At 69.3% G+C, this 54630-nt stretch carries 56 protein-coding genes (2 of these 56 cut by a window edge); 34 read left to right on the forward strand and 22 right to left on the reverse strand.

Features of this window, described 5'->3' with window-relative positions:
- Both ACO06I_RS21040 and ACO06I_RS21045 read right to left on the reverse strand, forming a co-directional pair.
- Positions 1-184: the beginning of a class I SAM-dependent methyltransferase gene (locus ACO06I_RS21040; protein WP_421934573.1), read on the reverse strand. Its footprint begins 479 nt before the window's first position; 184 of the gene's 663 nt are visible here — the first part of the coding sequence; the start codon lies at positions 182-184; its stop codon lies beyond the left edge, outside the window.
- Positions 185-192: 8 nt separating this feature from the next.
- Positions 193-1128 carry a fatty acid desaturase family protein gene (locus ACO06I_RS21045; RefSeq protein ID WP_421934574.1) on the reverse strand — a complete coding sequence of 312 codons (936 nt, stop codon included), beginning with the start codon at positions 1126-1128 and terminating at the stop codon, positions 193-195.
- A 112-nt stretch (positions 1129-1240) separates the two neighbouring features.
- On the opposite strand from ACO06I_RS21045, the gene ACO06I_RS21050 reads away from it, so the two are divergent.
- Positions 1241-1585, forward strand: a complete 345-nt coding sequence (locus tag ACO06I_RS21050) for a lysozyme inhibitor LprI family protein (protein ID WP_421934575.1) — start codon at positions 1241-1243, stop codon at positions 1583-1585.
- 59 nt (positions 1586-1644) lie between these two features.
- On the opposite strand, the gene ubiA is transcribed toward ACO06I_RS21050, so the two are convergent.
- Entirely contained in the window at positions 1645-2583 is a 939-nt protein-coding gene (gene ubiA, locus ACO06I_RS21055) for a 4-hydroxybenzoate octaprenyltransferase (protein WP_421934576.1), read from the reverse strand.
- A gap of 359 nt (positions 2584-2942) precedes the next feature.
- Here ubiA and ACO06I_RS21060 point away from each other — a divergent pair, with 359 nt between their 5' ends.
- Both ACO06I_RS21060 and ACO06I_RS21065 read left to right on the forward strand, forming a co-directional pair.
- Positions 2943-4727 carry an ABC transporter ATP-binding protein gene (locus ACO06I_RS21060; protein ID WP_421934577.1) on the forward strand — a complete coding sequence of 595 codons (1785 nt, stop codon included), beginning with the start codon at positions 2943-2945 and terminating at the stop codon, positions 4725-4727.
- Positions 4724-6511, forward strand: coding sequence for an ABC transporter ATP-binding protein (locus tag ACO06I_RS21065; RefSeq protein ID WP_421934578.1), 1788 nt, complete (start codon positions 4724-4726; stop codon positions 6509-6511). The genes ACO06I_RS21060 and ACO06I_RS21065 overlap by 4 nt, the downstream gene beginning before the upstream one ends.
- Before the next feature lie 55 nt (positions 6512-6566).
- Here ACO06I_RS21065 and ACO06I_RS21070 read toward each other — a convergent pair whose 3' ends face one another.
- From ACO06I_RS21070 to ppk2, 3 genes are read right to left on the reverse strand one after another with little or no spacing between them, the layout of a single operon-like run.
- Positions 6567-7829 carry a winged helix-turn-helix domain-containing protein gene (locus ACO06I_RS21070; protein ID WP_421934579.1) on the reverse strand — a complete coding sequence of 421 codons (1263 nt, stop codon included), beginning with the start codon at positions 7827-7829 and terminating at the stop codon, positions 6567-6569.
- Positions 7826-8359: an AAA family ATPase gene (locus ACO06I_RS21075; protein WP_421934580.1), complete on the reverse strand. Its 534-nt coding sequence runs from the start codon at positions 8357-8359 to the stop codon at positions 7826-7828. The genes ACO06I_RS21070 and ACO06I_RS21075 overlap by 4 nt, the downstream gene beginning before the upstream one ends.
- Positions 8360-8365: 6 nt before the next feature.
- Positions 8366-9133, reverse strand: a complete 768-nt coding sequence (gene ppk2, locus ACO06I_RS21080; RefSeq protein WP_421934581.1) for a polyphosphate kinase 2 — start codon at positions 9131-9133, stop codon at positions 8366-8368.
- Between the two features lie 49 nt (positions 9134-9182).
- Between ppk2 and ACO06I_RS21085 the strand changes: the two genes are divergently transcribed.
- Together ACO06I_RS21085 and ACO06I_RS21090 are read left to right on the forward strand one after the other, a co-directional pair.
- Positions 9183-9905, forward strand: coding sequence for a 16S rRNA (uracil(1498)-N(3))-methyltransferase (locus tag ACO06I_RS21085; RefSeq protein WP_421934582.1), 723 nt, complete (start codon positions 9183-9185; stop codon positions 9903-9905).
- 102 nt (positions 9906-10007) lie between these two features.
- The gene (locus ACO06I_RS21090) at positions 10008-11366 is read left to right on the forward strand and encodes a glutamate--cysteine ligase (protein ID WP_421934583.1); all 1359 of its coding nucleotides are present in this window, start codon (positions 10008-10010) and stop codon (positions 11364-11366) included.
- Positions 11367-11427: 61 nt separating this feature from the next.
- Here the strand turns inward: ACO06I_RS21090 and ACO06I_RS21095 are convergent, their stop codons facing one another.
- The gene (locus ACO06I_RS21095; RefSeq protein ID WP_421934584.1) at positions 11428-11931 is read right to left on the reverse strand and encodes a DUF427 domain-containing protein; all 504 of its coding nucleotides are present in this window, start codon (positions 11929-11931) and stop codon (positions 11428-11430) included.
- A 188-nt stretch (positions 11932-12119) separates the two neighbouring features.
- Here ACO06I_RS21095 and ACO06I_RS21100 point away from each other — a divergent pair, with 188 nt between their 5' ends.
- Positions 12120-13991 (forward strand): peptide MFS transporter, encoded by a 1872-nt coding sequence (locus ACO06I_RS21100; protein ID WP_421935112.1) that lies wholly within the window; start codon positions 12120-12122, stop codon positions 13989-13991.
- 46 nt (positions 13992-14037) lie between these two features.
- Here ACO06I_RS21100 and ACO06I_RS21105 read toward each other — a convergent pair whose 3' ends face one another.
- The 3 genes from ACO06I_RS21105 to tldD form a co-directional block, all read right to left on the reverse strand.
- On the reverse strand, positions 14038-16062 hold the full coding sequence (locus ACO06I_RS21105) for a TonB-dependent receptor plug domain-containing protein (RefSeq protein ID WP_421934585.1): 2025 nt from the start codon (positions 16060-16062) through the stop codon (positions 14038-14040).
- Positions 16063-16171: 109 nt separating this feature from the next.
- Entirely contained in the window at positions 16172-18193 is a 2022-nt protein-coding gene (locus tag ACO06I_RS21110; protein WP_421934586.1) for a TonB-dependent receptor plug domain-containing protein, read from the reverse strand.
- A gap of 183 nt (positions 18194-18376) precedes the next feature.
- Positions 18377-19807 carry a metalloprotease TldD gene (gene tldD, locus ACO06I_RS21115; RefSeq protein WP_421934587.1) on the reverse strand — a complete coding sequence of 477 codons (1431 nt, stop codon included), beginning with the start codon at positions 19805-19807 and terminating at the stop codon, positions 18377-18379.
- Between the two features lie 391 nt (positions 19808-20198).
- Here tldD and coxB point away from each other — a divergent pair, with 391 nt between their 5' ends.
- The 12 genes from coxB to ACO06I_RS21175 all read left to right on the forward strand — a co-directional run bounded on the left by coxB (position 20199) and on the right by ACO06I_RS21175 (position 31718).
- A complete protein-coding gene (coxB, locus tag ACO06I_RS21120) occupies positions 20199-21182 on the forward strand; it encodes a cytochrome c oxidase subunit II (protein ID WP_421934588.1) in 984 nt (327 codons plus the stop codon).
- A gap of 17 nt (positions 21183-21199) precedes the next feature.
- The gene (gene ctaD, locus ACO06I_RS21125; protein WP_421934589.1) at positions 21200-22855 is read left to right on the forward strand and encodes a cytochrome c oxidase subunit I; all 1656 of its coding nucleotides are present in this window, start codon (positions 21200-21202) and stop codon (positions 22853-22855) included.
- Positions 22856-22937: 82 nt separating this feature from the next.
- Positions 22938-23906 carry a heme o synthase gene (cyoE, locus tag ACO06I_RS21130; RefSeq protein WP_421934590.1) on the forward strand — a complete coding sequence of 323 codons (969 nt, stop codon included), beginning with the start codon at positions 22938-22940 and terminating at the stop codon, positions 23904-23906.
- Entirely contained in the window at positions 23906-24052 is a 147-nt protein-coding gene (locus ACO06I_RS21135; RefSeq protein WP_421934591.1) for a hypothetical protein, read from the forward strand. The genes cyoE and ACO06I_RS21135 overlap by 1 nt, the downstream gene beginning before the upstream one ends.
- Positions 24045-24671 (forward strand): cytochrome c oxidase assembly protein, encoded by a 627-nt coding sequence (locus ACO06I_RS21140; RefSeq protein WP_421934592.1) that lies wholly within the window; start codon positions 24045-24047, stop codon positions 24669-24671. The genes ACO06I_RS21135 and ACO06I_RS21140 overlap by 8 nt, the downstream gene beginning before the upstream one ends.
- Before the next feature lie 73 nt (positions 24672-24744).
- Complete coding sequence (locus ACO06I_RS21145; RefSeq protein ID WP_421934593.1) at positions 24745-25623, forward strand: cytochrome c oxidase subunit 3; 879 nt, start codon at positions 24745-24747, stop codon at positions 25621-25623.
- Between the two features lie 3 nt (positions 25624-25626).
- Entirely contained in the window at positions 25627-25992 is a 366-nt protein-coding gene (locus ACO06I_RS21150; RefSeq protein ID WP_421934594.1) for a DUF983 domain-containing protein, read from the forward strand.
- Positions 25976-26716, forward strand: coding sequence for an SURF1 family protein (locus tag ACO06I_RS21155; protein WP_421934595.1), 741 nt, complete (start codon positions 25976-25978; stop codon positions 26714-26716). Before ACO06I_RS21150 ends, ACO06I_RS21155 begins: the two co-directional genes overlap by 17 nt.
- Complete coding sequence (gene thrC / locus ACO06I_RS21160; protein WP_421934596.1) at positions 26716-28107, forward strand: threonine synthase; 1392 nt, start codon at positions 26716-26718, stop codon at positions 28105-28107. The genes ACO06I_RS21155 and thrC overlap by 1 nt, the downstream gene beginning before the upstream one ends.
- Entirely contained in the window at positions 28107-29369 is a 1263-nt protein-coding gene (locus ACO06I_RS21165) for a M16 family metallopeptidase (protein WP_421935113.1), read from the forward strand. The genes thrC and ACO06I_RS21165 overlap by 1 nt, the downstream gene beginning before the upstream one ends.
- A gap of 49 nt (positions 29370-29418) precedes the next feature.
- On the forward strand, positions 29419-30030 hold the full coding sequence (locus tag ACO06I_RS21170) for a GNAT family N-acetyltransferase (protein WP_421934597.1): 612 nt from the start codon (positions 29419-29421) through the stop codon (positions 30028-30030).
- Between the two features lie 29 nt (positions 30031-30059).
- Entirely contained in the window at positions 30060-31718 is a 1659-nt protein-coding gene (locus tag ACO06I_RS21175; protein ID WP_421934598.1) for a putative bifunctional diguanylate cyclase/phosphodiesterase, read from the forward strand.
- A 48-nt stretch (positions 31719-31766) separates the two neighbouring features.
- Here ACO06I_RS21175 and ACO06I_RS21180 read toward each other — a convergent pair whose 3' ends face one another.
- Entirely contained in the window at positions 31767-32333 is a 567-nt protein-coding gene (locus ACO06I_RS21180; RefSeq protein WP_421934599.1) for a YqgE/AlgH family protein, read from the reverse strand.
- A 114-nt stretch (positions 32334-32447) separates the two neighbouring features.
- Here ACO06I_RS21180 and ACO06I_RS21185 point away from each other — a divergent pair, with 114 nt between their 5' ends.
- A complete protein-coding gene (locus tag ACO06I_RS21185) occupies positions 32448-32930 on the forward strand; it encodes a peroxiredoxin (RefSeq protein WP_421934600.1) in 483 nt (160 codons plus the stop codon).
- Here ACO06I_RS21185 and ACO06I_RS21190 read toward each other — a convergent pair.
- Positions 32927-33529: a DNA-3-methyladenine glycosylase gene (locus tag ACO06I_RS21190; RefSeq protein ID WP_421934601.1), complete on the reverse strand. Its 603-nt coding sequence runs from the start codon at positions 33527-33529 to the stop codon at positions 32927-32929. The two genes, ACO06I_RS21185 and ACO06I_RS21190, sit on opposite strands and share 4 nt — an antisense overlap.
- Positions 33530-33544: 15 nt before the next feature.
- On the opposite strand from ACO06I_RS21190, the gene ACO06I_RS21195 reads away from it, so the two are divergent.
- Positions 33545-34729, forward strand: a complete 1185-nt coding sequence (locus tag ACO06I_RS21195) for an amidohydrolase family protein (RefSeq protein ID WP_421934602.1) — start codon at positions 33545-33547, stop codon at positions 34727-34729.
- 40 nt (positions 34730-34769) lie between these two features.
- Here the strand turns inward: ACO06I_RS21195 and ACO06I_RS21200 are convergent, their stop codons facing one another.
- Entirely contained in the window at positions 34770-35057 is a 288-nt protein-coding gene (locus ACO06I_RS21200) for a hypothetical protein (RefSeq protein WP_421934603.1), read from the reverse strand.
- 125 nt (positions 35058-35182) lie between these two features.
- The gene (locus ACO06I_RS21205) at positions 35183-35869 is read right to left on the reverse strand and encodes a DUF1223 domain-containing protein (RefSeq protein ID WP_421934604.1); all 687 of its coding nucleotides are present in this window, start codon (positions 35867-35869) and stop codon (positions 35183-35185) included.
- A gap of 124 nt (positions 35870-35993) precedes the next feature.
- Here ACO06I_RS21205 and ACO06I_RS21210 point away from each other — a divergent pair, with 124 nt between their 5' ends.
- The gene (locus ACO06I_RS21210; protein WP_421934605.1) at positions 35994-36542 is read left to right on the forward strand and encodes a sigma-70 family RNA polymerase sigma factor; all 549 of its coding nucleotides are present in this window, start codon (positions 35994-35996) and stop codon (positions 36540-36542) included.
- Complete coding sequence (locus ACO06I_RS21215; RefSeq protein WP_421934606.1) at positions 36529-37170, forward strand: NrsF family protein; 642 nt, start codon at positions 36529-36531, stop codon at positions 37168-37170. The genes ACO06I_RS21210 and ACO06I_RS21215 overlap by 14 nt, the downstream gene beginning before the upstream one ends.
- 169 nt (positions 37171-37339) lie before the next feature.
- Here ACO06I_RS21215 and ACO06I_RS21220 read toward each other — a convergent pair whose 3' ends face one another.
- The 3 genes from ACO06I_RS21220 to ACO06I_RS21230 form a co-directional block, all read right to left on the reverse strand.
- Positions 37340-39082 (reverse strand): acyl-CoA dehydrogenase, encoded by a 1743-nt coding sequence (locus tag ACO06I_RS21220; RefSeq protein WP_421934607.1) that lies wholly within the window; start codon positions 39080-39082, stop codon positions 37340-37342.
- Positions 39083-39172: 90 nt separating this feature from the next.
- On the reverse strand, positions 39173-39535 hold the full coding sequence (locus ACO06I_RS21225; protein WP_421934608.1) for a hypothetical protein: 363 nt from the start codon (positions 39533-39535) through the stop codon (positions 39173-39175).
- Between the two features lie 110 nt (positions 39536-39645).
- Entirely contained in the window at positions 39646-40758 is a 1113-nt protein-coding gene (locus ACO06I_RS21230; protein WP_421934609.1) for a helix-turn-helix transcriptional regulator, read from the reverse strand.
- A gap of 106 nt (positions 40759-40864) precedes the next feature.
- Between ACO06I_RS21230 and ACO06I_RS21235 the strand changes: the two genes are divergently transcribed.
- The 6 genes from ACO06I_RS21235 to yaaA all read left to right on the forward strand — a co-directional run bounded on the left by ACO06I_RS21235 (position 40865) and on the right by yaaA (position 46528).
- Positions 40865-41449, forward strand: coding sequence for a TetR/AcrR family transcriptional regulator (locus ACO06I_RS21235; protein WP_421934610.1), 585 nt, complete (start codon positions 40865-40867; stop codon positions 41447-41449).
- 81 nt (positions 41450-41530) lie between these two features.
- A complete protein-coding gene (locus tag ACO06I_RS21240) occupies positions 41531-42136 on the forward strand; it encodes a YceI family protein (RefSeq protein WP_421934611.1) in 606 nt (201 codons plus the stop codon).
- A 3-nt stretch (positions 42137-42139) separates the two neighbouring features.
- Positions 42140-43399, forward strand: coding sequence for a YceI family protein (locus ACO06I_RS21245; protein ID WP_421934612.1), 1260 nt, complete (start codon positions 42140-42142; stop codon positions 43397-43399).
- Between the two features lie 17 nt (positions 43400-43416).
- Positions 43417-44304: an L-threonylcarbamoyladenylate synthase gene (locus ACO06I_RS21250; RefSeq protein WP_421935114.1), complete on the forward strand. Its 888-nt coding sequence runs from the start codon at positions 43417-43419 to the stop codon at positions 44302-44304.
- Between the two features lie 25 nt (positions 44305-44329).
- The gene (locus ACO06I_RS21255; RefSeq protein WP_421934613.1) at positions 44330-45739 is read left to right on the forward strand and encodes an FAD-binding oxidoreductase; all 1410 of its coding nucleotides are present in this window, start codon (positions 44330-44332) and stop codon (positions 45737-45739) included.
- Positions 45740-45745: 6 nt separating this feature from the next.
- The gene (yaaA, locus tag ACO06I_RS21260; RefSeq protein WP_421934614.1) at positions 45746-46528 is read left to right on the forward strand and encodes a peroxide stress protein YaaA; all 783 of its coding nucleotides are present in this window, start codon (positions 45746-45748) and stop codon (positions 46526-46528) included.
- Here the strand turns inward: yaaA and ACO06I_RS21265 are convergent.
- Positions 46525-47316 carry a glutathione S-transferase family protein gene (locus ACO06I_RS21265; RefSeq protein ID WP_421934615.1) on the reverse strand — a complete coding sequence of 264 codons (792 nt, stop codon included), beginning with the start codon at positions 47314-47316 and terminating at the stop codon, positions 46525-46527. The genes yaaA and ACO06I_RS21265 overlap by 4 nt on opposite strands.
- A gap of 144 nt (positions 47317-47460) precedes the next feature.
- Here ACO06I_RS21265 and ACO06I_RS21270 point away from each other — a divergent pair, with 144 nt between their 5' ends.
- Positions 47461-48246 (forward strand): SDR family NAD(P)-dependent oxidoreductase, encoded by a 786-nt coding sequence (locus tag ACO06I_RS21270; RefSeq protein ID WP_421934616.1) that lies wholly within the window; start codon positions 47461-47463, stop codon positions 48244-48246.
- An 80-nt stretch (positions 48247-48326) separates the two neighbouring features.
- Positions 48327-49301, forward strand: coding sequence for an NAD(P)H-dependent flavin oxidoreductase (locus tag ACO06I_RS21275; protein ID WP_421934617.1), 975 nt, complete (start codon positions 48327-48329; stop codon positions 49299-49301).
- Positions 49302-49436: 135 nt separating this feature from the next.
- Here ACO06I_RS21275 and wrbA read toward each other — a convergent pair whose 3' ends face one another.
- Positions 49437-50036: an NAD(P)H:quinone oxidoreductase gene (wrbA, locus tag ACO06I_RS21280; protein ID WP_421934618.1), complete on the reverse strand. Its 600-nt coding sequence runs from the start codon at positions 50034-50036 to the stop codon at positions 49437-49439.
- A gap of 65 nt (positions 50037-50101) precedes the next feature.
- Complete coding sequence (locus ACO06I_RS21285) at positions 50102-50800, reverse strand: pirin family protein (RefSeq protein ID WP_421934619.1); 699 nt, start codon at positions 50798-50800, stop codon at positions 50102-50104.
- A 122-nt stretch (positions 50801-50922) separates the two neighbouring features.
- Between ACO06I_RS21285 and ACO06I_RS21290 the strand changes: the two genes are divergently transcribed.
- A complete protein-coding gene (locus tag ACO06I_RS21290) occupies positions 50923-51855 on the forward strand; it encodes a LysR family transcriptional regulator (protein ID WP_421934620.1) in 933 nt (310 codons plus the stop codon).
- Positions 51856-51864: 9 nt separating this feature from the next.
- On the opposite strand, the gene ACO06I_RS21295 is transcribed toward ACO06I_RS21290, so the two are convergent.
- Positions 51865-52344 carry a hypothetical protein gene (locus ACO06I_RS21295; protein ID WP_421934621.1) on the reverse strand — a complete coding sequence of 160 codons (480 nt, stop codon included), beginning with the start codon at positions 52342-52344 and terminating at the stop codon, positions 51865-51867.
- A gap of 128 nt (positions 52345-52472) precedes the next feature.
- On the opposite strand from ACO06I_RS21295, the gene ACO06I_RS21300 reads away from it, so the two are divergent.
- From ACO06I_RS21300 to ACO06I_RS21310, 3 genes are read left to right on the forward strand one after another with little or no spacing between them, the layout of a single operon-like run.
- Positions 52473-52913 (forward strand): TIGR02301 family protein, encoded by a 441-nt coding sequence (locus ACO06I_RS21300; protein ID WP_421934622.1) that lies wholly within the window; start codon positions 52473-52475, stop codon positions 52911-52913.
- 30 nt (positions 52914-52943) lie between these two features.
- Positions 52944-53921 (forward strand): SPFH domain-containing protein, encoded by a 978-nt coding sequence (locus ACO06I_RS21305; RefSeq protein WP_421934623.1) that lies wholly within the window; start codon positions 52944-52946, stop codon positions 53919-53921.
- Between the two features lie 4 nt (positions 53922-53925).
- Positions 53926-54387: an NfeD family protein gene (locus ACO06I_RS21310; protein WP_421934624.1), complete on the forward strand. Its 462-nt coding sequence runs from the start codon at positions 53926-53928 to the stop codon at positions 54385-54387.
- Here ACO06I_RS21310 and ACO06I_RS21315 read toward each other — a convergent pair.
- Positions 54350-54630 carry the 3' portion of a MarR family winged helix-turn-helix transcriptional regulator gene (locus tag ACO06I_RS21315; RefSeq protein ID WP_421934625.1) on the reverse strand. Its footprint extends 217 nt past the window's final position, so 281 of the gene's 498 nt are visible here — the last part of the coding sequence; its start codon lies beyond the right edge, outside the window; the stop codon is at positions 54350-54352. The two genes, ACO06I_RS21310 and ACO06I_RS21315, sit on opposite strands and share 38 nt — an antisense overlap.

Here is a 54630-nt window from a genome sequence, read left to right on the forward strand (position 1 = left end):
CCCAGGCGAAGGCCCAGAAGGGCGGCGGCAGGCCGATCTCGGCCAGGGCCTCCTCGGTCATCCTCCAGATCGGGGTAATCTCGTCGGCGAGATACAGCTCCAGCTCCGGCGTGTGGGGCGGGGCCTGCAGCCGGGTGTTTTCGAGGATGAAGGCGCGACGGCCCTCGAAGCTGGGATCGATCATCCCCTCGCTTAGCGTTCGGGCTTCCCGGCCGCCAGCGACAAGACCTTCAGATAACCGCCGGGCTCGATCAGCATCCCCTCGGCGGCGCCCGAGGCCACCAGGGCCCGGTGCGCCCGGGGCAGCTGGTAGCAGGGCAGGTGCATGAACATGTGATGTTCGCAGTGGTAGTTCACATAGTAGGGGGCCAGCAGGGCGCGCTCGATCAGGTTGGCCTTGGTGGTCCGCGCATGGCGCAGGGGATCGGGCTCGTCCTTGGGGATGCAGGCGTGCTCGGCGATGTTCCTCAGCCGCGTGATCATTGGATACCAGGTGGCCTGGGGCAGGACCCACAGCACCGGCCAGGCCCACCAGGCGTCGAAGGGGGCGCCGATGGCGGTGATGACCACGCCGCCCAGCAGCCAGCGGCGCTTGCGGCGGACCTCCTCGGCCAGGATGGGCAGCAGGGGCTGGCCCGGCTTGCGGGCCTTCAGCCGCGCCACCAGGTCGCCGAACCGCTGCTTGAAGAAGGTCTGGCCGGTGAGGTCGCGCACCAGCTTGCGGCGCAGCGACAGCCGGGTGATCGGGAAGGGCGCTGACAGCCCCAGGTCCGGGTCCTCTGCCTGCTGGGCGAAGCGGTGGTGGGTCAGGTGATAGGGGCGGTAGCGCGCCAGGCCGCCGCCGGTCAGCCACTCGCCGGCGAGGTCGTTGACCTTCAGGTTCTTGTGCAGGGCGCCGTGGGCGGCGTCGTGCATCAGGATGGCCAGGCCCAGCTGACGGCCGCCGATGATCATGATGGCCAGCGGCAGGGTCAGGGGCCAGACCACCACCATGGCGCCGGCCGCCAGGATCACGATCCAGGCGTGGGCCACCAGGGCCAGGCCTCTCCAGTTGGAATGGGCGGCCAGGCGCGCGAAGTCGTCGGGCGCGAAATAGGTCTTGGGATCGACGCGTGCTGCGGCTGCCATCCCGTAATTATCCCACAAGATTGATCGCCGAAACAGCGTGACCCTGGGTCACGGACGGCCTTGGGCGCGGGGTTTTGAAGGGCTAGGGTCGCGGCGACCTTCGGAGAGACCCATGCGCCACCGCCTCGCGATCCTCGTCCTCGCCATGACCCTCGCCGCCGGCGGCGCCCAGGCGGCCAGCTTCAACTGCGCCCGCGCCCGCCAGGCCGATGAGCGCGCCATCTGCGCCAACCTGGCCCTCAACGACCAGGACGTCCGCCTGGCCCAGCTCTACGAGATCACCCAGCACCTGGTGGCCATGGGCCAGCGCGGCACGATCCAGGACGACCAGATCCAGTGGCTGCAGGCGCGCCACGCCTGCGGCGCCAATCGCGCCTGCCTGACCCGCGCCTATGCTCGCCGCATCGACCAGCTGAACCAGGTGCTTCAGCACGTCTACAGCCAGGGGCCGTTCTAGCGTGCTTGCTTGGAACGTGACGGGCGCCTGAACCGGTATCCACTTCAGGCTGTCACGTTCTAGATCGAAGACGCGGGCCCCGCCCACATCCCGGCGGCCAGCGCGATCACCAGCATCAGGCCCGCCAGGCTGTTGGATTTGAACAGCGCCAGGGCCGCGGCGCCGTCGCCGACGTCTAGCCGGGCCGCTTGGCGCGAGAGATGGGCGCCGAACAGGGCCGCCGGCGGCAGGAACAGGGGGCCGAGCCCACCGACCCAGGCGGCGGCGAGCGCCAGGACGAAGGCCGCCACATAGAAGCCCAGCACCGCCTTGGGCGCGGCCGACCCCAGCCGCAGGGCCGAGGACTTCACCCCGGCCAGCGCATCGTCCTCCAAGTCCTGGACGGCGTAGATGGTGTCATAGCCCAGGGTCCAGAAAATCCCCGAGGCGTAGAGCAGGACGGCCGGCCACTCGATCCGCCCGGTCGCCGCCGCATAGCCCAGCAGGGCGCCCCAGTTGAAGGTCAGGCCCAGCCAGGCCTGCGGCCACCAGGTGATCCGTTTCATGAAGGGATAGGCCGCCACCAGGCCGAGGGAGGCGACCCCCAGGGCGATGGCCAGCAGGTTCATGGTAAGCAGAATGGCGAGCGAGACCAGGGCGCAGGCTGCCAGGAAGGCCCAGGCCTGTTTGACGCTGATCTGCCCGGACGGGATCGGGCGGTTCGCGGTGCGGGCCACCTTGGCGTCGAAGTCGCGGTCGACGATGTCGTTATAGGCGCAGCCGGCCGCCCGCATCAGGGCCGCGCCGACGAAGACCTTGAGCATCAGAAGGGCGTCTGGCCACTGGCGGTCCATGGCGCCCGCCAGCGCGATCCCCTGCCAGCCGGGCAGCATCAGCAGCCAGATGCCCGTGGGCCGGTCGAAGCGGCCGAGCTTCAGCCAGGGGCGAAGGGCGACGGGCGCGAACCGGTCCACCCAGTTGGCGGCGTCGGCGTCAGGAAGGTGTGAGACAGCGGTCATCCTGGCCCCCGCATACCATACCGTGGCTTTCGCGCCGCAGTCACAATTTGGCGTAACGCCGTCGCTTGACGCGGGAATCCCGCCCGCCTAGCTTCCCGGCTCCACAGACGACGTGACCGGAAAGGAGGGTCAGCAAAGATGAAAGTCATCCCAGCCACCGCCCTCGCCGCACGCGCCGCCGGGTCTTCCTGCTGACCTGAGATTTCCCCGCGCCGCGCACCCTTAGCGCCCGCTCCAAGGACGTCTCCCGTGTTCGCCGACCCGCGCTGGAAGCCCCAGTCGCTCCCCTTTTTCCATGACGTCGCCGATGCGCGGACTCTCGCTGCATCTCCCGCCGTCATCGCACTCCGACGGCTCCAATGACCGATATCCACGATGAGGACGAAAATCGTCCCCGCACCCTGACCAACACCCAGGTGATCGCCTTCATGGCGGGGCACTGGATGGGCGAGCCCCGGCGGTTCGCCCTGATCGCCCTGCTGATGCTGGGCTCGACGGCCTGTGACCTGTCGATCCCCTGGGCGACGCGGGGGCTGATCGACGCGGTGGCGACGCCCACCTCGCCCACCGACAAGGCCTGGATCGCCTGGGCCAGCCTGTCGGGCCTGTACCTGGCCTTCTACAGCCTGCGCAGCGGCATGTTCCGCCTGTCCAACGGCTACTATTCGCGGATCATGGCGCGGATGGTGACCCAGGCCTTCGCGCGGGTTCAGGCCTTCTCCGCCGACTGGCACGCCTCCAACTTCGCCGGCGCCACGGTGCGCCGGGTCAGCCGGGCCATGTGGGGCTATGACAGCGCCTCGGACGCCCTGCTGTGGATGCTGACCCCCACCCTGATCGTGCTGTCGGGCCTGGCCATCTCCATCGGCCTGAAGTGGCCGGTAGCCGGCGTGTTCGTGGCGTTGCTGGTGGTGGCCTTCGCCATCTTCAACATCGTGGTTTCGACCCACTATATCCGCCCGGTGAACCTGGCCTCGACGGCGCTGGACTCCCAGATCGGTGCCAACCTGGCCGACGCCATCGGCGGCAATCCGGTGGTGAAGGGCTTCGGGGCGGAGGCCCGCGAGGAGAAGCGGTTCAGCGATCACGTGGCTGTCTGGCGCGCGGCCCAGCACCGGACCTGGAACAGCTTCAACACCGTCAGCTGGGGGCAGAACCTGTTCCTGGTGGTCCTGCAGGCGGGCCTGACCGGGCAGCTGGTCCATGCCTGGAGCCGAGGTGACGCGACGCCGGGTGACGTGGCCTTCGGCATCACCTCCTTCATCGTGATGGCCGGCTATATGCGGAACTTCAGCGAGATCACCCGCATGCTGCAGAAGGGCCTGGACGATATGGTGGACGTCGCCACCTACATGCGCACCGAGCCGCAGTTGGCCGACCGGGCCGACGCCGCGCCGTTCCGGGGCGAGCTGGGGGAGGTGGTCTTCGACCACGTCACCTTCGGATATGAGAACGCCGCGCGGCCGCTCTACCAGGACTTCAGCCTGGTGGTGGCGCCGGGGGAACGCGTGGCCCTGGTGGGGCCGACGGGGGCGGGGAAGTCCACCTTCGTCAAGCTGCTGCAGCGGCTGTACGACGTGCAGTCCGGCCGCATCCTGATCGACGGCCAGGACATCGCCCGGGTGACCCAGGGCTCCCTGCGGCGCGCCATCGCCGTGGTGCCCCAGGATCCGGCCCTGTTCCACCGGACCATCGGCGAGAACATCAGCTACGCCCGCCCCGAGGCCACCCAGGAGGAGATCATCCTGGCCGCCAGGCGCGCCCGCGCTCACGAGTTCATCGCCGGACTGCCTCGCGGCTACGACACCCTGGTCGGCGAGCGCGGCGTGAAGCTGTCGGGCGGTGAGCGCCAGCGGGTGGCCATTGCGCGGGCTTTCCTGGCGGATGCTCCGATCCTGGTCCTGGACGAGGCCACCTCGTCCCTGGACGTGGAGACCGAGCGCCAGGTCCAGGCGGCCATGGAGGAGCTGATGGTCGGCCGCACCACGGTGGTCATCGCCCACCGCCTGTCCACCATCCGCGGCGCCGACCGCATCCTGGTGTTCGAGGGCGGCCAGCTGGTGGAGGAGGGCCGCCATGCCGACCTGGTGGCGAGGGGCGGCGCCTATGCCCGCCTGCATGCTGTGACGGAGGGCGGCGCGTGACCGAGCACTATGAAGAGGCCGACGAGTCCGCCAACCGGGTGCTGAGCAACCGCCAGGTCCTGGGCTTCATCGTCGGCTACTGGCTGCGCCGGCCCTGGCTGCTGGCCGGCACCCTGGTGACGACGCTCGCCGCCATCGGTTTCGACCTGGCCATGCCCTGGGCCTCGGGGCGGCTGGTGGACGCCGTGGCGGCGGGACCGTCGAGCGCGGACCTGGCCTGGGTGGCCTGGGGGATGTTCGTCGGCGTCTATCTGGCCGCCTCGGTGATCCGCAACCTCTCGACGCGGTTCTGGATCCCCCTGGCGGCGCAGAACATGCGGGAGATGACCGACGAGGGGTTCGAGAAGGTGCAGTCCTTCTCGGCCGACTGGCACGGGGACAACTTCTCCGGCGCCACGGTGCGCAAGCTCAGCCGCGCCATGTGGGGCTATGACGTGGTCTCCGACGCCGTGGTCATGTGGTTGGGTCCGGCGCTGGCGGTGCTGATCGGCCTGTCGGTGATGATGATCCTGCGCTGGCCGATGGTGGGGCTGTTCTCGCTCGGGACGGTGGTGCTCTACATCGCCTCGAACATCTTCCTGACCACCAAGTTCGCCCGGCCGCTGAACCTGAAGTCGGTGGGGCTCGACAGCCGCATCGGCGGGGCCCTGGCCGATTCCATCGCCTCCAACGCCACCGTCCGGGGCTTCGGCGCCGAGGACCGCGAGGCCGCGCGGATCGCCGGCGTCACCGAGTTGTGGCGTTTCAACATCATCCGCACCTGGAGCCGGTTCATGGACATCTGGCTGGTCCAGAACCTGGTGCTGGTGCTGCTGCAGGCGGGGCTCACCGGCCTGCTGCTGCGGCTCTGGGGCCGGGGCGAGGCGACCGCGGGCGACGTGGCCTTCGGGGTCACCTCCTTCATGTTGATGAGCGGCTATCTCCGCAACATCGGCGACAATATCCGCATGCTGCAGAAGGGCCTGGACGACGTCGAGGACGTGGCCCGCTACTCCAACCTGTCGGCCCAGGTGGCCGACGCTCCGGGCGCGCCGCCCTTCGCCGGCGAACTGGGGGAGGTGGTCTTCGACCGGGCCACCTTCGGCTACAAGTCGGCCGAGCAGCCGCTCTACCGCGACTTCTCCCTGACCATCGCGCCGGGGGAGCGGATCGCGCTCGTCGGGCCGACGGGGTCGGGCAAGTCGACCTTCGTCAAGCTGATCCAGCGGCTCTACGACCTCGATGAGGGCCGCATCCTGATCGACGGCCAGGACGTGTCGAAGGTGACGCAGGGTTCCCTGCGGCGCGCCATCGCCGTGGTGCCCCAGGACCCGGCCCTGTTCCACCGGACCATCGGCGAGAACATCAGCTACGCCCGGCCCGAGGCCACGCGCGACGAGATCGAGCTGGCGGCCCGCCGCGCCCGGGCCCACGACTTCATCACCCGCCTGCCCAAGGGCTACGACACCCTGGTGGGGGAGCGGGGCGTGAAGCTGTCCGGCGGCGAGCGCCAGCGGGTGGCGATCGCCCGGGCCTTCCTCGCCGACGCCCCCATCCTGGTGCTGGACGAGGCGACGTCGTCCCTGGACGTGGAGACCGAGCGGGAGGTGCAGGCGGCCATGGAGGAGCTGATGGTGGGCCGCACCACCATCGTCATCGCCCACCGCCTGTCGACGATCCGGGGCGCCGACCGCATCCTGGTCTTCGAGAACGGCCAGGTGATCGAGGAGGGCCGCCACGCCGAACTGGTCAGCAAGGGCGGGGCCTATGCCCGGCTGCACGCGGTGACCATGGGGGCGGGATGAGCTGCCCTAATTGCTTCCCCTCCGGGGGAGCTGGCGGCGAAGCCGACTGAGGGGGCTAGGCCCTAGCCCCCTCCACCACGCTGCGCGTGGTCCCCCTCCCCGGTGGCGGAGGATCTGAGGTCAGAGCCGCCGCGAGACCGGCCGCCAGATCGCCCTTGGGCTCGACGCGGACGCTGCTCAATCCAAGCCAGCCGGCCATGAGCTGAAGTTCCTCCGCCAGCAGCCCGGGCGTCTCCGCGTCGGCCCAGGGCTCGGCGTGGGCCGACTGCACCAGCAGGACGCCGGCCTTGCGGTCGGCCTTCAGATCGACCCGCGCCGTGATCGCCTCGCCCTGGAGGAATGGCAGGACGTAGTAGCCGTGCACCCGCTTGTGGGCGGGGGTGTAGATCTCCAGCCGGACGCGCACGCCGAACATCCGCTCGGTGCGCTCGCGGAACCAGATCAGGTTGTCGAAGGGCGAGAGCAGGGCGTTGGCGGTGATCTTGCGTGGTCGCCGCGCGTCGGGGGCCAGATAGGCCGGCTGGTCCCAGCCCTTCACGGTGACCGGCAGCAGGTCGCCCATCTCCACCAGTTCGGCCAGGCGCGCCTTGGTGTCGGCCACCGGCATGCGGAAATAGTCCCGCAGGTCCCGCTCGGTCGCCACGCCCTGGGCGCGGGCGGCGATGCGCAGCAGTTCCCGCTGGGCCTCGTCGCGGGGCGGGGTCGGGGCGTCGCGCACCGACTTCGGGTGGACGTCATCGGGCAGGCCATAGACCCGCTCGAAGGTGGTGCGTCGGGTGGCCGTGGTGATCTCGCCGGCCCAGAACAGGCACTCCATGGCCCGCTTGCCCTCACTCCAGCCCCACCAGCCGCCCGCGCCCCTCTTCTCGCCGATCTCCAGCTCACCGGCGGAGATGGCGCCGCGGGCGTGGATTTCGGCCAGGGCCTTGTCGATGAAGGGGCGGTTCTCCCGCAGGAAGCGGGCGACGCCCTTCCAGATCCCGACGCCTTCGCGCGCGTCCTCCATCCGCCAGCGCATCAGGGGCTGGAGGGCGTGGGGGGCCAGCGAGGCCTCGTGCATCCAGTATTCGAACAGGGCCGGCTTCCTGCCCCAGGCGATCTCCTCCAGCAGCGGCCGGGGATAGGCGCCGAGCCTCGAGAACAGCGGCAGATAGTGGGTGCGGCTGACCACATTGACCGAGTCGATCTGCAGGAGCCCCAGCCGGTCGATGGTCTTCAGCAGGTGGCGCTTGGCCGGCGCCTCGGGCCGGCGGTCGGCGAACCCCTGGGCGGCCAGGGCGATACGCCGGGCCGTGGCGGCGGTCAGGGGCTCGGTCATAGGACCGGCAGGCCTAGGGCCTTGATGATGATCTCCGCGGACTGGTCGGGCGCGTTGACGGCGGTGTCCACCACCAACTCCGAAGGGATGGGCGGATAGTCCCAGATCCCCCGGGCTCGCAGGTCCCGCAGCATATCCAGATCGCGCAACTTGCCGAATTCACTCCGCGACACCGCGGCGATACGGCTTTCCTGAACGTCGATGGGCGCGGTGAGCTCGACGAACCGCGCCCGGCCGCCGTGCCGCTCCACCGCCGCCCGCGTGTCGCCCGGGAAGGTCTCGGGGACCGTGTGCTCCGGCGCGAAGGTGAAGACCAGCGAGCGGCCGATCTTCGCGGCGTCCTCGAAGACCGACAGCCACATCTGCTCGCGCAGGCGGATGAAGGGCTCGGTTCCGAACTCGAACACGGCGTAGACCGCGTCCACCACGAGATGATTGTGGAACAGGGCGAACCCCGTGCGGGCGACGAGCGCGCGCGCCACCGTCAGCTTCCCGACCGCGGCCGGGCCGTGGAGGAAGACCAGCTCCATCGGCCCCTAACGCTCCAGGCGTCCGTCGGTGAGGGCCTCGATCTCGAAGGGGAAGATGATGTCGGGATCGGGGTTCTTGACCTGCTTGGCAATGTCCTTCGGCGCGATGGCGTTCACCAGGTGGCGCATCACGTTGAGGCGCCCGGCCTCCTTGTCGTCGTTGCGCACGCAGACCCAGGGGCTGCGCGGCGCGTGGGTGCGCTTGAGCATCTCGTCGCGGGCGCGGGTGTAGTCGTCCCACTTGCTCTGGGCGGCCTCGTCCAGGGGGCTCGACTTCAGCACCTTCAGGGGATCGCTGTGACGTTCGGCCAGGCGCTTGGCCTGCTCCTTCTTGGAGACGTCGAGCCACAGCTTGACGATCGAGACGCCGCTTTCCACCAGCATGGCCTCGAAGGTGGAGACGTCGCGCAGGAAGCCCTCGTGCTCCTCGGGGGTGCAGAAGCCCATCACCGGCTCGACCCCGCCGCGATTGTACCAGGAGCGATTGAAGATCACGAGTTCGCCGGCCGCCGGCAGGTAGGGCGCGTAGCGCTGGAAATACCACTGGCTGCGCTCGCGGTCCGAGGGCTTGGGCAGGGCGACCACGCGGGTGGCGCGCACCGAGAGGTGCTCGGTCAGGCGCTTGATCGTCCCGTCCTTCCCCGCCGCGTCGCGGCCCTCGAAGATGATCAGCACCTTGGCGCCGCTCTCCATCGCCTTCTGCTGGAAGCGCACGAGGGCCAGTTGCGCCTGCTCGAGGCTGTTGAGGTCGTTGTCGGACTTATCTTTTGACATGGACTGAACCTAGTCCGCCGAGCGGGCAGTAGGCTAGAAGCTTGCTCCCATGATCCGCCTCTATGTGCCCCACGATCTCGCCGCCACCGCCGCCCTGCCGCTGGACGACGGGCAGAGCCGGTACCTGGCCGCGGTGATGCGCCAGGTGGTCGGGGACGAGGTGCTGGTGTTCAACGGCCGGGATGGCGAGTGGCGCGCAACCCTGATCGAGACCGGCAAGCGTCGGGTGATTCTCCGTGCCGACCGCCTGGAGCGGCCCCAGCAGATCGGGCCGGACCTCGACCTGGTGATCGCGGTGGTCAAGCGCGGGCGGCTGGAGACCATCGTCGAAAAGGCCGCCGAGCTCGGGGCGCGGCGCGTGCGGCCGGTGCTGACCGAGCGCACCAACGCCGACCGGGTGCGGGTCGAACGCCTGCAGGCCATCGCGGTTGAGGCGGCCGAGCAGACCGGGCGCCTCGACGTGCCGGAAATCCTCGAACCGGTGAAGCTGGACCGGCTGCTCAAGGACTGGAGCGGCAGATCCCTGCTCTTCTGCGACGAGGCGGGGGACGCCAAGCCGGTGCTCGACGCCCTGGCCGGCGCCGATTCCGGCCCCTGGGGCATCCTGATCGGACCGGAGGGGGGCTTCTCGCCCGCCGAGCGCGAACGCCTGCGGAGCCTGGACTTCACGGTCCCGGCGACCCTCGGACCCCGCATCCTGCGGGCCGACACCGCGGCCATCAGCGCCATGACCCTCTGGCAGGCCGCCCTGGGCGACTGGCGGGCCCCTTGAGCTTTCGAGAATTGCGCCCACCTGTTTGAACGGCGTAAAGATCGCCGCCGTTTGGGAGCGAACGCGCCGTCGGCGTGTTGGTGATGGGTTGGGGAGAAACATATGGCCGACGTCCTGGGCGACGACCGACCCCTCACGTTCGAGGATCTGGTCCACTGGTTCGAGGAGGGCGAGAAGCCCGCCGACCAATGGCGCGTGGGCGCTGAGCACGAGAAGTTCGTCTTCCGCCTGGGGACGCACGCCCCGGTTCCCTATGAGGGCCCGGACGGCATCAAGGCCCTGCTGAACGGCCTGACCCGCTTCGGCTGGAAGGCCGTGGAGGAGGGCGGGCACGTGATCGCCCTGGAACGCGGCAAGGCCAATGTGAGCCTGGAGCCCGGCGGCCAGTTCGAGCTCTCCGGCGCGCCGCTGGAGACCATGCACGACATCTGCGAGGAGACCGGGGCCCACCTGCAGGAGGTCAAGGTCGTGGCCGACGAGCTGGGCCTGGGCTTCCTGGGCCTTGGCCACACGCCGATCTGGCGTCGCGACGAGATCCCGGTCATGCCCAAGGGCCGCTACAAGATCATGCGGGAATACATGCCCAAGGTCGGCAAGCTCGGCCTGGACATGATGTTCCGCACCTGCACGGTGCAGGCCAATCTGGACTTCGGCTCCGAGGCCGACATGATCGCCAAGTTCCGGGTGAGCCTGGCCCTGCAGCCCATCGTCACCGCCCTGTTCGCCAACTCGCCCTTCGTGGAGGGCAAGCCGTCCGGCTGGCTTTCCAGCCGCGCGCGCATCTGGACCGACACCGATCCCGACCGCACCGGCATGCTGGGCTTCGTCTTCGAGGACGGGTTCACCTACGAGACCTACGCCCGCTACGCCATGAACGTGCCGATGTACTTCGCCAAGCGCGACGGCAAGTACATCGACCTGGCGGGCAAATCCTTCGTCAAGTTCATGGCCGGCGAGCTGCCGGAGATGCCGGGCCAACGCCCCACCATCAAGGACTGGGCCGACCACACCACCACCCTGTTCCCGGAAGTGCGTCTGAAGCAGTATCTGGAGATGCGCGGCGCCGACGCCGGGCCCTGGAGCCGTCTCTGCGCCCTGCCGGCCCTGTGGACCGGCATCTTCTACGACCAGGCGGCCCTGGCTGCGGCCTGGGACCTCTGCAAGGACTGGTCGGTGGACGATCACGAGCGCCTGCGCGCCGACGTGGCCCGCATCGGCCTGAAGGCCCAGGTGAACGGCCGCAGCGTCCAGGACGTCGCCCGCGACATGGTGGCGATCGCCCGGTCGGGCCTGAAGAACCGCAACCGCCTGAGCGGCGGCATGATCGACGAGACCGGCTACCTCACCGAGCTGGAGGAGATCGCCGACAGCGGGATCACCCCGGCCGAACGCCTGCTGGAACTCTACAACGGCCCCTGGGCCGGCGACGCCAGCAAGGTCTTCGAGGCGTTCGCCTACTGACCTGCCAACAGTATCGTCATGGCCGGGACAAACCCGGCCATGACGGACAGATCGGTGGGCGTCAGACCCCCTCGGGCCTCTGAGCTTCATCCGTATTGGCCGGCCAGTGTTCCTTCTGGCTGGCGCCGGAGCCGGAGTCGGTGTGCAGCACGGCCTCGTCGATGGCCTTGCGATCGGTGTGGAGGTGGGCCGGGTCGACGGTGTCGTCGGCCACCTCGTAGATCTCGAACCGGTCGGGATAGAAGGCCAGGCGGCCGCGGATCTGCTCCATGGCCGGATAGGGCTCCTCGTAGGTCCAGACGCCGTTCTCGGCGAATTCGCCGTCCATCAGCACCGTGAAGTAGGACGCATCGCCCTTGTAGGGACAGTGGGTCGTACGATCCGTGCGCGAGAGGTACTCCATGGAGACGTCCTGCCGCGGGAAGTAGACCGCCGGCTTGTAGCTGGCCTCCTTCAGAACCAGGGCGTCGGCCGAATCGGCGATGACGTGGCCGGCGAACTTCACCCGCCAACGGCTGGCGCCGGGGGTGATGGTGATGGGATGGTCGGGACCGGGGATTTTCATGGGACGCGCCTCCTAGGCCTAGCTAACGCCTGAGATGGGGGTGTGGCTCCCGGGGGACCAGGGGAGGGGTGGCCGCTTGCTTGTGCTGGCGACTTGCCCGTGATCTTCTCCCGCCAAACAAGCCCGGCGGGGGTGAAACAACCCCGTGAAGCGCCGGCCTCCCAAGGGATCGGAAGACCGTCTTCATGATAAACCTCGTCGTCATGCTGGGGATTCTCGTCACGCTCGTGACCGGGATTCCCGTGCTCCTCCAGCTTTTGAAAAACCACCCGCGCGGGCTGATCATCCTGTTCTTCGCCGAGATGTGGGAGCGCTTCTCCTACTACGGCATGCGCGCCATCCTGATCTTCTACCTGACCCAGCACCTGCTGTTCGACCAGGCGACGGCCTCGGCCCAGTACGGCTCCTACACGGCGCTGGTCTATCTGCTGCCGCTGTTGGGGGGCCTGCTGGCCGACCGCTATCTCGGCACCCGCAAGGCGGTGGCCTTCGGCGCACTGCTGCTGGTGGCCGGTCACTCGATGATGGCGTACGAGGGCAAGCCCGCCACCCAGAATCTGGTCTATGCGGGCCAGAGCTATGAGGTGGCCTCCCAGGGCCGCGTCGACGCCCGCAAGGTCCAGCTGATCGTCGCCGGCAAGTCCTACGAGTTCGGACCCGCCGAGGGCGGCGGCCTGGAGATCAAGGGCCTGGGCGACGGCGGCCCGCTGCCGTCGGTCCTGCCCAAGGACAGCTTCAAGATGGAGACCACCCAGGACAAGACCGGGGTGAACGCCTTCTACCTGGCCGTCTCGCTGATCATCATGGGGGTGGGCTTCCTCAAGCCCAATATCTCCACCATCGTCGGACAGCTCTATCCGCAGGGCGATCCGCGGCGGGATTCCGGCTTCACCCTCTACTATTACGGCATCAATCTCGGCGCCTTCTGGGCCTCGATCCTCTGCGGCCTGCTGGGCCAGACGGTGGGCTGGTGGGCCGGCTTCGGCCTGGCCGGCGTCGGCATGGCCGCCGGCTTCGTGGTCTTCGTCCTGGGCAAGAAGCACCTGATGGGCCACGGCGAGCCGCCGAACCCGGAGCTGCTGGCCAAGCCCCTGATCGGCCCCATCAACCGCGAGTGGCTGATCTATATCGCCGCCGTCCTGGGGGTCGGCCTGGTCTGGCTGCTGGTGCCCCACAACGACATCGTCGGCACGGCCCTGATCGTCTCGACCCTCGCCTCGCTGGCGGTCATCCTGGCGGTCATCGTCTTCGCCTGCAAAACCTGGGTCGAGCGCCAGCGGATGATGCTGGCGGTGATCCTGATCTTCGGGGCGGTGGTGTTCTTCACCCTGTTCGAGCAGGCCGGCACATCGCTGAACCTGTTCGCCTCGACCAATGTCGACATGACCATCACCCAGCACGCGGTGACCTTCCTGGGGATCCCGGTGGGAACCCCCGATCAGATTCGCGCCATCGGTCTGGATCCCTCCAGCGTCTTCTTCGTCGACGCCACCATCGGGGCCGCCCAGACCCAGTCCTTCAACGCCGGCTTCATCCTCATCTTCGCGCCGATCTTCGCGGCGATGTGGGCCTATCTCGCCACCCACAATCTCGACCTCAACCCGACCATGAAGTTCGGCCTGGGCCTGGTCCAGGTGGGCCTGGGCTTCCTGGTGGTGGTCTGGGGCGCGGGGCTGGCGGACGCCACCTTCCGGGTGCCGCTGATGCTGCTGGGGGTGCTCTATCTGCTCCACACCACCGGCGAGCTCTTCCTGTCGCCCGTCGGCCTGTCGGAGATCACCAAGCTCTCCCTGCCCTCGGTGGTGAGCTTCATGATGGCGGTCTGGTTCCTGTCCTCCTCCATCGCCCAGTTCGTCGGCGGCAAGATCGCCGGCCTGATGGGGTCGGAGAGCATCGGCGGTCAGGTCCTGGATCCGCAGGCGGCGCTCGCCACCTCCATCGACGGCTTCAGCAAGCTCGGCTGGGCCGGGATCGGCTGCGGGGTGTTCTTCATCCTCATCAGCTTCCTGGTCCGCGGCTGGGCCCACGGCGTGGAAGCCCCGGCGCATCCGGAACTGTAGGCGACGAGCTTCCTCCCCCGCTTCGCGGGGGAGGAAGGCTCCGGCTCTAGCCGAAGCTCTTGCGCACCCGGACGTAGAACATCCGGCCGACCTGGATGTCGCGGTCGTCGACGAAGTCCAGGGGGCTGGTGTTGCGGGGGCCGGCATAGACCTGGCGGGTGTGGCGGAAGCCGCGCTCGGTCAGGTTCTGGATCTCCACCCGCACCAGCAGGTCCGCCCGGGGCTTCCACTCCCCGAACAGGGTGACATAGGTCTTCAACTTGTCGGTGGAGATCTCGTCGAAGCGGTAATAGGTCCGCCGCCAGGCGCCGTAGGCGTCGAGCCCCCAGGTGGCCCGCCAGCGCGGCAGGTCCTGGGTGAAGTGGCCCTCCCATTCCAGCGGCCGCAGGCCCGAGATCTCGCGCTTGGCGCCGGTGGTGGGGTCAGTGACCTCCGAGCGGCGCCAGGTGGCGTCGCCGCGCAATTCGCCCCCGGGGATCAGGCGGTCCAGGGGCAGGGTGAGGGTGGCCTGAAGTTCGTCCTTGGTCCCGTCGCCGATGTTGCTCGGCGCGTCGAAGGGGCCTGACGGGCCGTAGATCGGGGCGCGGTCCACCGCGTCACTGAGGGCGAAGTGGCGCAGGGTGAGCACCGCGGCGCCCTTCTTCCAGAACCGTTGCTCGAAGGCCGCCTCGGTCACCCAGGCCTGCTCCGGCGCCAGGTCCGGATTGCCGGCGGTGAGCACCCCGGTCCCGAGCGAGGAGGTGGCCACGAAGTCGTCGAAGTTGAGCTGCCCCACGACGCGCTCGAAGCGCACCCGCACCTGGGTGTTGGCGCTGGGCGCCCAGGTCGCCGCGATCCGGGGCTTGGTGTAATAGAGGGTCTTCTCCAGCGAGACGTCGCCGTCGGAGGAGATGGCCGAGCCCTCCTCGCGGACGCTGCCCTCGAGGGTCCAGGCCGGGATCGGCCGCCAGACGGTCTTGAGGAAGACCTCCCCGCGCTTCTCCTCCACCGTGACATTGGCCGCCGGCAGGGCGATGGGAACGCCGTTCTCGGCATAGGCGGTCTGGCTCTCCAGCTTGTTGAGCGCCGCCTCGGCCCCGGCCTCCCAGGACAGGGTCTCCGACTGGCGGAACTTCAGCACCCCGCGCCCGATGGTCTCGCTGATGTCCTTGCCCAGGGAGAAGGCCGCGATGTCGGGCGGGGAGCGGAACCCGGCCTCGTAGCTGTAGTCCTCGGTCTGGCGCAGACCCAGCAGCTCCAGGCTGGTGCGGGGGCCAAGCTCGTGCTTGTAGTTGGCGCCCAGTTCGACCTGGAAGCGGTCCTGGCGTTCGCCCGAGGATTGCAGGACCGGCGCCTGGAAGCGACCCCAGTTCAGCTCGTTGCTGCGATAGTGGTCGTCCAGGAACCGGCCGTTGACCCGCAGCTTGCCGCCGAAGGCCTTGGCCTCGTAGGCGCCCGACCCGATCCACTGGTGCACGTTGCCGTGGGAGTCGATGTCCGAACGCTCCAGCACCGCGCCGGTGGGGCTCACCCGCACGTGCGGGCCCGCGCCCCAGCCGTCATCGATGCCCTCGCCGTAGCGCAGGCTGCCTTCCCAGGCGCCGGGGCCGGCGGGGCCGGAGCCCTCGACGCGGACCCCGAACTTGTAGCGGCCGTCATAGGCCAGGTTCTGGCCCACCTGGACCAGGCCCTGCAGGCCGCCGCCCTTCGTCTTGACGACATTGGCCAGGATCGACTTGCCCTGCATGTCGATCCCCGGCGCCCCGCCGCGGATCAGCTCGATGTGGTCCACCTGGCCCGCCGGGATGCGGCGCAGGATGTCCTCCAGGTTGTCGGTCTTGGAGGTGGGGCGGCCGCCGTCGATCAGGACGTTGCCGGCCGCGCCCTCGAAGCCGCGGACGCTGTCGTCGCCGGTGTCGATGCTGAAGCCGGGCAGGCGGGAGACCATGTCATAGGCCGTCACCGGCCGCTGTTCGGCGAAGAAGGCCGGGGGATAGCTGATGAGGCCCTGGGCGCCGGTGGTCTGGGCCAGGGCGGCGGCGGGCGCGGCGCTGACGAGCAGGGCGGCGGCGAGAGTGCGGAGAGGTAGCATGTGACAGGTCCCCAGTGGCGCCCGCAGGTGGCCTGGGGTCCGAGGGCGAGGCCAATTAAATGCCCGTAAGGTGGATTAAATCGCGGAAAGGTTTGCGGAAAACCCGCGGCTAGAAGGTCTTTCTCACCCGGATATAGAGGCCGCGGCCGAACTGGACGTCACTGTCGTCCACGTACTTCACGGGGGCGGTGCTGCGGGGGCCGGCATAGGCGGTGGTGGTGTGTCGGAAGCCGCGCTCGGTGGCGTTGTTCAACTCGGCGCGGACAGTGAGGTCCGGCTTGGGTTTCCACTCGGCGAACAGGATCACGAAGGTCTTCAGCTTGTCGGTGTAGATGGCGTTGTACTTGTAGGAGGTCTCGCGCCAGGCCCCGAAGGCGTCCACGCCCCAGTTCATCCGCCACTGCGGCAGGTCATGGGTGAAATGGGCCTCCCATTCCAGGGGCCGCAGGCCGGAGATCTCGCGCTTTTCGCCGGTGGTGGGGTCGGTGACCTCCGAACGCCGCCAAGTCGACACGCCACGCAGCTGCGCGCCCTTCAGAAGGGCGTCCAGGGGCAGGGTGGCGTTGAGGATCAGCTCGTCCTTGGTCCCGTCGCCGATATTGCTGGGGGCGTCGAACACCTGGCTTCCGGCGAAGATCGGGGCCCGGTCGATGACATCGGTGAGCTTGGAGTGGCGCAGGGTGAGCACCACCGCGCCCTTGGTCCAGAAGCGGCGCTCGACGGCCAATTCCGTCACCCAGGCCTGTTCCGGCGTCAGGTTCGGATTGCCGACGGCGAACCCACCGTTGTTGGGGGAAGAGTCGGCCACGAAGTCCTGGAAATCGAGCTGACCGACGACGCGCTCATAGCTGAAGCGGACCTGGCTCCTGGCGTCCGGCGCCCAGCTGCCCGCCACCCTCGGCTTGAGGAAGTAGAGGGTCTTTTCAAGAGCGACGTCGCCCTCGGAGGTGAGGGACGACCCCTCGTAGCGCAGGCCGCCTTCCAGGGTCAGGGCGCTGAAGGGCTTCCAGACCGCCTTGCCGAAGGCCTCGCCGCGGGTCTCGGTCACCTTCACGTCGCCGGCCGGCAGGGTGTCGGGGACCCCGTTGCTGAGCTGGTCGGTCTCGCTCTCCAGGATATTCAGCGCGCCTTCGCCGCCCGCCTCGAAGGAGAGGCTGTCGCTCAGGCGAAACTTCAGCACCGCGCGGCCGATGGTCTCGCTGGTCTTCTGGTCGAGGTAGAAGTCGCCGTTGAAGCCCGCTGAGCGGAAGGGTGAGACGATGTCGTGCCCGGCCAGCTTCTGAAGGCCGATCAGTTCCAGATTGGTGCGCGCGCCCAAGCCTCGTTCGTAGCGGCCGCCGAACTCGGCCTGGTACTCATCGTCGCTGTAGGTGACCGACTCCAGGGCCGGGGCTGGGAATTTGATCCAGTCCAGCTGGTTGAACTCGTACCAATTCCAGAAGCCGCGCGTGTTGAGCTTCAGCTTGCCGCCCGCGAAGGGCGTCTCGTAGGCGCCGGTCACGATCCACTGATAGGCGCGGCCGTGGCTGTCGATGTCCGACACGACGAGCGGGGTCCCGTCGGGCTTGAGCTGGACATGGCGGCCGGGCCCGGCGCCGTCGTCGATCCCCTGACCATAGCGCAGGCCGCCCTCCCAGGAGCCGCGACCGGCCTGGCCGGAGGCCTCCAGCCGGACGCCGGAGCTGTTACGACCGTCGTCCATGACGTGATTGTTGGCGAGCGCGATGAGGCCCTGGAAACCCGAGCCCTTCGTCTTGACGACATTGGCCAGGACCGACTTGCCCTGCATGTCGATGCCCGGGGCGCCCCCGCGGATCAATTCGATATGGTCCACCAGGGCGGCGGGGATACGGCGCAGGATCTCCTCGATGTCGTCGGTCTTGGAGGTGGGCCGGGCGCCGTCGATGAGGATGTTGCCGGCCGAACCCTCGAAGCCGCGGACGTCGTCGCCGCCGTCGATGGAGAAGCCGGGCAGGCGCTGGACCATGTCCAGGGCCGTGGCGGGGCGCTGCTCAGCGAAATAGGCCGGAGGGTAGCTGATCACGCCCTGGGTCGCGGGGGCGGGCTGGGCCGTGGCCATGGCCGGCGCGGCGGCCGCCAGGACGGCGACGAGGCTCAGAGCAGGTATCATGTGACGGTTCCCCCAATGCGCGCAGAGGTGCCTGCGCTCAGGGAGTCACGCCAATTAAATGCCCGTAACCATCGCCAATGGGTCAGTCCGGGCGCTCGCGGACTACGCCTGTAATTCCGAAAATTTACAGACGTAGTTCCTATGTCAACCGGCGGTATGTGAATTCGCGGTCATGTTCGGCGCCTAGACGCTGGTCCCGCCCACAGTGAGGCCGGTGATCTTCAGCGAGGGCTGGCCGACGCCGACCGGGACGCTCTGGCCCGACTTGCCGCACACGCCGACGCCGGGATCGAAGTCGAAGTCGTCGCCGATCATGGTGACCCGGGTGAGCGCCGACGGGCCGTCGCCGATCAGGGTGGCGCCCTTCACCGGAGTGGTGATCTTGCCGTCCTCGATCAGGTAGGCCTCGGTGCACTGGAAGACGAACTTGCCGTTGGTGATGTCCACCTGGCCGCCGCCGAAATTGGCGCAGTAGAGGCCGCGCTTGGTGGCCTCGATCATCTCCGCGCGCGGGGTCGTCCCGTTGTCCATGGCGGTGTTGGTCATCCGCGGCATGGGCATGTGGGCGTAGGACTGCCGCCGGCCGTTGCCGCCGGCCTTCATGCCCATCAGCCGGGCGCTCATCCGGTCGTGCATGTAGCCCACCAGGATGCCGTCCTCGATCAGCACCGTGCGCTCGGTGGGCGTGCCCTCGTCGTCGACGGTGAGCGAGCCGCGGCGGCCGGGCAGGGAGCCGTCGTCGAAGACGGTGACGCCCTTGGCCGCCACCCGCTCGCCGATGCGGCCGGCGAAGGCCGAGGTGCCCTTGCGGTTGAAGTCGCCCTCCAGCCCGTGGCCGACGGCCTCGTGCAGCAGGATGCCGTTCCAGCCGGCGCCGAGGACCACGTCCATCTCGCCGGCGGGGCAGGGGACGGCCTCCAGGTTCACCAGGGCCTGGCGGAGCGCCTCCTCGGCCTGCTCCTGCCAGTTGGCGGCGCCGATCCAGGCCTCGAAGCCGGCGCGGCCGCCGGCGCCGGTGAAGCCGTTCTCGCGGCGGCCGTCCTTCTCGACGGTGATCTGGACGTTGATGCGCGACAGGGGCCGCACGTCGCGAATCAGCCGGCCGTCGGCCCGCAGGATCTCCACCGTGCGGCGCTCCCCCGACAGCGAGGCCATGACCTGGACGACGCGCGGATCGCGGTCGCGGCACCAGGCGTCGATCTCCTGCAGCAGGGCCACCTTCTCGGAGAAGACCGGGGAGGCGGTGGGATCGTCCTCGCCATACAGCTTGGTGTTGGTGGCCCGCGGGGCCTCGTCGGCGCCGCCGGAATAGCCGCGCTTGGCGAGCGAGGCGGAGGCCGCCGCGCGGCGGATCGAGGCCTCGGAGATCTCGCTGGAGTGGGAGTAGCCGGCGGTCTCGCCTGCAACCACCCGCAGGCCGAAGCCCTCCGACGAATCATAGGCCGCCGACTTCAGGCGGCCGTCGTCGAACAGGAACGATTCGCTTTCCGAGCGCTCCACGAACAGCTCCCCGTCGTCGGCCCCCTGGAGAGCGTCCCCCAGGATCTGGCGGGCCCGTTCGGGCGAGACGCCGGCGGAATCCAGGATCGAGGGGGCGGGGGAGTGAGCATTCATGAGCGCGGCGCCTTGTCTGAACTGGCCTCAGAGATAGGGGCTCGCGGCGCGAACGTCACCCCAAACCGCCTGCGGAGGCGGCGTTCGGCCCCTTGGCGCGGTCTTCCGCCGCTCGTCGAGCCAGGGTCTGACCAGGGTGCGTCACATCGTCCGAAGGTCGCAGGCGAAGACGCAGATCAAGCCTCCGCCCCCAGGCCCGTCATGCAACCGGCTGACGGCCGTCAAACCCCGCCTTGATTCGCCTCAATCTTCCTTGGCAAGGCCTCGGTGAGCGCGTATGCACCCCGCTGAAGGGCCGGGCCTCGTCAGTTGCGGGGCGCGATCTTCTATGACGGCGGCGGGGGCGATCGCTTCAAGGCGAGACGCAGCCGGCCAAGCAGACCGAGGGGACATGAAGTCGAGGTTTCAGGGTATGCGAGCGCTGGCGGCAGGCGCCGCCGCGGGCGCAATGACAGCGTTTTGGGGCCTCACCGCCCTGGCGGCTGAGGATCGCGTGGGTCAGCCCACGCCGGGGGCGATCGACCTGCAGCCGGGGGTGACCCCGCTGCGTGAGGACGCCATCTTCTTCCACAACATGATCCTGCTGCCGATCATCACGGTGATCTGCCTGTTCGTGCTGGGGTTGCTGGTGTGGATCGTGATCCGCTACAACAAGCGGTCCAATCCGATCCCGGCCAAGTGGAGCCACAACACCCCGATCGAGGTGATCTGGACGGTGGTCCCGGTCCTGATCCTGATGTTCATCTCGATCTTCTCGTTCAAGCTGCTGTTCGCCTACCACGACATGCCCAAGCCCTACATGACGGTGAAGGCCACGGGGTATCAGTGGTACTGGGGCTTCGAATACCCGGACAACAAGATCGGGGAGTTCGTCTCCAACATCCTTCCCGAGGACGAGGCCAAGGCCAAGAACGTCCCCTATCGCCTGGCGGCCACCGAGCCCCTGGTGGTGCCGGTCAACCAGGTCGTCCGCGTGCTGGTCACCGGCGCCGACGTGATCCACGCCTTCGCGGTCCCCTCCTTCGGGGTGATCACCGACGCCGTCCCCGGCCGGGTCAACGAGACCTGGTTCAAGGTGGACCGTCCGGGGATCTATTACGGTCAGTGCCGTGAGCTGTGCGGCGTCGACCACGCCTTCATGCCCATCGAGGTCCACGCCGTGAGCCAGGCCGAGTTCGACGCCTGGGTCGCCGCCAAGGGCGGTTCGGCCGTCGGCGCCAAGCCCGCGGCCCCGGCCGCGGCGGACGCCGCGGTCCCGGTCTCGGCCACCGCGCCGGCTCCGGCCTCCCCGACCAATCCCGCCGCGCCGGCTCCCGCCGCCGCGACGCCGACCTCCACGCCGCCTGCGCCTGCTCCGGCGCCGGCCGCGCACTGATCCAGGACACGCGTACGATGGCACATGCCGCCGCTCACGATCATCACGACGATCACGACCACAAGCCCGGGTTCTTCACCCGCTGGTTCTTCTCGACGAACCACAAGGACATCGGCACCCTCTACCTGATCTTCGCCATCATGGCCGGGATCGTCGGTGGGGCGCTGTCGGGCCTGATCCGCTGGGAGCTGTTCGAGCCGGGGATCCAGGTCTTCACCAAGGGCTCGCTCCTCGACCAGCTCGGCGTCGTGGAAGCCTCCAAGCACGGCTACAACGCCGTGGTCACCGCTCACGCCCTGATCATGATCTTCTTCATGGTCATGCCCGCCATGATCGGCGGGTTCGGCAACTGGTTCGTGCCGCTGATGATCGGCGCGCCGGACATGGCCTTCCCGCGGATGAACAACATCTCCTTCTGGCTGCTGGTGGCCGCCTGGGTGATGCTGCTCACCTCGATGTTCGTCGACGGCGGCCCGGGCCGCGGCTTCGGCGGCGGCTGGACGCTCTATCCGCCGCTCTCCACCACGGGCCACACCGGTCCGGCGATGGACTGCGCCATCCTGTCGGTCCACCTGGCCGGCGCCAGCTCGATCCTCGGCGCCATCAACTTCATCACCACCATCTTCAACATGCGCGCGCCGGGCATGACCCTGCACCGCATGCCGCTGTTCGTCTGGTCGATCCTGGTGACCGTCTTCCTGCTGCTGCTCTCGCTGCCCGTCCTGGCCGGCGCGATCACCATGCTGCTGACCGACCGCAACTTCCACACGCACTTCTTCGACGCCGCCGGCGGCGGCGACCCGGTCATGTACCAGCACCTGTTCTGGTTCTTCGGGCACCCGGAAGTGTACATCCTGATCCTGCCCGGCTTCGGCATGATCAGCCACATCGTCTCGACCTTCTCCAAGAAGCCCGTCTTCGGCTACCTCGCCATGGCCTACGCCATGGTGGCCATCGGCTTCATCGGCTTCGTCGTGTGGGCGCACCACATGTACACGGTCGGCATGACCATCAATCTGCGGGCCTATTTCGTGGCCGCGACCATGGTCATCGCGGTGCCCACCGGGGTGAAGGTGTTCTCCTGGATCGCCACGATGTGGGGCGGCTCCATCGACTTCAAGACGCCCATGCTCTGGGCGATGGGCTTCATCTTCCTGTTCACCGTCGGCGGCGTGACCGGCGTGGTGCTGGCCAATGCGGGCATCGACTACAGCCTGCACGACACCTATTACGTCGTGGCCCACTTCCACTACGTGCTCAGCCTCGGCGCCGTGTTCGCGATCTTCGCGGGCTTCTACTACTGGTTCGAGAAGATCTGGGGCGTGAAGTACCGCGAGTGGCTCGGCGCGCTGCACTTCTGGATCACCTTCATCGGGGTGAACCTGATCTTCTTCCCGCAGCACTTCCTCGGCCTGCAGGGCATGCCCCGCCGCTACGTGGACTATCCGGAGGCCTTCACCCTCTGGAACCAGGTGTCCACCATCGGCTACCTGATCACCGCCTCGGGCGTGGTGGTCTTCCTGGTGATGCTCCTGGAAGCCGCCGTGTCGCGCCGCAAGGCCGAGGCCAATCCCTGGGGCGAAGGCGCCACGACGCTGGAGTGGACCCTGTCCTCGCCGCCGCCGTTCCACCAGTTCAACGAGCTGCCGGTGATCAAGCCCGACCTCCACTAGGTCCGGTCCTCGCCAAAGACTTCAAGAGGGGCGCGGGCTGGAACCTTCCGGCGCGCGCCCTTCGTCTGTTGAGAGTATAGCCATGGCGATGTCGTCAGCCCTTCCCACGAGCCGCGCCCCCGCGCGCTGGCAGGACTTCCTGCAGCTCCTGAAGCCGCGGGTGATGTCCCTGGTGGTGTTCACCGCCATCACCGGCATGGTCTGCGCCGACTCGCCGATCAACCCGATCCTGGGCGCCATCGCCATCTTCTGCATCGCCGTGGGGGCGGGCGCCTCGGCGGCCCTGAACATGTGGTTCGACGCCGACATCGACGCCAAGATGCGCCGCACCCGCGGCCGCCCGGTTCCGGCCGGTCGTGTCCAGGGCGCCGACGCCCTGGCCCTGGGCGTGGTGCTGTCGATGTTCTCCGTCATGCTGCTGGGCATGACCGTGAACTGGCTGGCCGCCGCCCTGCTGGCCTTCACCATCGTCTTCTACGCCGTGGTCTATACGATGTGGCTGAAGCGCTCGACGCCGCAGAACATCGTCATCGGCGGCCTGGCCGGCGCCCTGCCGCCGGTCATCGGCTGGGCCGCGGCGACGGGAACCGTCCCCCTGAACGCCTGGCTGCTGTGCGCCATCATCTTCATGTGGACCCCGCCCCACTTCTGGGCGCTCTCGCTCTACACCAGCGAGGACTACGAGAAGGCCGGCGTGCCGATGATGCCGGTGGTGGCCGGCGCGGCCTCCACCCGCAAGCAGATCCTGATCTACAGCCTGCTGTTCACCCCCCTCTGCCTGGTCCCGGCCTTCACCGGCCTGGGCGGCCTGACCTATCTGGCGGTGGCGGCCGGCGGGGGCGTGATCTTCCTCATCCTGGCCTGGCGGGTCTTCAAGAGCCGGGCCGGGGACGCGGCCGATCCGCGACAGGACGACGGCCTCTATGACGTCAAGGCCGCGGCCAAGGACGCCCGCAACCTCTTCGCCTTCTCGATCCTCTACCTGACCCTGCTGTTCGCCACCCTGCTGGCCGAGCATCTCCTCGACCTGCCCGCCTTCGGAGGTTTTTGATGAGCGACCCGCAGAACGAAGGTCCGGTGGACGCCAAGGCCCGACGCGGCCGCAATATCGCCCTGGCCCTCGGCCTGGTGCTGTTCGTGATCCTGGTCTTTATCGTCACCCTGGTCCGTCTGGGAGCCAATGCGCCCCATGCCTAAGCCCTCGCTCTCCCCGCAGGCCCGCCGCAACCGCCTGATCGGCGTGATCTGCGGCGTCACCTTCCTCGGCATGGTCGGCGCGGCCTACGCCTCGGTCCCGCTCTATAAGGCCTTCTGCCAGCTCACCGGCTTCGACGGCGCCGTGCGCCGGGCCGAGGTGGCGCCCGACACGGTGCTGGACCGCAAGCTGCTGGTCCGCTTCGACACCAATATCCGCGAGCTGCCCTGGACGTTCACCGCCGAGCAGACCTCCCAGACGGTGCGAATCGGCGAAACGGGCCTCGCCTATTTCAAGGTCACCAACAACGGCTCCACCGCGATGACGGGCCGGGCCATGTACAATGTCGTGCCGGAGTCGGCCGGAGCCTATTTCCAGAAGCTCGAATGCTTCTGCTTCTCCGACCAGACCATTCCGGCCGGAAAAACCATCGAGTTTCCCGTGGTTTACTTCGTCGATCCGAAATATGCGTCGGACTTCGAGACCAAGGGCAAGCCCGAGGTGACGCTGTCCTACACCTTCTTCCCGTCGGTCGACGCGGAGAAGGCCAGCCGGCGCGCCGATGCATCGCAGGCCAAGGCGCCTTCGGCCCTTGGCGGAAACACCAAGGCGGGGCTATAGCCTCCGCTGAGACTGCCGCGGGCTGCGGAGAGGCGCCCACGGCTTTGAGATTTGAGAGGGGTTAGGACCGATAATGTCTGCCGGCGACGTCAAGCACGACTACCACCTGGTGAATCCCAGCCCCTGGCCCCTCGTCGGGTCCATCTCCGCGACGGTGATGGCGCTGGGCGGCGTGGTCTGGATGAAGGGCCTGTTCGGCCTGCCCCAGCACACCCCCTGGGTCTTCTACGCGGGCCTGGCCGGCGTGCTCTACACCATGCTCGGCTGGTGGATGGACGTGGTGAAGGAAGCCAACCAGGGCGACCACACCCCAGTCGTCGCCATCGGCCTGCGCTACGGCATGATCATGTTCATCGCTTCGGAAGTGATGTTCTTCGTGGCCTGGTTCTGGATCTTCTTCGAGATGGCCCTGTTCCACGAGGCCCGGACGCTGTCCTCCATCGAGGAAGTCCGCACGGCCTGGGCCACCTGGCCCCCCGCCGGCGTCGAGCTGGTGCCGGCCTGGAACCTGCCCCTGGTCAACACCCTGACCCTGCTGCTCTCGGGCACCACCGTCACCTGGAGCCACCACGCGCTGCAGACCGGCGACCGCAAGGGCGCCAAGATCGGCCTGGTCCTCACCATCCTGCTCGGCGTGATGTTCACCTCGATCCAGGCCTACGAGTACCACCACATCCTGGAGCACAAGTACTTCTTCAGCGAAGCGGCCACCAACGCCGGCCTCTACGGTTCGTCCTTCTTCATGGCCACCGGCTTCCACGGCTTCCACGTCCTGATCGGCACCATCTTCCTGACGGTCTGCCTGATCCGCCTGCTGGGCGGCGGCTTCACCCCCAAGCAGCACTTCGGCTTCGAGGCCGCGGCCTGGTACTGGCACTTCGTGGACGTGGTCTGGCTGTTCCTGTTCGCCTTCATCTACGTCGTCTTCGGCGGAGCGGCTGGAGCGCACTAACCCATGAGTGGTCACAATCCGCTGCTGGCGGGGCTCGCGGGCCGCTGTCCGAACTGCGGAGAGGGACCTCTCTTCGACGGCTTCCTGAAAGTAGCCGCACGCTGTGAGGCGTGCGGCTACGATCTGGCCAAGGCCGACTCCGGCGACGGCCCCGCCGTCTTTGTGATCCTGATCGCGGGCTTCCTGGCCTGCTTCGGCGCCCTCTTCACCCAGTTCTCCTTCAATCCCCCGGTCTGGGTGACCATGATCATCTGGCTGCCCCTGACGCTGTTCCTGTGCCTGGGCCTGCTGCGGCCCATGAAGGGGATCATGCTGGCGGCCCAGTTCGCCAACAGGGCGTCCGAGGCCCGACATGACGGACAGGGTTGACCCCGGGCCCCGCAAGGGCTTTCCCCTCGGCCTGACCATCGCCACCCTGATCGCCGCGGCCATCCTGGTCTGGCTGGGGACCTGGCAGCTTCAGCGCCTGGCCTGGAAGGAAGACCTGCTCGCCCGGATCGCCGCCCTGCAGGCCGCCCCGGCCAAGCCCCTGGGCGGCGCCCTCGACGCCCTGGCCCACGGCGCCAACGCCGACTTCACCCGCGTGGTCGTCGATTGCCCGGGTCTCGGCAGCGCCCCCTATCTCGAGCTCTATTCCGTCCGTGAGAGCGGCGCCGGCCTGCGGCTGATCTCGGCCTGCGCGGTGGAGAGCGCCAAGTACCGCACCATCCTGGTGGACCGCGGCTTCGTGGCCGACACCATCTCGGCCCGTCCGCCCGTGGACCTGGCCGACCGCACCCCGGTGCGTCTGGTGGGCGTGCTGCGCTCGCCCGACAAGGCCAGCTTCGTGACCCCGAAGAACGACGTGGCGGGCAACCACTGGTACTCCCGCGACATCCCCGCCATGGCCGCCCATCTGAAGGCGCCGTCGCCGGCCCCCGTCATCCTGACCGCCGAGACGAGCTCCAATCCGACCTGGCAGGCCCTGAAGCCCCAGCCCCTGCCGGCGGAGATTCCCAACCGCCACCTGGAATACGCGCTCACCTGGTTCGGCCTTGCGGGCGCCTTGGTCGCCGTCTATGCCGCCATGCTCTGGCGGTGGTGGAAGGCTTGATGCGGTACGTTTCTACGCGGGGGCAGTCGCCCTCGGTCGGCTTTGTCGATGCGATCCTCGCGGGCCTGGCGCCCGATGGCGGCCTCTACGTGCCCGAGGAATGGCCGAGCCTCACACACAGCGAGATCGCCGCCTTCGCCGGCAAGCCCTACGCCCACGTGGCCGCCGAGATCCTGACCCGCTTCGTCGGCGACGAGATCCCCCGCGAGACCCTGGCCGACATGTGCGCCGAGGCCTACGCCACCTTCACCCACGCCGCCGTCGTGCCGGTGAAGCAGCTCTATCCGGGCGGCTTCATGGCCGAGCTGTTCCACGGGCCGAGCCTGGCGTTCAAAGACGTCGCGATGCAACTGCTGGCCCGGCTCAGCGACCACGTGCTCGGCGCCCAGAAGCGCACCCAGACCATCCTCTGCGCCACCTCCGGTGACACCGGCGGGGCGGCCGTGGAGGCCTTCCGCGGCCGCGCCAACACCCGCATCGTCGCCATGTTCCCGGACGGCCGCATCAGCGAGGTGCAGCGCCGCTTCATGACCACCGCGGCCGAGGCCAATGTGCGCTGCCTGGCGGTGTCGGGCACCTTCGACGATTGCCAGGCGATCCTGAAGGACGCCCTGGGCGACCAGGTCCTCAAGCAGGCCGTGGGCCTGTCGGCGGTCAACTCCATCAACTTCGCCCGCATCGTCGCCCAGGCGGTCTATTACTTCACCAGCGCCGTCGCGATCGGCGCCCCGCACCGGCCGGTGGCCTTCGCCGTGCCCTCGGGCAATTTCGGCGACGGCTTCGCGGGCTTCATGGCCAAGCGCATGGGCCTGCCGATCTCCAAGATCATCGTCGCCACCAATTCCAACGACATCCTGGCCCGCGCCTTCCAGGACGGCCGCTACAGCCGCGGCGTGGTGGCCCAGACCCAGTCGCCGGCCATGGACATCCAGTCGGCCTCCAACTTCGAGCGGCTCTATTTCGAGGGCGTCCGCCGCGAAGGGACCGAGACGGCCCGCGCCTTCCAGGCCTTCGGCGAGACCGGGGTCATCGACATCCCGCCCGGCGCCCTGGCGATGATGCGCGAGACCTTTGTGGGGGTCTCGATCAATGAGCGCGAGACCAGCGGCTCCATCGTCGCCACCCTCAACGAGACCGGCGAATTGATCGACCCGCACACCGCCGTGGGCATAGCGGCCCTGCGCCGCGCCCGGGACATCACCGACCCGATCATCGTGCTCTCCACCGCCCACGCCGCCAAGTTCCCCGAGGCCGTCAGCGCCGCCTGCGGCGAGACGCCGGTCATGCCGCGCAGCGCCCAGAACCTGGCGGGCAAGCCCGAGCGGTTCGATCGCCTGCCGGCCGACGCCGACACCATCAAGGCCTATGTCCGGGCCTTCGCGGAAAGCTGATCCTGGCCACCCTTCACACCCTCTCCAATGGCGTCCGCGTCGTCTGCGACCCGGTCCCCGGGCTTGAGACCGTGGCGCTGTCCGTCGTCGCCGGCCGCGGCGCGCGGTTCGAGGACGCCGCCCGCTCCGGCTGGTCCCATCTGCTCGAACACATGGTCTTCAAGGGCGCGGGCGACCGCTCGGCCCGGGAGATCGTCGAGGTGGTGGAGGCCCAGGGCGGCTCCATCAACGCCGCCACCGGCTACGAGCGCACCAGCTTCCAGATCCGCGCCCTGGCGGGGGGCCTCGACCTCGGCTCGGCCGTGCTGGCCGACCTGATCCAGCGCCCGGTGATCGACTCCGCCGATCTCGCCCGGGAAAAGCAGGTGGTGGGCCAGGAGATCGCCGAGGCCACCGACACCCCCGACGACGTGGTGTTCGAGATGGCCCAGGCGGCCGCCTTCAAGGACCAGGCGCTCGGCCGTTCGATCCTGGGCACCGACGCCTCCATCGCGCCCGCCACCTCCGAGACCCTGGCGGCTTGGCGGGCGGCCCTCTACGCCCCCGACAGCCTGATCTTCGCCGCCTCCGGGGCGGTGACCGAGGACGAGGTGCTGGCGCTGGCCGAACGCGATTTCGGCCAGGCCGTCGGCGCCCCCATCCCCGACGCCGCGCCCGCCGCCTTCACCGGCGGCACGGAGACGGCGTCCAAGTCCCTCGAGCAGGCCAACCTGGTGTTCCTGCTGCCCAGTGTCGGGGTCCGCCACGACGACTATTTCCCCCTGCGCCTGTTCGCCGAGATCCTCGGCGGCGGCATGGCCTCGCGGCTGTTCCAGGAGGCCCGCGAGAAGCGCGGCCTGGCCTATGCCGTGGACGCCTATTCCGAGACCTATGCCGACACCGGGGTCCTGGGGGTGTTCGCCGGCTGCGCGGCCAAGGACGCCGCCGAGTTGGCCCGCGTGGCCGCCGGCGAGATCCAGAACCTGGCGACCAAGGTGGAGCCCGCCGAACTCGCCCGGGCCAAGGCCCAGCTCAAGGCGGGCATGTTCATGGCCCGCGAGGCCCTGCAGTCCCGCGCCGAGCAGGCCGCCGGCCAGGTGCTGCTGTTCGGCCGGCTGCTGACCCCCGCCGAGATCGCCGACCAGATCGACGCGGTGGAAGCCGCCGACCTCGCCCGCCTGGGCGCCAGCCTGCTGCAGCCCGGCCGCGCCGCCGTCAGCGTGCTGGGCCCCAAGCCCGCCCTGAAGGCCGCCGCCGCCTTCCAGAAGGCCCTGTTCGGCTAGAGCCTGTCCGGGGCTTGACGCCCCCTGCGGCGCGTCCGACCTTCGCCCCATGGCCCTGCTGGACTGGATCGCGCCGGAAAGCGGCCTACGCGTCGAGGGCGAGGGGGTGTTCCTGCGACCGGCCCGCAACGCCGACTTCGAGGAATGGCGCGAACTGCGCGCCGCATCCCGGGATTTCCTGCAGCCCTGGGAGCCGACCTGGCCGGCCGACGATCTCAGCCGCGCGGCGTTCAGACGCAGGCTGACGGCCTATGCGCGCGATCGGGAGGCCGGAAGCGCCTACCCGTTTTTCGTGTTTCGGGCCAAGGACGAGGTCCTGACCGGCGGCATCACCCTGTCCAACGTCCGCCGCGGCGTCGCCCAGATGGGCTCGGTGGGCTACTGGTGCGGCCAACCCTTTGCAAGACAAGGACAAACCCTGGCCGCCGTCCGGGCCCTGACCCTGTTTTCCTTCCGCACCCTGGCCCTCCATCGTCTGGAGGCCGCCTGCCTTCCCACCAATGAACCGAGCCGAAAACTGCTCAACCGTGCCGGGTTCACCGAGGAGGGATATGCCAAGGCTTATTTGAAAATTAACGGCGTTTGGCGAGATCATGTCCTGTTCGGTCTTGTCTCGCCGCTTCGCGCGACACTGGAGCCGGACGAGGGAGTGTCGGTCTAGCCGGCGCGTGGCCAGAGTTAGTCGAGGCGATGGCGAACGACCGTTGGATCTGGGACGCCACGACGACGCTTGAGGCGTTGGGCGCCGCCGACGTGGCGCTCTGGCTCTGGGAGCCCGAGCGCGATCGTCTTCGAATCACCGGCGCGTCCCGCGCGCTCGGCCTGGGTCCCCTTGCGCCGGAATGTTCGTCGGCCGCCATGCGCGCGCTGGCCATGCCCCAGGACCGGGCCCTGGCTGAGGATGTCCTGCGCGTGCAGGAGCCGGGCGGCGAGATCGCCGTGCGCCTGCGGATGCGCGGCGGCGGTGTCTGTATCTGGCGCGGAGTCTGGCTGGAGGAAGGCCTGCGCGCCGCCGGGGTGGTCGCCCCCGAGACCAAGTTCGCCGCCTCCGACGTCGACAAGCTGACCGGCCTGCTGGACCGCAAGAGTTTCATCGCCCAGGCCCGCGAGCGCCTGCAGGCGCCCGGCGTGCACGAGCTGGTGGTGGCCGACCTCGACCGCCTGCGCCGGCTGAACGAGGCCCTGGGCCACGAGCGCGCCGACCTGGTGCTGGCCGCCCTGGGCTCGCGGATGGCCGCGGCCTTCCCGCCCGGCGTCCTGATGGCCCGTATCGGCGAGGACGAGTTCGCCCTGCTGACCCCCATCCGCGCCATCAGCGCCGCCGAGACGCTGCGCAAGGCCCTGGAACAGCCCCTGCGGGTGGCCGGCTTCGACATCCATCCCACCCTGTCCATCGGCGCGGTCGAGGCCATGGGCGGCGATGAGGCGCCCGAGGCCGCCGAGCTGCTGCGCCGGGCCGAGCTGGCGGTGGAATCGGCCAAGAGCAACGGCCGCGGCGGCGGAGCCGCCTATGGCCGGACCATGGAGACCGACGGGCTTTCCCGCCTGGCCCTGGAGAGCGACCTGCGCGGGGCCATCGGCCGCGGGGAGCTCACCGCCTATTACCAACCCATCGTCCGCCTCTCCACCGGGGCGCTGTCGGGCTTCGAGGCCCTGGTGCGCTGGAAGCACCCGCGCCGCGGCCTGCTGTCGCCGGACCAGTTCCTGCCGCTCTGCGACGAGATGGGGCTGATGAGCGACCTGGGCGCCCTGATGATGCGCCAGGCCGCCGAACAGCTCGCCGTCTGGCGCCGCGACCACCGGGCGGCCGGCGAACTGACCGTGGCGGTGAACCTCTCCACCGGGGAGATCGACCGCCCCGACCTGGTGTCCGACGTCATGCGCATCCGCCGGGAGACCGGCCTGCCCCCAGGCGCCCTGAAGCTGGAGGTCACCGAAGGCGACGTCATGCGTGACCCCGACCGGGCCGCGGTGATCCTGCGCAACCTGCGCGAGGCCGGGGCGGCGCTGGCCCTGGACGACTTCGGCACCGGCTTCTCCTCGCTCAGCTATCTGACGCGCCTGCCCTTCGACACCCTGAAGATCGACCGCTACTTCGTGCGCACCATGGCCACCAACGAGGGCTCGGCGAAGATCGTCTCCTCGGTCGTCAAGCTTGGCCAGGACCTGGCGCTCGAGGTCGTGGCCGAGGGCGTCGAGAACGCCCAGATGGCCAAGGCCCTGCTGGCGGTGGGCTGCGACTACGGCCAGGGCTTCGGCTACGCCCCGGCCCTGTCGCCCCAGGAGGCCGAGGTCTATCTCAACGAAAGCTATGTGGACGGCGCCGCGCCCGTGAAGGCCCGGGGGTAACGGCCGTCGCAGCTCCTTCCTCTCCCCTGAAGGGGGCGAGGAGGATGTCTAGGCCCGGCCCGCCTCCGCCGTCAGCAGGCTCGCGTCCACCCCGAGCTTGGCGAGCGCCTTGGTCCACTTCTGCTCGTGGTCGGGGCCGAAGATCAGGGCCTCGTCGGCCGGGCAGGTGAGCCAGACGTTCTCGCGGATCTCGTGCTCCAGCTGGCCGGCGCCCCATCCGGCGTAGCCGAGCGCCAGCAGGGACCGGCGCGGATGGTCCTCGGCGCCCATGGCCTCCAGCGCCTCGCGGGTGGGGGTCAGCGCCACGCCGCCCCCCAGTTCGATGCTGTGGTCGCCGGCGCTGTAGTCGTCGGTATGGACCACGAAGCCGCGCTCGCGCTGCACGGGTCCGCCGATCAGCACCAGGTCCGGCGGCACCTCGATGTCGGCCTTCACCTCCAGCCGCTTGAGGAGGTCGGGCACGGTCAGGCCCTCCACGGGGCGGTTGACCGCTATGCCCATGGCGTGGGTCTCGTCGTGCGCGCAGACCAGCACCAGGGCGCGCTCGAAGCGCGGGTCGCCGATGCCGGGCATGGCGATCAAGAGCTGCCCCGACAGGAAGGTCGCCTCGTCCATGGCCCTAGTTTGAGGGTGATCGCGGCGCTTTCAAGTCTCGACCCCAGAAGTTCTGCGTTGAACGCCGCCCTCGCGGGTTTATCTGGTCTTCAAGACCATCACGGGAGAGAGACCATGACCATCAAAGTCGGCGACAAGCTGCCCAGCGCCAACCTCGTCGCCGGGACCGCCGAAGGCCCCAAGCCCACCACCACCGACGAGATCTTCGGCGGCAAGAAGGTCGCCTTCTTCGCCGTCCCCGGCGCCTTCACCCCCACCTGCTCGGCCAAGCACGTGCCCGGCTTCAAGGAGCTGGCCGACCAGATCAAGGGCAAGGGCGTCGACTCCATCGTCTGCCTGTCGGTGAACGACGCCTTCGTCATGAAGGCCTGGGGCGAGAACCAGGGCGTCATGGACACCATGCTGATGATCGCCGATCCGGCCGGCGACTTCACCAAGGCCGTGGGCCTGGAGATGGACGCCAGCAAGTTCGGCCTGGGCCTGCGCTCGCAGCGCTATTCCATGATCGTCGACGACGGCGTGGTGAAGGAGCTCAACGTCGAGGCCCCCGGCGAATTCAAGGTCTCGGCCGCGGACTACCTGCTCGCCCAACTCTAGAACGATTTCGGGAACGGCCGGCTCAGGAATTTCGAGCCGGCCAGACCGTAGCGCCAGGGGGTCTGCACCCCCTTGGTGAGGCCGATGCGCGGTCCCACCGCGATCTCCCAATCCCGCATCGAGGGCTCCAGGTCGAAGGGCGGAGCGTCCAGCCGCGCGCCGTCATGTTCGCGGGTGACGCCGAGCGCCTGGCATAGGCGTCCGGGGCCCGAGCAGAGCAGGCGCAGAGGCTCCACGCCGCGACGTTCGCGCATGAGATCGATCCCCGCCGTGGGCTCCAGGGCGCGGATCAGGACCGCGCTGCCGGGTTCCTCCCCGCAGACCAGGTTCAGGCACCAGTGCAGGCCGTAGGAGCGATAGACATAGGCGTGGCCGATGGGGCCGAACATCGCGGCGTTGCGCGCCGTGGGCCCGGTGAAGGCGTGGGAGGCCGGATCCTCGTGGTGATAGGCCTCGGTCTCCACGATGCGTCCGCCGACCCCGTCCACGGTCAGGATCATGCCGATCAGGTCGCGGGCCACCGCCGCCGGGTGGCGGGCGAACAGCTTGACGTCCAGGCCGCTTGGGTTCGAACTGTGCGGAAGAAAAGAAGCCGTCATCAGGGAAGAACCGCCATGCCTTATGTCGAGGGCCAGACCATCCATGACGCCGACAGCCACGTCATGGAGCTTCCGGGCGCCATAATCCCCTATGTGGAGGCCCGCCACCGCGAAGCCTTCGCGGAGAAGACCGCCAAGAAGAACACCCTGGTCGAATGGTCGGCCAAGGCCCAGGCCCTGCACGACGATCCGGAGTTCCGCGCCGGGGACGAGGCCAACCTGCTCCTGCGCAAGAACTTCCAGGCATTGGGGGCGTTCCGCAACACCGACCGGCCCAAGGCGCTGGACATGCTGGGCTTCGCCAGCCAGCTGGTCTTCACCACCGCGGCGCTCGGCAATTATGGCCTGGAGGAGATGGGTGAGGTCGAGCTCGCCGTCGCCGGGGCGCGGGCCCACAACCGCATGATGACCGACTTCTGCTCGGTGGACCGCCGCCTCCTGGCCACCGGCTATGTCACCCTGGTGGATATCGACCGGGCGGCCGACATCGCCCGCGAGGCCATCGAGATGGGGTGCAAGGGGCTGATCATCCCCTCGCGCCACCCGCCGCACCATTCCCCCAGCCACGCGGGCCTCGATCCGCTGTGGGCCGTCGCCCAGGAGGCCGGCGTGCCGATCCTGTTCCACGTCGGCGGCGAGGAGAAGATGCACGAGGCCTATCTGGAGAACGGCGGCCCCCGGGTGCTGGACTTCCACGGCGGGGCGGAGAACTTCACCTCGCTCACCTTCATGGCGATCCCGCTCTCGGTCTGGCAGACCCTCTCGGCCCTGGTGATCGACGGGGTGTTCGACCGGTTCCCCAGGCTGAGGTTCGGGGCCATCGAGCTGGGGGCGTCGTGGCTGCCCAGCCTGATGCGGTTCATGGATTCCGGCGCCGCGGCCTTCGGCAAGGAGGAGCGGCTGCAGAAGCTCTCGGCCAAGCCCAGCGAGATCCTGCGCCGGCAACTGCGGGTGACCCCCTATCCCCACGAGGACACCGCCTGGATCATCGCCAATTCCGGCCCGGAGATGTGCCTGTTCTCGTCGGACTTCCCCCATGTGGAGGGCGGCCGCAATCCGCTGAAGCGGTTCAATGACGCACTCGACGGCGCCTCGGACGTCGCCAAGCGGGCCTTCTACCGCGACAATTTCATCGACCTGATGGGCAAGGGGCTGGACCCCGCCTTGCACGATCATCCGGCCCTGATGGCGGCGGAATAGAGCCGCAATGGCCCTCCCCGCGAGGGGAGGGCTGCGGGCCTCAGTGCTTGGCGCTCATCATCGAGTCGGTGGCCATAGCGCCGGTCGACATGGCGTCGGCCACGGGCTTCTTGGCCATCGGCTTGGCCATGGCCGGCTTCTTCGTCTTCACCATCATCTTCTTGGCTGGGGCCTTGGCCATCCTGTCGGAGGCCATGTGGTCGCTGGACATCGCGTCCGTCGCCATCGGCTTGGCGGTCGCCATCTTGTCGCCGACCATCTGGGCGGACGCAGCGCCGGCGAGGCTGAGGACGGCGAGGGCGGTCAGCAGGCTGAGTTGGGTCTTCATGGGGTTTCTCTCTGGCTTGAATGTCGGGCAGGCCGACGGGCGCGCGGCCGGGATGGCGGCGCAGGCTCTCGACGTCCGAATCCGGAAAGCCGGAGGACGGGAACGTCAGGAGTGGGGGTGAAGGACTAGGTCTTGGCGGCGGCCAGGATCGGACCGCCTGGGCCGGCCTGGACCAGGATGGCGGTCTTCAGTCTGGGGTCGGCGCCCGCCGGCAGACGGTAGGTGAGGGCCTGGCCGCCATAGGCGCCAAGCCGAGTCAGCTCGCGCACCACGTTGCGGTGGGGCAGGGTCTTGCCGGTGTTCTCGCCGCGCTTGACCGGCACCTGGACGACGGCCGGGTCATAGCGCACCAGCCAGACGTCGGCCTTGGCCGCCTTGCCTGCCCCGATGGTCACCACGCCGCCGGACACGGAGAGTTGTGGGCCGCCGGCCAGGGGAACCTTGCGCGCCGCCCCCTCGATCTCGCCGAGCCGGGTCCCCACCACGTCGGTGCGGCCGTTGATCACCACTTGGGGCGTCCAGACCTGCGCGTGGCGCAGGCCCTTGGCGTAGGCCCACTGGCGGTCGGTGTATTGCTTGCTGGCGAAGGTGTCCTTCCAGCCGAGCTGGTCCCAGTAGGTGACCCCGAAGGAGAGGGCCAGAACTTCGGGACGGTCGGCCAGCCGGGCCAGGTTGGCGTTGGCCGGCGGGCAGGATGAGCAGCCCTGGCTGGTGAACAACTCCACCACCGTGAGCGGCCGGGCGGGCTGGGCCGCGGCGGGGAGGGCGGCGGCCAGGCCGAGGGCCAGGGCCAGGATATGGGTCGATCGCACGGATGGTGCTCCCTTGCGCGCCGGTCCGGCGCGGTCATCGACAGGTTCGCCGCGCCCTGGCGTTCGGTTACAGCTAGGCTCAATGTAACGAAAACCTCCGTCGCCGCGTACCTGAGGCAGACACGTGGACCAGACCGAAGCGCGACTGCGGGCCTTGATGCTCGCCGGCCTGGCCGGCGACGCCGCGGCGCATCGCGCCCTGCTGGGGGAGCTGGGACGGCTCCTGCGCCGGTACTATGCGCGGCGGCTGGGCTTCGGAACGCCGGAGGCCGAAGACCTCGTCCAGGAAACCTTGATCGCCGTGCACACCCGCCGCGCCACCTATGATCCGCAGCAGCCCTTCACCGCCTGGGCCTACGCCATCGCGCGCTACAAGATGATCGACCACCTGCGGCGGGCCAAGGTCCGACCCTCCTCGCCCCTGGAGGAGGCCGACGGCCTGTTCACCGACGGCGGGGCCGAGGACCTGGTGGTCAAGCGTGACCTGGACCGTGTGCTGGCGGAAGTCTCGGTCCGCACCCGCGCCCTGATCCGCGACGTGAAGGTCGACGGCCTGTCGACCCGCGAGGCCGCCGAGAAGCACGGCCTGACCGAGACGGCGGTGAAGGTCGCCGTCCACCGGGGCCTGAAGGCGCTCACCGCCCGGTTCGGAGGCGCCGATGAAAACCGATGAGCTGATCGATCGGCTGTCGGCCAATCTGGAGCCGGCCCCGCCATGGTGGGTGACCCGCCGCGTCCTGATCGGCCTATCCTGCGGCGCCTTCTTCTCGGCCCTGCTGATGGTGGTCTGGCTGGGGGTCCGGCCCGACCTTATGGACGCCATGACCGGGACGATGTTCTGGATGAAGTTCGCCTACACCCTGGCCTGCTCGGCGGTCCTGGCGGCGGCCCTGATCCGAGTGGCGAGGCCGGGCGGCTCGGTGCGCACCCTGGCCTGGGCGCTGGCCGCCCCCTTCGGCCTGGTGGGGCTGATGGCGGTGGTGCGGCTGGCTGGCGCCGACGCGGCGACCCGGCAGGCGATGCTGATGGGGGATTCCGCCGATGTCTGCCCCTGGCGCATCGTGATCCTCAGCCTGCCGATCCTGGCTGGCGCCCTCTGGGCCCTGCGCGGCCTGGCGCCCACCCGCCTGGTGCTGTCAGGCCTGGTGGCCGGGGGCTGCGCCGGGGCCATGGGCGCCTGGATCTACGCCTTCCACTGCAACGAGAGCGCCGCGGCCTTCATCGCCATCTGGTACACGGCGGGCATGGCGGCCGTGGCGGTGCTGGGGGCGCTGGCGGGGCGGCGGTTGCTGCGGTGGTGAGCGCCGACCTTTGAACAGAAAACCTCACGAGCAACATCCGGTGTCATCCCGCATGTAGGCCGCAGGCCGGAAGTGCGGGACCCATACTCACCGATCCCTCAGGCACGCCCCGCGCATCTGGGTCCCGCACTTCCGCGCTTCGCGCTTCATGCGGGATGACACAGAGTGACTACCCCCCCAGCGCGTGGGCGCTGACGCTCTCGTAGTCGGCCGCGCCCTCCATGACCCCTTCGGCCAGGCCGGGCGCCTGGGCCAGGACCTGGCTGGCATAGATGCGGGCGAGCGCCGCCTTGCTCATCCCCCAGTCGTCGGAGGCGCCGGTCAGGGCGAGCGCCTGCAGGCCCAGCATCCAGCCGCCCACCACGTCGCCGGCCAGCTTCAGATAGGGGGTGGCGCCCGACAGGGCCGTGGGGCCGCGGTTGGCGAGGATCCAGTCGGTGGCCCGCTCCAGGGCCGCGACACCGGCGTCCAGGCGCGCGCCGACCCCCTCCAGGCCGGGGGAGCCCTTCAGCACCTGGGCGGTGGCGTGCATCTCGGCGGCCAGCGCGTCCATGACCCCGCCGTTCTCCATCGGCGCCTTGCGGCCCACCAGGTCGATGGCCTGGATGCCGTTGGTGCCCTCGTAGATCGGGGCGATGCGGGCGTCGCGATAGTGCTGTGCCGCGCCTGTCTCCTCGATGAAGCCCATGCCGCCGTGGATCTGCACCCCCAGGGAGGCGACCTCCACGCCGATGTCGGTGGACCAGGCCTTGGCGATGGGGGTGAAGAGCTCGGCCCGGGCCTTGGCCACCGCGCGGGCGGCGTCGTCGGTCGCCAGCCGGGCCACGTCGTTCAGCACGCCGGTGGACAGGCAGATGGCGCGGGCGGCCTCGATCTTGGCCTTCATCAGCATCAGGGCGCGGCGCACGTCGGGGTGGCCGTAAATGACGCCCTCGGCGCTCCAGGCGGCGCGGCCCTGCTTGCGTTCCTGGGCGAAGGCCAGGGCCTGCTGGAAAGCCCGCTCGGCGATGGCCACCCCCTGGACCCCCACCTGCAGACGGGCGGCGTTCATCATGATGAACATGTGGGCGATGCCGTTGTTGACCTCCCCCACCAGCTCGGCCTGGGCGCCCTCGAACAGCATGACGCAGGTGGGGGAGCCGTGGATGCCCAGCTTGTGCTCGATGGAGCCCGCGCGAAGGTCGTTGGGGTCGCCGAGATTTCCTTCATCGTCCACCAGCCGCTTGGTGGCCAGGAACAGGCTGATGCCCTTCACGCCGGGGGGCGCGTCGGGCAGGCGGGCCAGGACCAGGTGGCAGATGTTGTCGGCGGCGTCGTGGTCGCCCCAGGTGATGAAGATCTTCTGGCCGTGCAGCCGGTAGCCGCCCTTGCCGTCGGGCTCGGCCCGGGTGGCGACGGCGGCGAGATCCGAGCCCGCCTGGGGTTCGGTGAGGTTCATGGTGCCGGTCCACTCGCCGGAGACCAGCTTGGGCAGGACCAGCCGTTTCTGGCGCTCGGTGCCGTGCAGGGCGAGCGCCTCGATGGCGCCCTGGGTGAGCATGGGGCAGAGGCCGAACGCCATGTTTGCGGCGTGCACCATCTCGAACACCGCCAGGCCCAGGGCTCCGGTCAGCCCCTGGCCGCCATATTCGGGGTCCGAGGACAGAGCGTTCCAGCCGCCGGCCACGAAGGCCTGATAGGCGGCGGCGAAGCCCGGCGCGGCCGTGACCTTGCCGTTGGCGTACTTGGCCCCCTGGGTGTCCCCCGCGCGGTTCAGCGGCGCGAGTTCGCTTTCCACGAAGGCGCCGGCGGCCTCCAGCACCGCGGCCACGGTGTCCTCGTCCAGGTCGGGGAAGGCCTGGGCCATCAAGGCGGAGTGGCCCACCGTCTTGAGGGCGAAGGCGAGGTCGCGGACCGGGGCGCGGAAGGTCATGGGCGGCTCCTGAGGCTCAAGGCCGCTGTGTAGCTCCTGGCGGGCCTCGGACCAAGCCGGTCGCCCGGCCTGGTCGTCGGCGTCCGCGGATTACTCCCCGGGCGCCTGCACCCGCGCTTTCTGAACGGCGGGCACGAGCAGGGCTGTGGGATGCCCGCCAGCTCCGGCGCCGGTGACGATGTCGGGGGCCTGGCTGGCCTCGGAGGCGGCGCTGCGGGTGGCGGATTCCCGGGCGGCCTTACGGCTAGCGGCGACCGCCTGGAGGACGCCGAGGCCCTCGATCAGGATGTCGGCCTTGGCGCGCCCGGCGGCCTGGGGCCGGGCCTGAGGGGCGACGGCGTTCTCGCCGTTGACGTCCCCGTACTTGATGTATCCGGCGGCGCTGGCCGGACCCGACAGGGCGCAGGCGCAGGCGGCGGCGGCCAGCAGCAGGACGCGGTTTCGATTCGACATGGGGGTCTCCGTTTTGCCCCGCCCGTCAGCGGGCGGCTTGGAGACGGATTAGAAGCGGGCCACGCCAAGCGCCTCCTCCGTTCGAAGGAGGCGCGCGGACAATCGTGCGCTCAGTCCAGCGAGAACCGCAGGATGGGATCGCCGGTCAGGCGGCCCACCAGATCGGTCTGGCGGTTGACGTCCAGCTTGCCGAACACCGCCTTCAGGTGGCTTTTCAGGGTGGTCTGGCTGACCCCCTCCCGACGCGCGTGGTCGGCCAGGGTTAGGCCGTCGCAAAGCGCCGCCGCCAGCCGCGCCTCGGCCGGGGTCAGGCCGTGAACCCGGCGCAGGGCCTCGGGGTCAGGCCGGGATCGGCGGTCGGGGTCGTGCAGCAGCACCAAGGCCAGGTCGCCATCGCCGCGGGCTGGGGTCACGGTGACCGACAGGGGGGCGTGGCTCTCGTGGCGGGAGACCCCGAAGGTGGCCGCCGTGCGTGGACCGCCGTCGCGGCGGGTTGCGGCGTGGAGGGCGGCGCGCAGGGCGCTCTCAGCGCGGCTGGCGCGTCCGGTGGGCCGATCGCCCAGGAGGAACAGGCCGTCGGCGGCCCGCAGCAGCCGCTCGCCCTCGCCGTTGGCGAACCGAAGCCGGCCGCGGGCGTCCACCAGCAGGACGCCCGCGGCCAGGGTCTCGAAACCGTCCAGACAGGCGGTGAGGCCGGTCTCCAGCAGGCCAAGGCGATCGGAGATCTGCAGGGCCCGGCGCAGATGCGGCATCAGGCTCTCGCACAGCCGCTGCTCGTCGTCGCTGAACCGACCAAGGGTGCGGGAGCGGAGTATGGCGAAGTTCAGGGTGGAGTCGCCGCCGCCGGAAATCTCCAGGCTGATCCCGTAATCCATGTCCTGGGGCGCCATCCAGTCGGCGTAGAACTCCGTCCGGGTCAGGTCGTCATAGGCGATCACCTCCTCGCTGTGGAGGAGGGGCTTGGCGACCTTACGGGGGTTGGCGATGAGCGGATTGATCCCGGCGTAGCGGGCGTTGTAGCTGGCCTTGAAGGCCCCGTCATAGCTGGTGGCCAGGAGGCGGTTTGCGGCGGGCCGGTCCGCCGAGCGGGCATAGACGGCGCCGAGGCCCCCGAACCACGACTGGGCGCAGGCCACCATGTCGGCCCATCGGCCTGGGTCGTTGGCGGTGGCGTAGGCGGCGTCGATCAGCTCGACCTGGGCCTTCATCAGATCACGCGACAAGGGACATCTCCTGTCACCTGGACCTCGGATCGGTGGTCCCGCCGGGCGAAGTCTATTAGACTATAGGTCTAGACTGTCAATCTAGGACGCTACCTTGAGTTTATCGATGTCTCAGACCACCACCCGCCAGAAGGTCGTCGACGCCGCCCTGACCCTGTTCACCGAGCAGGGCTACGACCAGACGTCGCTGGCGCAGGTGGGCCGACTCTCCGGGGTCTCGCACGGCAGCATCTTCCATCACTTCGGCTCCAAGGACGGCGTCGGAATCGAGGTCTATCTGCTGGAGCGCCGCACCTATTGGGAGGCGGCGGTCACCGCCCTGGAGGGCGGCCATGCCGATCCGGTGCAGGCCATCGGCGCGGCCATCCGCGCCACCCTGCGCTATCAGCAGGCCCATCCTCAGCGGCACAACTTCATGATCGAATGCGCCAGCGCCGACTGGATGTCGCGCCACAGCGAACCGGTGCGGGCTCTGAACGCCGAATTCGAGGCCCGCTTCGTCGCCTGGGCCAGCCCCTGGCTGGCCGCCGGCAAGCTGCCCCTGGCCCCGCCGGAGGTTTTCGCCGCACTGGTCTTCGGTTCGACCCAGTGGATCGCCCGGTCCTGGCTCACCGGCCTGACCGATGACCCGCCGACCCGCTATGAAGACGCCCTGGTGGCCCTGGTCAGCCGTTGCTTCACGATGCCCTAAGGGCGTCTTGCGGGCGCCACACTTTAGGTTTCGAGTATCCGCCTGCCGCGCGCCTGCGCCGGCGCTGCCAAGGAAATCGCCGTGATCCGAAATCTCCTGCTCGCGGTGGCGCTCTGGGGCGTCCTGGGCGGCGGCGCCCTGGCCAATCCCGCCAGTCAGGACCCGGCGAGGGTCCCGGCGGGCGACTACGCCCTGGACAAGCGCCACGCCAGCCTGCTGGTGAAGGTCCCGCACATGGGGGGCTTTTCGAAGTTCACCATGCGCTTCGACCGCATCGACGGCGGCTTCACCTATGATCCGGCGACCTGGAGCGACACCAAGGTTACGATCACCGTCGATCCCGCCTCCATCAACACAGGCCTGCCCGATTTCGACAAGACCATCGCCGGCCCCAGCTATTTCAACAGCGCCAAGTACCCGGCCATCACCTTCGTCTCCACCAAGGCCGAGGGCGCGGACGGCAAGGGCACGGTGAGCGGCGACCTCACCTTCCACGGGGTGACCAAGCCTGTGGTGCTGGACGTTACCTTCAACGGCGTGGGGCCCGGCATGCTGGGGGCGGGGACGCGGATCGGCTTCTCCGGAACCACCCATCTCAAGCGCTCGGACTTCGGCGTCACCTCCATGAGCCAGTTCGCCGGCGATGACCTCGACCTGCTGTTCGAGGTCGAGTTCGTGAAGAAGTAGGCGATGAGGCGCGACCGCTACACCACGCCCGCCATCGTCCTGCACTGGCTGATCGCCGCGGCGATCCTGTTCCAGATGCAGCTGCCCTGGCGCTTCCACGACCTGAAGACGCCGGAAGCCTTCGCGCTTATCCAGCTGCACAAGTCGGTGGGGATCACCATCCTGGTGCTCAGCCTGGCCCGGCTCGGCTGGCGGATCGCCAACCCCCCGCCGCCGGAGCCCGCGACCCTGGCGGTCTGGGAGCTGTGGCTGTCGAGGGTCGTGCACTGGGGGCTCTACGCCCTGATGATCGGCATGCCGATCACCGGCTGGATCATGGTCTCCACCAGCAAGACCGGCATCCCGACGGTGCTCTGGGGCCTGATCCCCTGGCCCCACGTCCCGGGCCTCGCCGAGCTGCCCGCCGCCGGCAAGGCGCTCTGGAACGGGGCGGCCCATGAGACCCACGAGACCCTGGGGTGGGGGTTCTACATCCTGATCGGCCTGCACGTGGCCGGCGCCCTGAAGCACCAGCTGTTCAGCCGCGACGAGCCGGTCCTCCATCGCATGGCGCCGGGCGCCCTGGCCGGCCGCTGGCTGGAGCCGCGGCTGCTGCTGATCGCCCTGGGCGTGGCTGTCGCTATCGGCGGCGCCTGGTTGATCCATCCCCGGCCTCCGGCCTCGGCGCCTCTGCCGCCGCCGCCCGCCCAGATCGCCGAACCCGCGGCTGCGCCGGCCGCGCCGGCGACGACGCCGGCTCCGGCCGCAGATGCCCCTGAGGCTCCGATCGAGGCGTCGAAGTGGACGGTCTCCAAGGGCTCGGCCATCGGCTTCTCCAGTTCCTGGGGCGGCCAGGCGCTGGAGGGGCGGTTCGACCAGTGGACGGCGGATATCGTCTTCTCCCCCGACGCCCTGGACCGCAGCCACGTCAAGGTGATCATCGACCTGGCCTCCGTCGCCACCGGCGATCCCCAGCGCGACGCGGCCCTGCCGGGCGCCGACTTCTTCGACGTGGCGACCCATCCCAAGGCGATCTTCACGGCCGACCGGTTCGAGGCCGCCGGCGGGGACCGCTATGTCGCCCGGGGCAAGCTCAGCCTGCGGGGCGTCACCAAGCCGGTGCGGCTGCCCTTCACCCTGAAGATCGACGGCGACAAGGCGCGCATGAGCGGTGTAACCACCCTCGACCGGACCGCCTTCGGCGTGGGGCAGGGCGAGTGGCAGGCGACCGATCAGATTCCAGCACAGGTGAAGGTGAGCGTGCAGCTCACGGCGACCCGCTAGAGACCGCGGTGGCGGCCCTGCGCGTCGGGGCCCTGGTGATATTGCCCACCGAGACCGTCTATGGCCTGGGCGCCGACGCGGCCAACCCCGCCGCCGTGGCCGCCATTTACGAGGCCAAGGGCCGTCCACGCTTCAATCCGCTCATCAGCCATGTGGCCGACCTGGCGACGGCCGAGCGGCTGGCGGTGTTCGACGATCGGGCGCGCAGGCTGGCGGCGGCCTTCTGGCCGGGGCCGCTGACGCTCGTCTTGCCCATCGCCCCCGACACCGTGGTCTGCGACCTGGCCCGGGCCGGACTGGAGACCGTGGCGATTCGCGTGCCGGCCCATCCCTTGGCCCGGGAGCTGCTGGCCCGCTTCGGCGGCCCGGTGGTGGCGCCCTCGGCCAACCGGTCGGGGCGGCCCAGCCCGACGACCTTCGCCGACGCGATGGAGGAGACGGGGGACAAGGCCGCCGCCGCCCTCGATGGCGGGCCCTGCGCGGTGGGCCTGGAATCCACCGTGGTCGCCCTGCTGGACCAGCCGCGCCTGTTGCGGCCCGGCTCGGTGACGCGCGACGAGATCGAGGCGGTGATCGGGCCGCTCGCCGAAGCCGAGGACGACGCCAAGCGCTCGCCCGGCCGGCTGGCGCGACACTATTCGCCCGAAGCGCCCGTGCGCCTGAACGCCGAAGCTCCTGCGCCGGGCGAGGCCTATCTCGCCTTCGGTCCGACGGGCGTGACCGGCAACGTCCTGAACCTCAGCCCGTCGGGCGATCTGCGCGAGGCGGCCGCCAACCTGTTCGCCTTCCTGCGCGCCGCCGACCGCGTGAAGCCCACCGCCATCGCCGTCGCCCCGATCCCGGCCGAGGGTCTGGGCGAGGCCATCAATGACCGGCTGAGCCGCGCCGCGGGCTTTGTCGGCTAGGACCATCGGGAGTAGGCTGACGACCATGACCATCCCCGTTCCCGCCGACGTCCTGTCCCGCCTTAAGGCCGTGCTCGGCGAGGGCGGGTGGAGCCAGGAGCCCGAGCGGCTGGCGCCCAAGCTGCTCGAGTGGCGCGATCGCTGGAAGGGGACGACGCCCCTCCTGGCCCTGCCCAGGACCACCGCCGATGTCTCCGCCGTGGTGGGGATTTGCCATGAGGCGGGCGTGCCGATCACCACCCAGGGCGGCAACACCGGGCTGGTGGGCGGCCAGATTCCGCAGGGCGAGATCCTGCTCTCCACCGAGCGTCTGTCGACCATCCGCGACGTTGACGCCTTCGATGACGTGATCGTGGCCGAGGCCGGGGTGACCCTGGCGGCCGTCCACGAGGCGGCCCTCCAGGTGCGCCGCCGGTTCCCCATGGGCCTGGCCTCGGAGGGCACGGCCACCATCGGCGGGATCGTGTCGACCAACGCCGGCGGCACGGCGGTGCTGCGCTACGGCAATACCCGGGACCTGGTCCTGGGCCTGGAGGCCGTGCTGCCCAATGGCGAGATCTGGAATGGCCTGAAGCGCCTGCGCAAGGACAACACCGGTTATGACCTGAAGCAGCTGTTCATCGGCGGCGAGGGGACCCTCGGGGTCGTCACCGCCGCCAGCCTGAAGCTGTTTCCCATCCTGGCCAGCCGCGCCACGGCGGTGGCGGCGGTGGAGTCGCCGGAGGTGGCGATCCAGCTGCTGGTCCGCGCCAAGGAGGAGGCCGGAGGCGCCGTGGAGGCCTTCGAGCTGATGGGCCGGCGGGGCGTCGAATTCGTGCTGAAGAATATCGCCAACCAGCGCGACCCGCTGCACCAGGCCTATCCCTGGTACGTGCTGATCGAGATCGCCTCGGGCGAGCCCGGCGCGGCCGAGGCCGCCATGGAGCGGCTGCTGGGCAAGGCGCTGGAGGACGCCCTGATCCTCGACGCCGCCATCGCCCAGAGCGAGGCCCAGGCCAAGGCCTTCTGGTCGGTGCGCGAGAACCAGTCGCCCGGCCAGAAGCCCGAGGGCGCGACCTGGAAGCACGACATCTCCGTGCCCGTCAGCCAGGTGGCGAAGTTCATCGGCGAGGCGACGGCGGCCATGGAGGCCTTCGCCCCGGGCTGCCGGATCACCGCCTTCGGCCACGTCGGCGACGGCAACATCCACTACGACGTCATCCGCCCCGACGGCGGCGACGACGCCGCCCACTCGGCCAAGCGCAACGAGGGCTCGCGGATCGTGCATGACGTCGCGGCGGGCATGGGAGGCTCCATCTCCGCCGAGCACGGCCTGGGATCGATGAAGACCGAAGAGGCCCGGCGCTACAAAAGCCCGGTGGAGGTTGCGGCGTTGAGCGCAATCCGGCAAAGCCTGGACCCCAAGCGGATCATGAATCCCCGCGTCTTCTTCTGAGCCGCCATGCTGATTGTCCTGTCCCCCGCCAAGGCGATGAACTTCGCCGCGCCGGACAAGCCCCTGCCGATGACCACGCCGGAGATGGCCGACGACATCGCCCTGCTGTCGGAGACCACCCGCAAGCTGACGGTGGCCCAGGTGAAGCGGCTGATGAGCCTGTCGGACAACCTGGCGCAACTGAACCGCGAGCGGTTCCAGGCCTTCGATCCCGGCATGGAGGAGGGGGTGCAGGCGGCCTTCGCCTTCAATGGCGACGTCTATATGGGCTTCAAGGCCCGAGAACTGGACAAGAAGGCCCTGGCCTTCGCCCAGGATCACGTCCGCATCCTGTCGGGGCTCTATGGCCTGCTGCGGCCCCTCGATGGCATCCAGCCGTACCGGCTTGAAATGGGCACGCGGCTGAAGACCAAGCGCGGCCCGAGCCTCTACGCCTTCTGGGGCGACAAGGTCGCCAAGGCCCTCAACGAGCAGGCCGCGCGCCACAAGGATCCGACCCTGGTGAACTGCGCCAGCCAGGAATATTTTGGCGTCGTCGATCGCGCGGCGCTCAAGCTGCCGGTGGTCTCCCCCCGCTTCGTCGAGGAGAAGGACGGCCAGGCCAAGGTGATCAGCTTCTACGCCAAGAAGGCCCGCGGCCTGATGGCCCGCTACGCCGTCGACCACCGCATCGAAAGAGCCGCCGACCTGAAGGCCTTCGACAGCGAGGGCTACCGTTTCCAGCCCCAGGCCTCGAGCGAGACCGAGTGGGTCTTCTCCCGTCCGCAGCCGCCGCTGAAGACCGCCTAACCGAAGGTCGGGCTGAAGCGGATGTTGTCGCGGGCCAGGCCGTCGATGACCACCTGGGCGCCGCCACTCTTGATCATCCATTCCAGGCGGTGGTCGCGGTACTCCCGCTTGAACAGGCCCTGTTTCACCAGCTCCGCCACATTGGGCATGGCCGAGGCCGCCGCCGCGGCGGCGGCTTCCTTGGTGGTCTCGGCCACCGAGGGACGGGCGTTGGCGCGGGCGAGCCAATCGGAGAGCTTGCCGCCCTGGGCCGGCGGGTTGCCGTGGCCCACAGAGCCATTGAGATAGGGGACGACGGCCAGGTCCCCCCAGCCGAAACTCTCGCCGTTGAACCAGGGGCGGTCGGCCAGTTGGCCTTCCAGCCAGGCGAAGAAGCCGGCGGTCTGCTCGGCGGCCCTGGCGATCAGGGCCTGGGCCAGGTCGCCCTCGGCGCGGCGGAACCAGTAGATCTCCGACAGGCCCCAGTTGATGGCCTCGAAGTGGGTGTCCATCACCTCCTCCAGCATCCGCACCCGAGCGCGTTCGGCAGGGCTGGCCGGCAGCAGGGGCGGGGTCGGCCAGCGGTCCTCGATATATTCCAGGATGATGGTGGAATCGAAGACGGCCACCTCGCCGTCCACCAGGGCCGGGACCTCGGCGCGGGGATTGGCGGCGAGGAAATCGCCCTGAGCGCCGCCGGCGCCAAGCCCGCCCGGGGCGACGGCCTCGAAGGCCTGGCCCTTCTCGCGCAGGGCGATCTTGACCTTCTGGGCGTAGGGCGAGAGCGGGTGGTCGTAGAGGGTGAGCATGGCGGTCCTCCCGGGACGTCTTTCGCCCATCGGGAGCCCCCGCCGCCGGGTAAGTCAAATGGCCAGCCTCGACTTGACGGACCGAGCGTAACCCCGGCCTCTGTCGTCGCAACACGCCAAGAAACGAGATCGGGAGCAGACGCCATGGCCTACAAACCCTTCGACCTGTCCGGCAAGGTGGCCCTTGTCACCGGGGGTAATGGCGGCATCGGCCTTGGCATGGTGGAGGCCCTGGCCCAGGCCGGGGCCGACGTGGTGGTCTGGGGCTCCAACCCCAAGAAGAACGCCGACGCCGAGGCCAGGCTCAGGGGCGCGGGCGTCCGCGTCCTGACCCAGGTGGTGGACGTGGCCGACGAGCAGGCGGTCAAGGCCGGGATGGTCGAGGCCGTGTCCAAGATGGGCCGCATCGACACGGTGATCGCCAATGCCGGCATCGGGGGCGGCGCGCCCTCCTTCTCCGAATTCTCCACCGAGACCTACCGCAAGGTGCTGTCGGTGAACCTGGACGGGGTGTTCTTCACCTTCCGCGAGGCCTGCAAGCACATGGTCGAGCGGGCGGGATCCGGCGACAAGGCCGGCGGCTCCCTGGTGGTGATCTCCTCCCTGTCGGCCCTCGACGGCGCCGCGCGCAACGAGGCCTACGCCGCCACCAAGGGGGCGGTGATCTCCATGATCCGCGCCATCGCCGTGGAACACGCACGCTATGGCGTACGGGCCAACGCCATCCTGCCCGGCTGGATCGCCACCGACATGACGGCCGGCGCCCAGGGCAATGACAAGTTCAACGACGCGGTGATCAAGCGGGTGCCCATGCGCCGCTGGGGCCAGCCGGCGGACTTCGGCGGCATGGCGGTCTATCTGGCGTCGGACGCCTCGGCCTTCCACACCGGCGACAGCTTCCTGATCGACGGCGGCTACGGGATCTTCTGATCCGCTGACCTTGGGTCACGGTTTCCTTGCGGGGGCCATGGCGCCATCCTGTCCCCAACGAGACTTCGGGAGAAAACGCCATGACCCTGCACACCCCGCTTTGCGACCTCTTGGGGGTCAAGCATCCGATCATGCTGGCCGGCATGGGGGGCGTCTCCTATGCCGAGCTGGTGGCCGCGGTCTCCAACGCCGGGGGCTATGGCGTGCTGGGCATGGCCGGGCGCACGCCCGACTTCATCCGCGACGAGATGCGCAAGGTCAAAAGCCTCACCGACAAGCCCTTCGGCGTCGACCTGCTGGCGGCCAGCCCCGAGAGCCTGACGGCTTCGGTGGAGATCATCATCGAGGAGGGCGCCTCCAGCTTCGTGGCGGGTCTCGGCGTGCCCATGCCGATCATGGAGAAGCTGAAGAAGGCGGGCCTAAAGGTCATGGTGGTCTGCGGGGCGGTGAAGCACGCGGTGAAGGCCGAGCAGGCCGGCTGCGACGCGGTCATCTGCCAGGGCGGCGAGGGCGGCGGCCATACCGGCCTGGTGGGCACCATGCCCCTGGTGGCCCAGGCGGTGGAGGCCGTGAAGATTCCGGTGGTGGCGGCCGGCGGCCTCTATGACGGGCGCGGTCTTGCCGCGGCCCTGACCCTGGGCGCCGTCGGCGTCTGGATGGGCACCCGCTTCATCGCCAGCAAGGAAGCCCATGCCGGCGAACTCTATCGCCAGACCATCGTCGAGGCGGCCGACGAGGATACCGTCCGTACACGGTCCTATTCCGGCAAGCCGATGCGGGTGCGCAAGAACCCCTATGTGGAGGACTGGGAGACCCGTCCCCAGGACATCCAGCCCTTCCCCATGCAGGCGATGATCTCCAGCCAGGCCGGGGTCATGGGCGGCATCGGGGGCCAGATCGAGGGCCTCGACCCCGACAAGTCCTGCTTCGCCATGGGCCAGTCGGCGGGCGGCATCCACGAGGTGCTGCCGGCCGCCCAGATCGTGGCCAACCTGGTCTCGGAGGCGGAAGCCGCCCTGGCCCGGGCGAGCAAGCTGGTGAAGGTGACGGCCTAGTCTTCTCATCAGAACGATCAGGGTGGAGGCGCGGTGTGTGCGGCGCCTCCACCCCTCGTGCGCCACCGAGCTGGGGGTCAGCCTCGGCGGCTTGGCCGTCGTCCTCCGGGGAGGTCGGAACGACGGCGTCTCGCGTCAGGCCGCCAGCTTGGCGGCGGTCTGCGCGATCTTGCGGCCCTGGTAGCGGGCGCCTTCCAGTTCATTCTCTGAGGGCTGGCGCGAGCCGTCGCCGCCGGCGATGGTCGACGCGCCATAGGGGCTGCCGCCGGTGACTTCGGTCAGGGTCATCTGGCCGGCGAAGCCGTAGTCCAGGCCCACCACGACCATGCCGAAGTGCAGCAGGTTGGTGATCACCGAGAACAGGGTCATTTCCTGGCCGCCGTGCTGGGTGGCCGTGGAGGTGAAGGCGCCCCCCACCTTGCCGTTCAGGGCGCCCTTGGCCCACAGGCCGCCGGCCTGGTCGAGGAAGGCCGCCATCTGCGAGTTCATGCGACCAAACCGCGTGCCGACGCCCACGATGATGGCGTCGTAGTCGGCCAGGTCCTCGATCCTGGCGATCGGGGCCTCCTGGTCGAGCTTGAAGTGGGCCGCCTTGGCGATCTCCTCGGGCACGGTCTCGGGGACACGCTTGATGTCCACCGTGGCGCCGGTGGCGCGGGCGCCTTCGGCCACGGCCTTGGCCATGGTTTCGATGTGCCCGTAGGCGGAGTGATAGAGGACGAGGACCTTGGTCATGGAGGGCTTTCGATCGGGGAGGGGACGGCCGCCCCGGCTTTCACCGGGGCGGGAAGGAGAGAGAATTAGGCGGCGTCGACGAGGACGAGTTCGGCGTCTTCCAGGGCGGTGACCCGCACCGTGGCTTCATCGCGGATGGCCGCGCCGTCGCGGGCCTTCAGGGTCACGCCGTTGACCTCCACCGAGCCGGTGGCGGGCACCAGATAGCCGAAGCGGTCGGCGCCCAGCTGGTATTCGGCGGTCTCGCCGGCCTTCAGGGTGGCGGCCACGACCCGGCCATTGGTGCGGATCGGCAGGACGTCGGTGTCGCCCTCCACGCCGCTGGCCAGGGTCACGAACTTCCCGGCGCGGTCACCCTTGGGGAAGGGCTTGGCGCCCCAGCTCGGCTCGCCGCCCGTCTTGTTGGGCTGGATCCAGATCTGGAACAGGGTGGTGGGCTCGCTCTCCAGATTGAACTCGGCGTGGCGGATGCCAGACCCCGCGCTCATCACCTGGACGTCGCCGGCCTCGGTGCGGCCGGTGTTGCCCAGGCTGTCCTGATGGGTGATGGCGCCGGTGCGGACATAGGTGATGATCTCCATGTTCGCGTGGGGGTGCGGCGGGAAGCCGGAATTGGGCTCGATGCGGTCATCATTCCAGACGCGAAGAGGCCCCCAGCCCATGCGCTTGGGGTCGTAGTATTCGGCGAAGGAGAAGTGATGCTTGGCGTCGAGCCAGCCGTGGTTGGCGCCGCCGAGGGAGTCAAAGGATCTGCGTTCGATCATCTCGTGGTCTCCTGATCTTGAGGGACGCGCGGCAGGCCGTCGCGTCGCTGTTGAGATCAAGGTAGCCATCCCCGCGCAATCCGAAATAGAAACGATGGAAACAGATCGTTTCGGAAATCGTCATGCCACGTCTTCCCGACTTCGAGGCCTGGGCCATCTTCGCCAAGGTGGCCGAGACCGGCGCCTTCGCCCGCGCCGCCGCCGAGCTGGAGCTCTCCAAGGCCACCGTCTCCAAGGCCGTGGCGCGGCTGGAGAGCCGGCTGGGGACCACCCTCTTCCATCGGACATCCCGCAAGCTGTCGCTCACCGAGAGCGGGCGGACGGCCCTGGAGCGGGCGCAGCGCCTTCTGGCCGAGGGGGAGGCGGTGGAGGCCGAGGCCGCCGCCCAGTCGGCGACGCCGCAAGGCCTGGTTCGCCTGGCCGCGCCGATGTCCTTCGGGGTGCGGCACGTGGCGCCCCTGATCCCGGAGTTCCTGAAGCTCTACCCGGATGTCTCCATCGACCTCAGCCTCAGCGACCAGAAGGTGGACCTGGTGGGGGAGGGGTTCGATCTGGGCCTGCGGATCGGCGCCCTGCCCGACTCCTCTCTGCTGGCGCGCCGGCTCTGCGCGGTGCGGATCGTGTTGGTGGCCTCGCCCGCCTACCTCCAGGCCCACGGGCGGCCCACCCATCCCCGCGACCTGATGCTGCACAGGGCTCTGACCTACGCCTATGTCCTGACCCCGGAGGTCTGGCGGTTCACGCACCCCACCCAGGGTGAGCAGGCGGTGAGCGTGAGCGGGCCGCTGAAGGTCAACAATTCCGACGCCCTGGGACCGGCCCTGCGCGAAGGCCTGGGCCTGGCCCTGCAGCCGGAGTTCCTGATCTGGCAGGAGCTCACCGACGGGACCCTGGAGTCGGTGATGTGCGACTGGCGCACCCCGCCCATCGCCCTGCACCTGGTCTCGCCGCCGGGCCGCCTGCGGCCGGCGCGGGTCCGGGTGCTGTACGATTTCCTGGCGCAACGCCTGGCGACGGCGCCCTGGGCGGTGGCGGAGGAGCCGGAGAAGCCTTAGCCCTGCCGCCTATTCGGCGCCCTTGGTGAACTCCGCGAAGGATCCCAGGCAGCCCTGCCAGACGCCGATGTGCTGCTTCACCTCGTCTGCGGTCATCCGCAGGTTGACCAGGGTGGCGTAGGCGACGTTGGGCTTGCCGTCGTCGGCGATGAAGCCGCGGCAGGCCACCTGGCCCTTGTTGAAGCTGTTCATCTCCGCGACGCTCACCCCCTTGGCCGAGAAGGCGGTGGTGAAAATCAGGGCGTGGCAGGCCTTGCCCTTGGCGTCGCAGTCCACGTACTGGGCGCCGAAATCCCCGCCGGGGGTCTCCACATTGACGAAGACCTCGGTCCCCGCCGTCTTGGCGATCTCCGCCTTGGCGTTCATCGATTTCAGCAGGGTGACCAGGGCGGCGGGATCGCGCACGTCGAACAGCGGCTTGGCCGGGGTGGCGGCCTGGGCGGCGACCGCCAGGGCGGCGAGGGCGATGGCGATGGGAACGGTGCGCATGGGTCTTCCTTGGGCGATGCGAAGCGTGGGCATAGCGCAATTCCCCGCATCCGGCGGCAGGAGAATGGCGCTCGCCCGCCGCGCGCGCCGGGATGACAAGCGCGCGCCGCCTCTTCTAGAGTAGCGCCATGCGCCGTCTGATGCTTCCGTTCGCGCTCGCCGCCCTGGCCTTCCCGGCCCTCGCCCAGGACCGTAGCCCGGCCCTGCGCCAGAACCTGGTGGACCTCGCCTATGTGCTGGGGGAGAGCCACGCCCTGCGCCAGGCCTGCGCCGGGATCGAGGACCAGTATTGGCGCACCCGCATGATCAACATGGTGGCCGCCGAGAAGCCTGACGAGGCCCTGGATCGTCGCCTGAAGGAAAGCTTCAACACCGGCTTCGCCTCCCGCCAGAGCGAGTTCCAGGCCTGCACCCCGGCCAGCCGCCGGGCGGAGATGGCCGCCGCCAACCACGGCCAGGACATCTCCAATCGCCTGGCCAAGGTGATGATCAAGACCGAGCGTGAGGCGCCGCCCACCATCTTCGAATTGAACGCGGCGGGCGAGACGACGGCCCCCTCGGCACGCTAAGGTCGTCTCCGGACACTCGGAGACGTTGTCATGGCTGCTGCGACAATCGCGTCGATCGCCTTCCTGATCCTGGCCCTGGTGATCGTGCTGGGGGCCATCAAGATCGTGCCCCAGGGCCGCGAGTACACCGTCGAGCGGTTCGGCCGCTACACCCGCACCCTCAAGCCCGGCATCTCCTTCCTGACCCCCTTCGTCGAAGGCGTGGGCCGGCGCATCAACATGATGGAGCAGGTGCTGGACGTGCCGCGCCAGGACGTGATCACCAAGGACAACGTCTCGGTGCAGGTGGACGCCATCGTCTTCATCCAGGTGATGGACGCCGCGGCGGCGGCCTATCGCGTGACCAATCTCGACTACGCCATCACCCAGCTGACCATGACCAACCTGCGCACGGTGGTGGGCAACATGGAGCTGGACGAGGTGCTGAGCCAGCGCGACCAGATCAACACCCGCCTGCTGGACGTCATCGACCAGGCCACTAGCCCCTGGGGGGTGAAGGTGGCCCGCATCGAGATCAAGGACCTGCAGCCGCCGCCGGACATCACCAACGCCATGGCCAGGCAGATGAAGGCCGAGCGGGAGCGCCGGGCGGTGATCACCGAGGCGGACGGGGAGAAGCAGGCGGCGATCACCGTGGCCGAGGGCGCCAAGCAGTCGGCCATCCTGCAGGCCGAGGGCCGCCGTGAGGCCGCCTTCCGCGACGCCGAGGCCCGCGAGCGGGCGGCCGGCGCCGAGGCCACCGCCACCAAGCTGGTCTCCGACGCCATCGCCAGTGGCGACGTCAACGCCATCAACTACTTCGTGGCCCTGAAATACGTCGAGGCCTTCGCCAAGCTGGCCGAGAGCCCGCAGCAGAAGACGGTCATCGTGCCGGCCGACATGAGCTCCATCGTCGGCTCCATCGCCGGGATCGGCGAGCTGGTGAAGACCATCCAGTCCGACCGTCCGCCGCCGCCGCGACCGCCCTCGCCGCCGCGCGCGACGGCGGTCCCCAAGGCGGGGAGCTGACCCGGTGGAGGGCCTGATCCAGCTGGTGGTCGCCAATCCGTTCTGGGTGTGGGCGGCGATCGGGGCCCTGGTGCTGGCGGCCGAGGTGGCCACCGGCTCGGGCTGGCTGCTGTGGCCGGCGGCGAGCGCGGCGGCGACCGCCGTGGCCGTGGCGCTGTTTGGCCTGCCCTGGGTGGGGGCCGTGGGTCTCTATGCGGGCCTGACCATCGTCACCACCCTGCTGGCGCGCCGGTTCTGGCCGGCGCGCCAGGCCGGCGAGGCCGACGACATCAACGACAATGTGGCCCGGCTGGTGGGCCACCACGGCAAGGCGATCGCCAACTTTCACGACCGCGCGGGCCGGGTGTTCATCGATGGCAAGGAGTGGGCCGCCGACCTCGACGACGACCAGCCCCTGGTTCGCGGCGCGGCGGTCGAGGTGACCGGCGTCAGCGGAGCGCGGCTGCGGGTGCGCCCGGCTCGCTGATCTCCGAGAGGAAGACCCGCAGGGCCTTGAGGAAGGGCGTCACGGCGCGGAACTCGTTGTCGGTGAACCCGTCCCGCAGGGCTTCGGTCTTGGCCTTCATGTCCTTCATGACGGCCTGGGACGCCTCGATCCCGGCGCGGGTGATCTTCACGCGCTTCTTGCGGCGGTCGGCGGTGTCGGCCAGCACGGCCACCCAACCCATCTGGGACATCTTCTGCAGGATGTTGGTCACAGCGCCCTTGG

The organism is Phenylobacterium sp. (assembly GCF_965229015.1).
In the GTDB taxonomy this organism is placed as follows: domain Bacteria; phylum Pseudomonadota; class Alphaproteobacteria; order Caulobacterales; family Caulobacteraceae; genus Phenylobacterium.

Bases quoted from the DNA above. Each gene is read 5' to 3' on its own strand.
- ACO06I_RS21045 (WP_421934574.1), bottom strand. From the start codon at position 1,128: ATGGCAGCCGCAGCACGCGTCGATCCCAAGACCTATTTCGCGCCCGAC.
- ACO06I_RS21050 (WP_421934575.1), top strand. From the start codon at position 1,241: ATGCGCCACCGCCTCGCGATCCTCGTCCTCGCCATGACCCTCGCCGCC.
- ubiA (WP_421934576.1), bottom strand. From the start codon at position 2,583: ATGACCGCTGTCTCACACCTTCCTGACGCCGACGCCGCCAACTGGGTG.
- ACO06I_RS21060 (WP_421934577.1), top strand. From the start codon at position 2,943: ATGACCGATATCCACGATGAGGACGAAAATCGTCCCCGCACCCTGACC.
- ACO06I_RS21070 (WP_421934579.1), bottom strand. From the start codon at position 7,829: ATGACCGAGCCCCTGACCGCCGCCACGGCCCGGCGTATCGCCCTGGCC.
- ACO06I_RS21075 (WP_421934580.1), bottom strand. From the start codon at position 8,359: ATGGAGCTGGTCTTCCTCCACGGCCCGGCCGCGGTCGGGAAGCTGACG.
- ppk2 (WP_421934581.1), bottom strand. From the start codon at position 9,133: ATGTCAAAAGATAAGTCCGACAACGACCTCAACAGCCTCGAGCAGGCG.
- ACO06I_RS21085 (WP_421934582.1), top strand. From the start codon at position 9,183: ATGATCCGCCTCTATGTGCCCCACGATCTCGCCGCCACCGCCGCCCTG.
- ACO06I_RS21090 (WP_421934583.1), top strand. From the start codon at position 10,008: ATGGCCGACGTCCTGGGCGACGACCGACCCCTCACGTTCGAGGATCTG.
- ACO06I_RS21095 (WP_421934584.1), bottom strand. From the start codon at position 11,931: ATGAAAATCCCCGGTCCCGACCATCCCATCACCATCACCCCCGGCGCC.
- ACO06I_RS21105 (WP_421934585.1), bottom strand. From the start codon at position 16,062: ATGCTACCTCTCCGCACTCTCGCCGCCGCCCTGCTCGTCAGCGCCGCG.
- ACO06I_RS21110 (WP_421934586.1), bottom strand. From the start codon at position 18,193: ATGATACCTGCTCTGAGCCTCGTCGCCGTCCTGGCGGCCGCCGCGCCG.
- tldD (WP_421934587.1), bottom strand. From the start codon at position 19,807: ATGAATGCTCACTCCCCCGCCCCCTCGATCCTGGATTCCGCCGGCGTC.
- coxB (WP_421934588.1), top strand. From the start codon at position 20,199: ATGAAGTCGAGGTTTCAGGGTATGCGAGCGCTGGCGGCAGGCGCCGCC.
- ctaD (WP_421934589.1), top strand. From the start codon at position 21,200: ATGGCACATGCCGCCGCTCACGATCATCACGACGATCACGACCACAAG.
- cyoE (WP_421934590.1), top strand. From the start codon at position 22,938: ATGGCGATGTCGTCAGCCCTTCCCACGAGCCGCGCCCCCGCGCGCTGG.
- ACO06I_RS21135 (WP_421934591.1), top strand. From the start codon at position 23,906: ATGAGCGACCCGCAGAACGAAGGTCCGGTGGACGCCAAGGCCCGACGC.
- ACO06I_RS21140 (WP_421934592.1), top strand. From the start codon at position 24,045: ATGCCTAAGCCCTCGCTCTCCCCGCAGGCCCGCCGCAACCGCCTGATC.
- ACO06I_RS21145 (WP_421934593.1), top strand. From the start codon at position 24,745: ATGTCTGCCGGCGACGTCAAGCACGACTACCACCTGGTGAATCCCAGC.
- ACO06I_RS21150 (WP_421934594.1), top strand. From the start codon at position 25,627: ATGAGTGGTCACAATCCGCTGCTGGCGGGGCTCGCGGGCCGCTGTCCG.
- ACO06I_RS21155 (WP_421934595.1), top strand. From the start codon at position 25,976: ATGACGGACAGGGTTGACCCCGGGCCCCGCAAGGGCTTTCCCCTCGGC.
- thrC (WP_421934596.1), top strand. From the start codon at position 26,716: ATGCGGTACGTTTCTACGCGGGGGCAGTCGCCCTCGGTCGGCTTTGTC.
- ACO06I_RS21170 (WP_421934597.1), top strand. From the start codon at position 29,419: ATGGCCCTGCTGGACTGGATCGCGCCGGAAAGCGGCCTACGCGTCGAG.
- ACO06I_RS21175 (WP_421934598.1), top strand. From the start codon at position 30,060: ATGGCGAACGACCGTTGGATCTGGGACGCCACGACGACGCTTGAGGCG.
- ACO06I_RS21180 (WP_421934599.1), bottom strand. From the start codon at position 32,333: ATGGACGAGGCGACCTTCCTGTCGGGGCAGCTCTTGATCGCCATGCCC.
- ACO06I_RS21185 (WP_421934600.1), top strand. From the start codon at position 32,448: ATGACCATCAAAGTCGGCGACAAGCTGCCCAGCGCCAACCTCGTCGCC.
- ACO06I_RS21190 (WP_421934601.1), bottom strand. From the start codon at position 33,529: ATGACGGCTTCTTTTCTTCCGCACAGTTCGAACCCAAGCGGCCTGGAC.
- ACO06I_RS21195 (WP_421934602.1), top strand. From the start codon at position 33,545: ATGCCTTATGTCGAGGGCCAGACCATCCATGACGCCGACAGCCACGTC.
- ACO06I_RS21200 (WP_421934603.1), bottom strand. From the start codon at position 35,057: ATGAAGACCCAACTCAGCCTGCTGACCGCCCTCGCCGTCCTCAGCCTC.
- ACO06I_RS21215 (WP_421934606.1), top strand. From the start codon at position 36,529: ATGAAAACCGATGAGCTGATCGATCGGCTGTCGGCCAATCTGGAGCCG.
- ACO06I_RS21220 (WP_421934607.1), bottom strand. From the start codon at position 39,082: ATGACCTTCCGCGCCCCGGTCCGCGACCTCGCCTTCGCCCTCAAGACG.
- ACO06I_RS21225 (WP_421934608.1), bottom strand. From the start codon at position 39,535: ATGTCGAATCGAAACCGCGTCCTGCTGCTGGCCGCCGCCGCCTGCGCC.
- ACO06I_RS21235 (WP_421934610.1), top strand. From the start codon at position 40,865: ATGTCTCAGACCACCACCCGCCAGAAGGTCGTCGACGCCGCCCTGACC.
- ACO06I_RS21245 (WP_421934612.1), top strand. From the start codon at position 42,140: ATGAGGCGCGACCGCTACACCACGCCCGCCATCGTCCTGCACTGGCTG.
- ACO06I_RS21255 (WP_421934613.1), top strand. From the start codon at position 44,330: ATGACCATCCCCGTTCCCGCCGACGTCCTGTCCCGCCTTAAGGCCGTG.
- yaaA (WP_421934614.1), top strand. From the start codon at position 45,746: ATGCTGATTGTCCTGTCCCCCGCCAAGGCGATGAACTTCGCCGCGCCG.
- ACO06I_RS21265 (WP_421934615.1), bottom strand. From the start codon at position 47,316: ATGCTCACCCTCTACGACCACCCGCTCTCGCCCTACGCCCAGAAGGTC.
- ACO06I_RS21270 (WP_421934616.1), top strand. From the start codon at position 47,461: ATGGCCTACAAACCCTTCGACCTGTCCGGCAAGGTGGCCCTTGTCACC.
- ACO06I_RS21275 (WP_421934617.1), top strand. From the start codon at position 48,327: ATGACCCTGCACACCCCGCTTTGCGACCTCTTGGGGGTCAAGCATCCG.
- wrbA (WP_421934618.1), bottom strand. From the start codon at position 50,036: ATGACCAAGGTCCTCGTCCTCTATCACTCCGCCTACGGGCACATCGAA.
- ACO06I_RS21285 (WP_421934619.1), bottom strand. From the start codon at position 50,800: ATGATCGAACGCAGATCCTTTGACTCCCTCGGCGGCGCCAACCACGGC.
- ACO06I_RS21290 (WP_421934620.1), top strand. From the start codon at position 50,923: ATGCCACGTCTTCCCGACTTCGAGGCCTGGGCCATCTTCGCCAAGGTG.
- ACO06I_RS21295 (WP_421934621.1), bottom strand. From the start codon at position 52,344: ATGCGCACCGTTCCCATCGCCATCGCCCTCGCCGCCCTGGCGGTCGCC.
- ACO06I_RS21300 (WP_421934622.1), top strand. From the start codon at position 52,473: ATGCGCCGTCTGATGCTTCCGTTCGCGCTCGCCGCCCTGGCCTTCCCG.
- ACO06I_RS21305 (WP_421934623.1), top strand. From the start codon at position 52,944: ATGGCTGCTGCGACAATCGCGTCGATCGCCTTCCTGATCCTGGCCCTG.